Source organism: Flavobacterium sp., assembly GCF_049318185.1.
Taxonomy (GTDB): Bacteria; Bacteroidota; Bacteroidia; order Flavobacteriales; family Flavobacteriaceae; genus Flavobacterium.
Genome location: NZ_JBMOGV010000005.1, coordinates 1 through 48474, shown reverse-complemented (window position 1 = coordinate 48474; position 48474 = coordinate 1). Strand labels below are relative to the sequence as shown.

Annotated in this window: 48 protein-coding genes; 19 read left to right on the top strand and 29 right to left on the bottom strand. The window is 31.5% G+C overall.

Features of this window, described 5'->3' with window-relative positions; genetic code table 11:
- The first annotated feature begins 201 nt into the window (after positions 1-201).
- Complete coding sequence (gene lpxD / locus ACOYLT_RS01215) at positions 202-1197, top strand: UDP-3-O-(3-hydroxymyristoyl)glucosamine N-acyltransferase (protein WP_422852011.1); 996 nt, start codon at positions 202-204, stop codon at positions 1195-1197.
- Between the two features lie 114 nt (positions 1198-1311).
- Here lpxD and ACOYLT_RS01210 read toward each other — a convergent pair whose 3' ends face one another.
- The 4 genes from ACOYLT_RS01210 to ACOYLT_RS01195 all read right to left on the bottom strand — a co-directional run bounded on the left by ACOYLT_RS01210 (position 1312) and on the right by ACOYLT_RS01195 (position 4895).
- A complete protein-coding gene (locus ACOYLT_RS01210) occupies positions 1312-2079 on the bottom strand; it encodes a dienelactone hydrolase family protein (protein WP_422852010.1) in 768 nt (255 codons plus the stop codon).
- A 114-nt stretch (positions 2080-2193) separates the two neighbouring features.
- Positions 2194-2643 (bottom strand): hypothetical protein, encoded by a 450-nt coding sequence (locus ACOYLT_RS01205; RefSeq protein WP_422852009.1) that lies wholly within the window; start codon positions 2641-2643, stop codon positions 2194-2196.
- 231 nt (positions 2644-2874) lie between these two features.
- Positions 2875-4230 (bottom strand): inorganic phosphate transporter, encoded by a 1356-nt coding sequence (locus ACOYLT_RS01200; protein ID WP_422852008.1) that lies wholly within the window; start codon positions 4228-4230, stop codon positions 2875-2877.
- A 20-nt stretch (positions 4231-4250) separates the two neighbouring features.
- The gene (locus ACOYLT_RS01195; RefSeq protein WP_422852007.1) at positions 4251-4895 is read right to left on the bottom strand and encodes a DUF47 domain-containing protein; all 645 of its coding nucleotides are present in this window, start codon (positions 4893-4895) and stop codon (positions 4251-4253) included.
- 175 nt (positions 4896-5070) lie between these two features.
- Between ACOYLT_RS01195 and ACOYLT_RS01190 the strand changes: the two genes are divergently transcribed.
- The 4 genes from ACOYLT_RS01190 to ACOYLT_RS01175 are packed head-to-tail and all read left to right on the top strand — an operon-like array spanning position 5071 to position 10472.
- A complete protein-coding gene (locus ACOYLT_RS01190) occupies positions 5071-6699 on the top strand; it encodes an acyl-CoA carboxylase subunit beta (RefSeq protein WP_422852006.1) in 1629 nt (542 codons plus the stop codon).
- A gap of 11 nt (positions 6700-6710) precedes the next feature.
- Positions 6711-7163: a hypothetical protein gene (locus ACOYLT_RS01185; RefSeq protein ID WP_422852005.1), complete on the top strand. Its 453-nt coding sequence runs from the start codon at positions 6711-6713 to the stop codon at positions 7161-7163.
- A 1-nt stretch (position 7164) separates the two neighbouring features.
- A complete protein-coding gene (locus ACOYLT_RS01180) occupies positions 7165-8805 on the top strand; it encodes a pseudouridine synthase (RefSeq protein WP_422852004.1) in 1641 nt (546 codons plus the stop codon).
- A 41-nt stretch (positions 8806-8846) separates the two neighbouring features.
- Positions 8847-10472 carry a M1 family metallopeptidase gene (locus ACOYLT_RS01175; RefSeq protein WP_422852003.1) on the top strand — a complete coding sequence of 542 codons (1626 nt, stop codon included), beginning with the start codon at positions 8847-8849 and terminating at the stop codon, positions 10470-10472.
- Positions 10473-10512: 40 nt separating this feature from the next.
- On the opposite strand, the gene ACOYLT_RS01170 is transcribed toward ACOYLT_RS01175, so the two are convergent.
- Together ACOYLT_RS01170 and ACOYLT_RS01165 are read right to left on the bottom strand one after the other, a co-directional pair.
- The gene (locus ACOYLT_RS01170) at positions 10513-11553 is read right to left on the bottom strand and encodes an AMP-binding protein (RefSeq protein WP_422852002.1); all 1041 of its coding nucleotides are present in this window, start codon (positions 11551-11553) and stop codon (positions 10513-10515) included.
- Positions 11546-12505, bottom strand: coding sequence for a lysostaphin resistance A-like protein (locus tag ACOYLT_RS01165; protein ID WP_422852001.1), 960 nt, complete (start codon positions 12503-12505; stop codon positions 11546-11548). Before ACOYLT_RS01165 ends, ACOYLT_RS01170 begins: the two co-directional genes overlap by 8 nt.
- Positions 12506-12706: 201 nt before the next feature.
- Here ACOYLT_RS01165 and ACOYLT_RS01160 point away from each other — a divergent pair, with 201 nt between their 5' ends.
- On the top strand, positions 12707-15163 hold the full coding sequence (locus ACOYLT_RS01160; RefSeq protein ID WP_422852000.1) for a TonB-dependent receptor domain-containing protein: 2457 nt from the start codon (positions 12707-12709) through the stop codon (positions 15161-15163).
- 56 nt (positions 15164-15219) lie between these two features.
- Here ACOYLT_RS01160 and ACOYLT_RS01155 read toward each other — a convergent pair whose 3' ends face one another.
- Positions 15220-15393 carry a hypothetical protein gene (locus tag ACOYLT_RS01155; RefSeq protein ID WP_422851999.1) on the bottom strand — a complete coding sequence of 58 codons (174 nt, stop codon included), beginning with the start codon at positions 15391-15393 and terminating at the stop codon, positions 15220-15222.
- 203 nt (positions 15394-15596) lie between these two features.
- On the opposite strand from ACOYLT_RS01155, the gene fumC reads away from it, so the two are divergent.
- On the top strand, positions 15597-16994 hold the full coding sequence (gene fumC, locus ACOYLT_RS01150) for a class II fumarate hydratase (protein ID WP_422851998.1): 1398 nt from the start codon (positions 15597-15599) through the stop codon (positions 16992-16994).
- A gap of 108 nt (positions 16995-17102) precedes the next feature.
- Here fumC and ACOYLT_RS01145 read toward each other — a convergent pair whose 3' ends face one another.
- Positions 17103-17606 (bottom strand): CAP domain-containing protein, encoded by a 504-nt coding sequence (locus ACOYLT_RS01145; RefSeq protein WP_422851997.1) that lies wholly within the window; start codon positions 17604-17606, stop codon positions 17103-17105.
- Between the two features lie 257 nt (positions 17607-17863).
- On the opposite strand from ACOYLT_RS01145, the gene ACOYLT_RS01140 reads away from it, so the two are divergent.
- Entirely contained in the window at positions 17864-18424 is a 561-nt protein-coding gene (locus tag ACOYLT_RS01140) for a GNAT family N-acetyltransferase (RefSeq protein ID WP_422851996.1), read from the top strand.
- Here ACOYLT_RS01140 and ACOYLT_RS01135 read toward each other — a convergent pair whose 3' ends face one another.
- A complete protein-coding gene (locus ACOYLT_RS01135) occupies positions 18425-18652 on the bottom strand; it encodes a VF530 family DNA-binding protein (RefSeq protein WP_422851995.1) in 228 nt (75 codons plus the stop codon).
- A 58-nt stretch (positions 18653-18710) separates the two neighbouring features.
- Here ACOYLT_RS01135 and smpB point away from each other — a divergent pair, with 58 nt between their 5' ends.
- A complete protein-coding gene (gene smpB / locus ACOYLT_RS01130; RefSeq protein ID WP_422851994.1) occupies positions 18711-19163 on the top strand; it encodes an SsrA-binding protein SmpB in 453 nt (150 codons plus the stop codon).
- On the opposite strand, the gene ACOYLT_RS01125 is transcribed toward smpB, so the two are convergent.
- Positions 19160-19801: a protein-L-isoaspartate(D-aspartate) O-methyltransferase gene (locus ACOYLT_RS01125; RefSeq protein WP_422851993.1), complete on the bottom strand. Its 642-nt coding sequence runs from the start codon at positions 19799-19801 to the stop codon at positions 19160-19162. The genes smpB and ACOYLT_RS01125 overlap by 4 nt on opposite strands.
- Positions 19802-19898: 97 nt before the next feature.
- On the opposite strand from ACOYLT_RS01125, the gene ACOYLT_RS01120 reads away from it, so the two are divergent.
- The 7 genes from ACOYLT_RS01120 to ACOYLT_RS01090 all read left to right on the top strand — a co-directional run bounded on the left by ACOYLT_RS01120 (position 19899) and on the right by ACOYLT_RS01090 (position 26848).
- Complete coding sequence (locus tag ACOYLT_RS01120) at positions 19899-20873, top strand: Gfo/Idh/MocA family protein (protein ID WP_422851992.1); 975 nt, start codon at positions 19899-19901, stop codon at positions 20871-20873.
- 9 nt (positions 20874-20882) lie between these two features.
- Entirely contained in the window at positions 20883-21773 is an 891-nt protein-coding gene (locus ACOYLT_RS01115; RefSeq protein WP_422851991.1) for a 3-hydroxyacyl-CoA dehydrogenase family protein, read from the top strand.
- Between the two features lie 73 nt (positions 21774-21846).
- Entirely contained in the window at positions 21847-23064 is a 1218-nt protein-coding gene (locus ACOYLT_RS01110) for a DUF1015 domain-containing protein (RefSeq protein ID WP_422851990.1), read from the top strand.
- A 23-nt stretch (positions 23065-23087) separates the two neighbouring features.
- Complete coding sequence (locus tag ACOYLT_RS01105) at positions 23088-23750, top strand: YggS family pyridoxal phosphate-dependent enzyme (protein ID WP_422851989.1); 663 nt, start codon at positions 23088-23090, stop codon at positions 23748-23750.
- 76 nt (positions 23751-23826) lie between these two features.
- Positions 23827-25188, top strand: a complete 1362-nt coding sequence (locus ACOYLT_RS01100) for an exonuclease domain-containing protein (RefSeq protein ID WP_422851988.1) — start codon at positions 23827-23829, stop codon at positions 25186-25188.
- A gap of 2 nt (positions 25189-25190) precedes the next feature.
- Positions 25191-26111: a tRNA (adenosine(37)-N6)-dimethylallyltransferase MiaA gene (miaA, locus tag ACOYLT_RS01095; protein WP_422851987.1), complete on the top strand. Its 921-nt coding sequence runs from the start codon at positions 25191-25193 to the stop codon at positions 26109-26111.
- Positions 26111-26848 carry an acyl-[acyl-carrier-protein] thioesterase gene (locus ACOYLT_RS01090; protein ID WP_422851986.1) on the top strand — a complete coding sequence of 246 codons (738 nt, stop codon included), beginning with the start codon at positions 26111-26113 and terminating at the stop codon, positions 26846-26848. The genes miaA and ACOYLT_RS01090 overlap by 1 nt, the downstream gene beginning before the upstream one ends.
- A 31-nt stretch (positions 26849-26879) precedes the next feature.
- On the opposite strand, the gene ACOYLT_RS01085 is transcribed toward ACOYLT_RS01090, so the two are convergent.
- The 13 genes from ACOYLT_RS01085 to ACOYLT_RS01025 form a co-directional block, all read right to left on the bottom strand.
- Entirely contained in the window at positions 26880-27581 is a 702-nt protein-coding gene (locus ACOYLT_RS01085; RefSeq protein ID WP_422851985.1) for a response regulator transcription factor, read from the bottom strand.
- A gap of 11 nt (positions 27582-27592) precedes the next feature.
- Positions 27593-29176 carry a sensor histidine kinase gene (locus ACOYLT_RS01080; protein ID WP_422851984.1) on the bottom strand — a complete coding sequence of 528 codons (1584 nt, stop codon included), beginning with the start codon at positions 29174-29176 and terminating at the stop codon, positions 27593-27595.
- A gap of 70 nt (positions 29177-29246) precedes the next feature.
- On the bottom strand, positions 29247-29831 hold the full coding sequence (coaE, locus tag ACOYLT_RS01075; protein ID WP_422851983.1) for a dephospho-CoA kinase: 585 nt from the start codon (positions 29829-29831) through the stop codon (positions 29247-29249).
- Positions 29828-30832, bottom strand: coding sequence for a glycosyltransferase (locus ACOYLT_RS01070; RefSeq protein WP_422851982.1), 1005 nt, complete (start codon positions 30830-30832; stop codon positions 29828-29830). Before ACOYLT_RS01070 ends, coaE begins: the two co-directional genes overlap by 4 nt.
- An 86-nt stretch (positions 30833-30918) precedes the next feature.
- Positions 30919-32433 (bottom strand): T9SS type A sorting domain-containing protein, encoded by a 1515-nt coding sequence (locus ACOYLT_RS01065; protein WP_422851981.1) that lies wholly within the window; start codon positions 32431-32433, stop codon positions 30919-30921.
- A gap of 95 nt (positions 32434-32528) precedes the next feature.
- A complete protein-coding gene (gene fabV / locus ACOYLT_RS01060; RefSeq protein ID WP_422851980.1) occupies positions 32529-33716 on the bottom strand; it encodes an enoyl-ACP reductase FabV in 1188 nt (395 codons plus the stop codon).
- Positions 33717-33782: 66 nt separating this feature from the next.
- Positions 33783-35435 (bottom strand): DNA repair protein RecN, encoded by a 1653-nt coding sequence (recN, locus tag ACOYLT_RS01055; protein WP_422851979.1) that lies wholly within the window; start codon positions 35433-35435, stop codon positions 33783-33785.
- 40 nt (positions 35436-35475) lie between these two features.
- Complete coding sequence (locus ACOYLT_RS01050) at positions 35476-36369, bottom strand: DUF4835 family protein (protein WP_422851978.1); 894 nt, start codon at positions 36367-36369, stop codon at positions 35476-35478.
- Complete coding sequence (gene coaBC / locus ACOYLT_RS01045; protein ID WP_422851977.1) at positions 36353-37570, bottom strand: bifunctional phosphopantothenoylcysteine decarboxylase/phosphopantothenate--cysteine ligase CoaBC; 1218 nt, start codon at positions 37568-37570, stop codon at positions 36353-36355. The genes ACOYLT_RS01050 and coaBC overlap by 17 nt, the downstream gene beginning before the upstream one ends.
- A 5-nt stretch (positions 37571-37575) precedes the next feature.
- A complete protein-coding gene (locus ACOYLT_RS01040) occupies positions 37576-37896 on the bottom strand; it encodes a DNA-directed RNA polymerase subunit omega (protein WP_342696557.1) in 321 nt (106 codons plus the stop codon).
- 7 nt (positions 37897-37903) lie between these two features.
- A complete protein-coding gene (locus tag ACOYLT_RS01035) occupies positions 37904-38698 on the bottom strand; it encodes an outer membrane protein assembly factor BamD (protein ID WP_422851976.1) in 795 nt (264 codons plus the stop codon).
- Positions 38699-38808: 110 nt separating this feature from the next.
- Positions 38809-39693, bottom strand: coding sequence for a 4-hydroxy-tetrahydrodipicolinate synthase (dapA, locus tag ACOYLT_RS01030; protein ID WP_422851975.1), 885 nt, complete (start codon positions 39691-39693; stop codon positions 38809-38811).
- Between the two features lies 1 nt (position 39694).
- The gene (locus ACOYLT_RS01025; RefSeq protein WP_422851974.1) at positions 39695-40213 is read right to left on the bottom strand and encodes a DUF6913 domain-containing protein; all 519 of its coding nucleotides are present in this window, start codon (positions 40211-40213) and stop codon (positions 39695-39697) included.
- A gap of 48 nt (positions 40214-40261) precedes the next feature.
- Here ACOYLT_RS01025 and ACOYLT_RS01020 point away from each other — a divergent pair, with 48 nt between their 5' ends.
- Together ACOYLT_RS01020 and ACOYLT_RS01015 are read left to right on the top strand one after the other, a co-directional pair.
- A complete protein-coding gene (locus tag ACOYLT_RS01020; protein ID WP_422851973.1) occupies positions 40262-41038 on the top strand; it encodes a 5'-nucleotidase C-terminal domain-containing protein in 777 nt (258 codons plus the stop codon).
- A 4-nt stretch (positions 41039-41042) separates the two neighbouring features.
- Positions 41043-41960 carry a bifunctional metallophosphatase/5'-nucleotidase gene (locus ACOYLT_RS01015; protein WP_422851972.1) on the top strand — a complete coding sequence of 306 codons (918 nt, stop codon included), beginning with the start codon at positions 41043-41045 and terminating at the stop codon, positions 41958-41960.
- A gap of 72 nt (positions 41961-42032) precedes the next feature.
- Here ACOYLT_RS01015 and ligA read toward each other — a convergent pair whose 3' ends face one another.
- From ligA to rpsF, 5 genes are all read right to left on the bottom strand, one after another.
- The gene (gene ligA / locus ACOYLT_RS01010; protein ID WP_422851971.1) at positions 42033-44039 is read right to left on the bottom strand and encodes an NAD-dependent DNA ligase LigA; all 2007 of its coding nucleotides are present in this window, start codon (positions 44037-44039) and stop codon (positions 42033-42035) included.
- A 74-nt stretch (positions 44040-44113) separates the two neighbouring features.
- Positions 44114-44587: a DUF6495 family protein gene (locus ACOYLT_RS01005; protein ID WP_422851970.1), complete on the bottom strand. Its 474-nt coding sequence runs from the start codon at positions 44585-44587 to the stop codon at positions 44114-44116.
- 149 nt (positions 44588-44736) lie between these two features.
- Positions 44737-45177 carry a 50S ribosomal protein L9 gene (gene rplI, locus ACOYLT_RS01000; protein WP_422851969.1) on the bottom strand — a complete coding sequence of 147 codons (441 nt, stop codon included), beginning with the start codon at positions 45175-45177 and terminating at the stop codon, positions 44737-44739.
- Between the two features lie 63 nt (positions 45178-45240).
- Positions 45241-45537: a 30S ribosomal protein S18 gene (gene rpsR / locus ACOYLT_RS00995; RefSeq protein ID WP_136152299.1), complete on the bottom strand. Its 297-nt coding sequence runs from the start codon at positions 45535-45537 to the stop codon at positions 45241-45243.
- Between the two features lie 2 nt (positions 45538-45539).
- A complete protein-coding gene (gene rpsF, locus ACOYLT_RS00990; RefSeq protein ID WP_422851968.1) occupies positions 45540-45884 on the bottom strand; it encodes a 30S ribosomal protein S6 in 345 nt (114 codons plus the stop codon).
- 186 nt (positions 45885-46070) lie between these two features.
- Here rpsF and ACOYLT_RS00985 point away from each other — a divergent pair, with 186 nt between their 5' ends.
- Positions 46071-46766 carry a LytR/AlgR family response regulator transcription factor gene (locus ACOYLT_RS00985; protein WP_422852012.1) on the top strand — a complete coding sequence of 232 codons (696 nt, stop codon included), beginning with the start codon at positions 46071-46073 and terminating at the stop codon, positions 46764-46766.
- On the opposite strand, the gene priA is transcribed toward ACOYLT_RS00985, so the two are convergent.
- Positions 46763-48474, bottom strand: a 1712-nt coding sequence (gene priA / locus ACOYLT_RS00980) for a replication restart helicase PriA (protein ID WP_422851967.1), incomplete at its 5' end; no start/stop codon positions are given. The two genes, ACOYLT_RS00985 and priA, sit on opposite strands and share 4 nt — an antisense overlap.

The window sequence follows — 48474 nt, the reverse complement described above, 5'->3', positions numbered from 1 at the left end:
TCGGTTGTCGGTTTTCGGTTGTCGGTTTTCGGTTGTCGGTTTTCGGTTGTCGGTTTTCGGTTGTCGGTTGTCGGTTTTTGGTTTTTGGTTTTTGGTTTTTGGTTGCTGTATATTGTTTTTTTTATCTATAGTTTTTAACTCTATTTTTTGGTTATTCTAATTCTAATTCTTTTATTTGTTTACTATCCTAATCCAACTATTATGACTTCATTTTCTATTCAAGAAATCAACGCTGTTTTACAAGGTGAAATTGTTGGAACTATTTCTTGTAAAATAACCGCTCCAGAGCAATTAGAAAACGCAACTGAAACAGAAATTTCTTTTATTGGCCATAAAAAATATGAGAAATTATGGATAACCTCCAAAGCATGTGTAGCCGTTGTAAATCAAGATATTGCTATTGAACCAGGAGAAAATAGAGCTTTCATTAAAGTGAAAAATGCTGATTTGGCTATGTCACAAGTGCTAGAACTTTTTGCACCTCCCCCTCCTATTTTTAGAACTGATATCCACCCAACAGCCATAATTGACGAAAGTGCCTCGATTGGAAACGGAACTCGAATTGGAGCAGGAACTTATATTGGTCCCAATGTAATTATTGGGGAAAATGTAACGATTTATCCTAATGTTACTATTCTGGATGAATGCAGTATTGGAAAAAATACTACTATATGGTCTGGAGCTGTAATTCGCGAAAGATGCCATATAGGAAGCCATTCTATATTACATCCGAATTGTACTATAGGTGCAGATGGATTTGGTTTTAGACCCTGTCCGGAAAGAGGTTTGGTTAAAATCCCACAAATAGGTAATGTCATTATAGGTAATGGCGTTGAAATTGGTGCTAACTCGTCTATTGATAGAGGTAAATTTAGTTCCACAGTTCTCGGAGATGGATGTAAGATTGATAATTTAGTACAAATTGGACACAATTCAAAGCTTGGAAAGTTCTGTATTATGGCAGGAAATTCTGGATTAGCAGGTTCGGTAACTTTAGGTAATGGAGTTATTATTGGCGGAAGTGCTTCTATAAAAGACCATACAACTATTGGTGATGGTGCTATTGTAGGTGCTGGTTCGGGAGTAACAGGAGATGTTGAAGCGGGAAAAACCGTATTAGGTTATCCTGCTGTAGATGCTAGAGATGCTTTAAAACAGTGGGCTATTTTGAAAAGATTAGTTAGGGATTCAAAATAATTTGTCATTCACAATTCTCTATTCCACAATTAAGTCCTATATTTGCAATGAGGATTCTGAAAGGAAGTTACACCTCGCCGCACTAGTCGATCGCTCCAGATCGACTTTTGTATTTTATAATACTTCCTTTAAAAAGTTTAGCATAGCTTCCCAAGAACGTTTCTCTGCTTTTTCATTATAGGCGGCACCTTTTGAATTATCATTTCCTGCATTTATATCAGTAAATGAATGAACTGCATTGGCATAAAATATCATTTGCCAATCGGCTCCTGAAGACCTCATTTCATTTTGAAAATCATCAATCTCATCTTTTGACTCATAGGGATCATCGGCACCATGAAGTACCAATATTTTTGGAATTATTTGATCGATTGCTCTTGTCGCGTCTTTTCCTAATCCACCATGAAAAGAAACAACACCTCTCACTTTCATGTTAGTTCTTGCTGCTTCAATAGCACCTGTTCCACCAAAACAATATCCCAAAACTACAATATCATCTGGATTTGCACCTTGTTTAATTAATTGGTCTAATGCTAACTGAATTCTTGTTTGATATTCGTAAATATTTTTTTTGAAATAACCTGATTTTTGACCAGCTTGCGAATAATCTTTTGGCCGTTGATTCACACCATAAATATCAGCTATAAAAGTAGTGTAACCCATTGCCGCTAATCGATTTGCTGTGTCTTTTGCATGGTCATCTATACCCATCCAAGCAGGAAGAACAAGAATTCCTGGATTGTTTTTTAGTGCTTTCTTTGGTTTAACACTAATACCGCTCAACAAATTACTTCCATCCTTATATTCAACTGATTTAGATTGCGAAAAAATTGCAAAAGTGCTTTGCAGGAGCATAGCTAGTAAAAGAAATTTAGTTTTCATATTGAATACGTTTTTAGCATATATAAATGTAAGAAAACTGAAATGAAAAAATGTTAATTGTTTAAAAAAATAAAAACCGACAGCATAACTATCGGTTTAACTAATACAATAAAACTATTTTTTCTTTTTTGATTTCGATTTAGCTTTCTTGGCTTTTGCTTTTTTTGCCTTTTCTTTTGCTTTTGCCTTTTTCTTTTTTTCCTTTTCTTGAGCTTTTTGTTTTTCTTTTTTTGCCTTCTCTTTTTTCTTGGCTTTATCCTTTTTCTCCTTAGCTTTTTCCTTAGCTTTTTTTGCTTTTTCTTTGTCTGAATCTTTCATAGTTTCTGCATTTTTTATATTGGAAATAATCGATTCTTCTACGATTGCTTCCGGTTTTACTTCTTTTTTTACTGCTGTTGTTGCAGTTCTGGTTCTGGTGCGTGTTGGTGTAGTAGTAACAGTTGCTTTTATAGCAGTTGATCTGGTTCGAGTTTGTCTTACTACTGGTTTGGTTTCACTTATTGGTAGCACTTTTGTCACTTCATTTGACACTTCTTCGGTTGTAGCTAAATCTTTGTTTATCATAGTTTTGTTTGTTGTTTTTAAATTTAATGTTAAATTAATGTAAATTTTATGTAAACAAAAATACATTTTTAATCAATTCACCAATGTTAAGTTTTCGTTTTAATCAAAAACTTAACATTGAAATTTTGTGAAGTATAGTAAATAAAGGTGTATTTAAAAAATAAAAATGTTATAAAATAAAAAAACTCCTAAAGAAAAATCTATAGGAGTTAGGATAAAAAACTATTGTTTTTAAATAAATATCTTTAATAAATGATAAATCAATCCAGCAATTGCAGCTGATACTGGAATCGTCAATACCCATGCCCAAAGAAGCTTAATGGTAACTCCCCATCGAACAGCAGAAACCCTTTTGGTCACTCCAACTCCAATGATTGAACCTGTAATTGTATGCGTTGTTGATACTGGTATTTTAAAATGTTCGGTGATAAATAAGGTTAAAGCTCCCGCTGATTCTGCAACTACACCTTCAAAAGCCGTTACTTTTGTGATTTTTGACCCCATTGTTTTTACAATTTTCCAACCACCACTCAAAGTTCCTAAAGCAATAACCGTGTAACAAGTTAATGGAATCCATGAGGGCATTTGACCATCAATTTTTACTCCATCTTTTTCAGATGGCAGTACTACATTCAAATCTAGCCAACCTAGGGACATATTGGTATGTGGATGTGTATTTAAATAAACTGCCACAGCTGCTGCAATAATTCCCATAACCTTTTGAGAGTCATTTCCACCATGACCTAAACTGAAAGAAGCCGAAGAAATCAACTGCATCTTTTTTAGTACTTTTTCCGCTTTTGATGTTGAGAAACTACTAAACATCAAATTGAATACGGCAACAGTATAAAATATAATCGCTACCAAAGTCCATTTAATATTGGCTGGCTCACAAATTACAGACCACAAATGGCTTTCAAATCTTGGTTTCTTAATTTCGTCATATCCTTCCAATACTGATGATAAAAATAAGGCCACTAAAAGCATTAATACTACTGTCAATATTTTTGGATAAATATTTTTCCGAGATGAATACATCAACCAAAGCGAAATAAAATAGGAAATTAACATCCCTAATAATGGAGCTAAAACAATAAAGGCAATAATAACTGAAACTCCCGAAGGTAATCCACCATCTTCTCCAGGTTTGTACCAATTCACAATATTATACCAATGTTTCGTGACTTCTACTCCATCTTGCATCACTGTATAATCTGAAAAACCATGAAGAGAAATAGCATGAGCAATAGCTGCACCAGCAAAACCACCGATTAGTGTGTGTGATGATGAAGATGGAATTCCTTTCCACCAAGTAATTAAATTCCATATAATAGCTGCAACAACTCCAGCTAATATAACAGTCAAATTTATACTGTCTGTTTTGGCTGTTTTGGCAACAGTATCTGCTACCCCAAAACCAAAAACCCAATAAGCTAAAAAATTAAAAAAAGCCGCCCACACAACTGCTTGAAAAGGTGATAAAACTTTTGTGGCAACAATGGTTGCTATGGAGTTAGCAGCATCATGGAAACCATTGATATAATCAAATATCAGCGCCAGAACTATAATTACAATTAGTAAAGTCATATTTTGCTAATTGTTAAAAATTAAGAGTGTTTAACAGAAATTTGTTCCATCACATTGGAAACACTTTTACATTTATCAGAGGCCATTTCCAAAGCAGAAAGGACTTCTTTGTATTTGATAATATTTTTAGCTTCTGTCTCGTTTTCAAAAATATCAGCAACAGCTTTATCAAAAACTACATCAGCTTTACTTTCTAATTTATTGATTTTTTTACAAGTTTCCTTAATCAATTTTAAATTATTCATGTCTTTAAGTTGTATAATTCCTACACCTATTAATTGACATGCTTCTAAATTGATTTCCGTTAACTTTCTTATTGATTTTGTGATTTTCTCGACCTGATACAAACGCATTCTGCTAGCTGCACCATGCATATTATCAGCCACATTATCAATCGCTTTTATTAGAGAGTGTATATCTTCTCTATCAAAAGGTGTAATGAAGTTTCGACTCAATTCTAGATGAGTTTTATGAGTTATTTCCTCAATATTGGCCTCTAATTCCTCTATTTTAGAATAATATTCTTCTCTTTCAGCTTTTGGAACATTTACTGCTTCATGAAGTGTTTCTGCTAATAAGATCAAATTGGTAGAAGCTTGTTCAAATAATGGAAAGAATTTTTTATCTTTTGGAACTAAAAACTGAAAAAAACTATTAATATTCATAAATTAAATTTTAAAACACAAAAGTATCTTTCTAATGTTAAGAGAATATTAATAAATGTAAAAAAGAATATTTATTCAATAAAAATAAAAATCAAATAAAGCATTTTACCTTATTGAAAACGTTTTCGTATTTTAGCAGTCAATGTAAAACACCAAATTAATAATAACAATAACCATGGATATTAACTTCAATAAAAACGAAGATCATAATAAACTTTTACTGACCGAATTGAAACAACACTTTGCCAAAGTTAAAGTTGGTGGAGGATCAAAACGCATTGAAAAGTTACATGCCGAGGGTAAAATGACGGCTCGTGAACGTATTGATTATTTACTTGATGCTAAAGCCAATAGTATAGAAATTGGTGCTTTTGTTGGCGACGGAATGTATGCTGAACATGGTGGTTGCCCTTCTGGTGGTGTGGTGGTAAAAATGGGTTATATCAAAGGAAAACAATGCATTGTTGTGGCTAATGATGCTACTGTAAAAGCGGGTGCATGGTTTCCTATCACCGGAAAAAAGAACCTTCGTGCACAAGAAATTGCCATGGAAAATCGCTTACCAATTATCTATTTGGTCGACTCTGCTGGAGTTTATTTGCCATTGCAAGACGAAATTTTCCCCGATAAAGAACATTTTGGAAGAATATTTAGAAATAATGCCATCATGAGTAGCATGGGAATTACCCAAATTGCAGCGGTGATGGGAAGTTGTGTGGCTGGTGGTGCTTACTTACCCATTATGAGTGACGAAGCGATGATTGTGGATAAAACAGGAAGTATTTTCTTGGCAGGAAGTTATTTGGTCAAAGCAGCTATTGGTGAAAACATCGATAATGAAACACTTGGCGGTGCCACAACCCATTGTGAAATATCGGGTGTTACCGATTATAAAGCTAAAGATGATAAAGACGCTTTAGACAGAATTAAAAGCATTGTGGGTAAAATTGGCAATTATGAAAAAGCAGGTTTCAATAGAGAAACTGCTCAAAAGCCAGCTTTAAATGAAAAAGACATTTATGGAATCATTCCAAAATCACGTACCGAACAATATGACATGATGGAAATCATCAAACGATTGGTGGACAACTCCGAAATGGATATGTACAAAGAAGGTTATGGTCAATCCATCATCACATGTTATGCCCGAATTGAAGGCTGGGCTGTGGGAATAATTGCCAATCAAAGAACGGTTTCCAAAACCAAAAAAGGCGAAATCCAGTTTGGAGGTGTTATTTACTCTGATTCTGCCGACAAAGCCACGCGTTTTATTGCCAATTGCAACCAAAAGAAAATTCCGTTAGTTTTTGTGCAAGATGTAACCGGATTTATGGTAGGTTCAAAATCGGAACATGGTGGAATAATAAAAGATGGTGCCAAAATGGTGAATGCTGTTGCCAACTCTGTTGTACCAAAATTCACTGTGATTGTAGGTAATTCTTATGGTGCTGGAAATTATGCCATGTGTGGTAAAGCGTATGACCCGAGATTAATTGTTGCCTGGCCAAGCGCAGAATTGGCGGTGATGGGTGGCACTCAAGCAGCCAAAGTGTTAGCACAAATAGAAGCATCTTCCTTAAAAGCCAAAGGCGAAAATGTAGATGAAAAAGTAGAAAAAGAATTATTTGACAAAATCAAAGCAAGATACGACGCACAAGTTTCTCCTTATTATGCTGCGGCACGCTTGTGGACTGATGCTATCATTGACCCGCAAGATACCAGGACTTGGATTTCTATGGGAATTGAAGCGGCCAACCATGCGCCGATTGAGAAGAAATTTAATTTGGGTGTCATTCAGGTTTAAAAAATAGTATCATGAAAAACATATTTCAAATGAAACAATTGCTGCTTTTTCTTCTAGTAACTATTAATTTCAGTCTTTCTGCTCAAACAGAAGAATACTTAGGAACTTATAATTTACATATTGAAGGAAAAGATAAAAGTATTTTAGATTATAACCTTGTGTTAGATAAAGACCATACTTTTACATTTGTTAGTTTTCAAAAGCTAATAGACATTAGAGGAGAACATGATAAATATAATTACGGTAAAGGAACGTGGAAAGTAGAAAATAAAATCATAAAATTTACTACCGAAGCAACCGATTTAGATGAAAAACACAGCCTTAATTTTACAGGTTCCACAGCGCGTTTATTCAAAAAATCACCTCGTGATACAAGTGATAAAGTGTTTCCAACAGCGCTTCAATTTTACAAATCAGATATCTTTTGGATAGCCAATTTGAAACTTCTGTTGAAGGAACAATAAAATGAAAACTTCCCTTTTTCATCCTTTCCAAAAAAACATTTCAGCAATTTCTATTCCTGATAAATTTACTTTCCCCTTCTATTACGAACCACATCCATTAAGTATAATAGCCGCGCGTGAGTTGCAAAACTATCTTGAAATACAAAACGATTTCCAGCACAACTTTGGTTTAAACGAAAGCCATGAAGGTTTTGTAATAGGCAAAATGTTTGGCGTTCTAGTAGTACAAAATCAAAACAACGAATTGGGTTATCTTTGGGCTTTTTCGGGAAAATTGGCTGAAAGCAATCAACATCCATTATTTGTACCAACGGTTTTTGATATGTTGGAAGAAAATAGCTATTTCAAAAAAGAAGAAACTATTCTTAATCAATACAACAAAAAAATTAATAAGCTCGAAAACGATAAAAATTACCTAGCCGCTGTAAAACATTTGGAACAAACAAAACTACAAGCCGAAGAAGAAATTCAAACCCAAAAAGAAACTATAAAACTAGGCAAAAAAAGTCGTGCCGAAAAACGAAAAATGCTACCTACTGAAGCATTAGAACAACTGAATAAAGAAAGCCAAGACGAAGGCATTTTACTCAAGAAAATGTCTCAATATTGGAATCATCATCTACTTGCAGCTTCTGAATCAGTAGACATCTTTACTGCACAAATCAACCAACTGAAAGAAGAACGCAAACAAAAATCATCAACACTACAACAACAATTATTTACCGAGTATGCCTTTTTGAATCAATACCAAGAACCGAAAAGTTTGGCAGCTATTTTTGAAGGAAATCCTCCAGCTGGTGCTGGTGAATGTGCAGCACCTAAACTATTGCATTATGCTTTCAAGCATCAGTTGAAACCCATTGCTATGGCCGAATTTTGGTGGGGAAAATCACCCAAAGGCGAAATGCGTAAACACAAACAGTTTTATCCTGCTTGCACCGGAAAATGCGAACCTATTTTGAAACACATGCTTGAAGGAATTCCCATGGAGGAAAATCCGTTTGCTATAAATCTGGCAGAAGGAAAAGAGTTGGAAATTGTTTTTGAGGATGAATATCTATTGCTTGTCAATAAACCTGCCGAATTTTTATCCGTTCCTGGCAAACAAATCACCGACTCGGTTCAAACCAGAATAAAAGCAATACATCCCAATGCGATGATAGTGCATCGATTGGACATGTCCACTTCGGGTTTGCTATTAATTGGTAAATCGCCTGAAGTGTATAAAAAACTGCAAGCTCAGTTCATCAAACGGAACGTAAAAAAACGCTACGTCGCCTTGTTGGATGGAGTATTGTCTGAAGATAGCGGCAGTATCGATTTGCCATTGCGTGGTGATTTACACAACCGTCCCCATCAAATAGTGTGCTTCGAGCATGGCAAACCAGCGCAAACCCATTGGGAAGTTATAGAACGAAAAGACAACAAAACCCTAGTCTACCTCTTCCCTATTACAGGACGAACACACCAACTCCGTGTGCATGCCGCGCATCCACTAGGATTAAATACTCCAATAATTGGAGATGATTTATATGGAACGAAAGGCAATAGACTTCACCTTCATGCCGAGAGAATTACATTTCAACATCCTATTACAAATGAAACATTAACTATTAAAATTGAAATTGATTTTAATTCGTAATAAATTATTACTTTACATCCCTATTATTAAATAATATTTCAATGAAAAATGTAATATGCTTCAGTTTGCTTTTCATTAGTTTTCAATGTGTTTTTGCGCAAGAAAGTTATACTAGAAAAGATACGTTGCAAGGCAGTCTTCGCCCAGAGCGAACTTGTTTTGATGTATTACGATATGACTTGAATATCAAAGTCAATCCAACAAACAAATCTATTATTGGTTACAATGAAATTACTTTCTCAGTCGAAGAAACTACCAATAAAATTCAATTGGATTTATTTGAAAACATGAAAATTGATAGTATTATTTTCAATAGCAAAAAGCTAATCTATACGCGAGAATTTAATGCTGTATTTATCAACTTTCCAACACCTTTACCCCAAGAAATGCCCCAGCAATCGCTCAAATTTTACTATTCAGGAAAACCCATTGTTGCCAAAAACGCACCTTGGGATGGTGGATTTGTATTTGATAAAGATTCTAATGGAAAAGACTGGATTGGCGTGGCAGTGCAAGGAACTGGTGCTAGTCTTTGGTATCCATGCAAAGATACCCAAACCGATGAACCCGATTTTGGTGCTACTATAAAAGTAGCCGTACCCAATGGTTTAATGAATGTTTCTAACGGTAGATTTATCGGTTCAGAAGATTTGAAGAATGGCTACACACGTTGGGATTGGAAAGTAAAAAATCCCATCAACAACTATGACATTACGCTCAACATAGCCGACTATGCCCATATTCATGACACCAACAAAGGATTAGACTTAGACTATTATGTGCTAAAAGAAAACGAAGCCAAAGCACGAACCCATTTTGAAGAAGTAAAACCCATGCTGGATTGTTACCAAAGGAAATTTGGCGACTATCCCTTCAAAGAAGATGGTTACAAACTTGTCGAAACTTCTTATTTAGGCATGGAACATCAAAGCGCTGTGGCCTACGGCAACAAATATTTGAAAGGGTATGCAGGAACCGACTTATCGGGTACTCGCATTGGTATGTTATTTGACTACATCATCATTCACGAAAGCGGTCACGAATGGTTTGGCAATAGCATTACTTCAAAAGACATAGCTGATATGTGGATACACGAAGCCTTTACAATGTATGGTGAAACTGTTTTTGTAGAATGCCAATATGGCTATGAAAAAGGCCAAATCTACCTCAACGGTATGAAGCAAAATGTTGAGAACGACATACCCATTATTGGTCCGTATGGCGTCAACAGAGAAGGGTCTGGAGATATGTATTATAAAGGAGCCTTGATGCTCAATACCCTACGTCATGTCATAAATGATGATTCCAAATGGTGGAAATTATTATTAGATTATGCCAATACCTTTCGTCACAAAATCATTGATACTGAAACTGTAGTAGCATTTTTTAATAAAGAAAGCGGTATGAATTTGACTCCAATATTTAACCAGTATTTAAAACAAATAACTATCCCTGAATTAGTTATCAGAAAAAAAAGAAATTTATTAGAATACAAATGGCTTTCCTATGACTCTACTTTCACCATGCCAATAGACGTTACTATAAAAAACAAAAAAGTCAGATTGTATCCAACGACCAACTGGCAAGAGTCAAAAATTAAAATCAAGACTTTGGATGAAGTACTAGTAGCAACTAATTCCTTTTATGTTGGTATAATAAAAGAATAAAAACGAAATAGATTACTATATTTCAAGTGCGATTTCTGTCTTATTTCAAAGACTCTTTCCTAATAATTTTTCCACTAGCATTTACTTTAATCTTTGGAATGAATACTATTTCTTTAGGTTTTTCATATTTATCTAAATCCTCAAAAAGGTTTTCATCAAATTCTTGTTTATCACCTTCAATGACTAGAATTACTTTTTCACCTAATTCATTATCAGGTTTGGAAGCAATAAAGTATAGTTGTTGAATCTTGTTGGCTAATTTTTGTTCTACTTGCTCAGGCATTATTTTTATTCCGCCACTATTAATAATATTATCTAATCTTCCTAAAAAAATAAATTGATTTTCATCAACCAATTCTACAATATCATTGGTTGTAATGACATCATCTGAAATTCTTGGAGCATGAATAACAAGACACTTTCTATCATCATAGGAAATAGTTACGTTTGGTAATACTGTAAATGCTCTTTCTCCTAATTTTCTAGCAGCAATATGAGTTATGGTTTCTGTCATACCATAAGTTTCATAAACTTCTGTTGTTAACTTTAATAAATTTTTTTCCAATACTTCATTAATAGCTGCACCACCAACAATGAGTTTTTTTACTCTTTTCAATTCTCCCAAAGAATTCTGTGCTTGTAAAGGTACCATGGCAATAAAATCAAAATCAGTTTCGTTATTTAGTAATGGATGTGAGCTAGGAGCTACAAACTCTAAATCTAATCCTATAATCATTGCACGAACTAACATCATTTTTCCAGCAACATATTTAACAGGCAAACAATGTAAGGCTTTATCACCCGGTTTTAAATCAAAAAAATCACCCGTAGCCAATGCAGAATTTACCATTGCTTGCTTGCTAATAGTAATTGTTTTTGGAGCGCCTGTTGTTCCTGAAGTTTGCATTTCTATGAAGTCTTTACTATCAAACCAATCCAAGAGAAAATCTCCTACTGGTTTTTCAAAATCTTCACCTTCTTTAATAAAACTATAGGCAACACGACACAAATCTTCTCTATCAAGATGAAACCCATTCAACTTAAATTGATTATGTACATTTTCGTAAGTTGGATTATCCATGGATTTCTATATTTTGAATTTCTTCTTTTTCGTTATTTATTTTAATTGTTCCAGTTAGTTTTTCTCTCCAATCAGTCCAATTGTATTTTTTACTAAAGATAAATAATAGAATCGGGAAAATAACTAAGATGGGCATCAAAATTTCAAACCCAACTGATGGGGTCGAATTGTCTTTAAAAATAGAATTCGTTTGAAATGCAGACCAATCAGAGGTTACTAATAGCGCTCCGACCAAATTATTAGCGGCGTGAAAACCTAGTGCCAATTCCATTCCTTCATCCATTAAAGTAATAATTCCAAGAAAAAAACCTGTTCCTATATAATAAACCAAAATAATGTAACCCATTTTTTCAACTTCAGGATTTGCAATATGCATGGTTCCAAAAATTACAGAAGTTAAAACTAAAGGAAACCATTTGTTTTTTGCTAAAAGTCCGAAACCTTGCATTAAATAGCCACGAAAAACATATTCCTCTGTACTCGTTTGAATAGGGATCATTACTATACCTATCACTACTAAAATTAAAAAAGGAATAAGTTTAAAATTTAAAACAAGACCCTCTGAATCTGAATAATACATCCATATAGTTGAACTAATGGTAAAAATACTCCAAATAGAAAATGAAAATAAAATTCTCTTCCAATCCACTTTTTCTCTAGAAGTTGTTAAAGACAAAAAAGTTTGATTGTGAAAATACTTAATCACAATAAGAATTGCTACAAATGCAAAGACAAAAGAAAGCATTAATAAAAACAAGGTAAAATTTGGCTCTAAAAAAGTCATCAACCCTATATCAGTAGTTGGAAAACTTTTCCCTGATATCATAGATTTAATTGCAACTGCTATTGCCAAAGGAATTTGACCTACTGTAGCTCCAAATATAATTACTACTGAACCCAGTAAATATTTCCAAAATTTATTTTGGGGTAAAAATCCATTTTTGATAAACATAAGTGTGCATTTTTGTTTCGCCTAAATTAGCTTTTTTCTATAAATATCAAATTACTTTACAAAAAAATGTTCCAAATAGAAATTGAAAAAAAATTAAAAATTTACATAGTTGAATAAAACTTTATTTAACAAAGATTTAGGATTTAACACATAATCCTAAATGTACTTTTGCATTGTCATTTAAGAACACAAACAAAACAGATGAAAAAAATCAAAATTATTGCTACACTTCTATTACTTTTTAATTCATTCTTAGTTTTGTCTCAACAAAAACCAGAACAAACCAAAATAGTGATAAGTGGAACAATTACAGAAAAAACAACCAATTTACCACTAGAATATGCCACTATTACATTAAAAAACACTAGAAACACAAAACTAATATTTGGAGGCATCACAGATAAAAAAGGTGATTTTTCTGTTGAAGTTTTAGTTGGAGTGTATGATATTACTCTTGAATTTATTTCTTTTAAACCTATAGAAATCAAACAAAAACAATTAAATGAAAGTGTGAACCTAGGAAAAATAGGTCTAGAGGAAGATTTTACCCAATTGAACGAAGTTGTAGTCAGAGCCGAAAAAACATCCTTAGAAATCAAACTTGACAAAAAAGTTTACAATGTTGGGCAAGATATGATTGTTAAAGGTGGAACAGCGAGTGATGTCCTAGACAATGTTCCTTCAGTTACAGTTGATTCAGAAGGAAATGTAGCACTTCGGGGGAATGACAATGTCAAAATACTAATAGATGGCAGACCTTCAAATGCAATAAATATAGCAGATGCACTCAGAACAATTTCTGCTGATGCTTTAGACAAAATTGAAGTTATAACAAACCCATCAGCACGTTATGATGCCGAAGGTGGAGGTGGGATTATAAATATTGTATTAAAAAAAGGAAAAAATAAGGGCGTGAATGGGACTTTTACAGGAACATTAGGTACACCTAAAAACAGCGGCTTAAGTGGCACTGTAAATTTTAAAACAGAAGAATTCAATATATTTTCTACTCAAGGATACTATGATCGTAACAATCCTGGAAATGCTTTAACACACTCAAGATACCTAAATAGCGATAACACTACGAGAGATTACATGAATGAAACTCGTGAAAATGAAAGATTGAATAAGTCATACAATGGTAATTTTGGTTTCGATTGGTATCTTGATAAAACACTTACATGGACAAATATTGTAAATTATAGAAATAGTAATGGCGATAATACTGATAAAGTGTACCAAATTTATTACGACGCTAATTTTATCTACGATTATACAAGAAATAGAATTAATGAAGAAAAAAGTAATAGCAAGAATATAGAATACACCACAAATTTTACCAAGAATTTTAAAAAAGAAGGACATAAGTTAACCATAGATGGGTCTTTTTCTAGTAATTCTGATAAAAACCTTGCCATCATCACTGATACTACCAATAATTCTTCTTCAGTATCTATTGATGAAACAACTAACAATCAAAAACAAAATAGAAACTTATTCCAAACCGATTATGTTTTACCTCTAAATAAAGGAAGTCAGTTTGAAGCAGGATATAAAGGAGATTTTATTGTAAACACAACAGATTATAGCGTAATTAAAGACGGAATTCCTTATCAAGAGTTTACTAATATTCTTGAATACAAAGAAAAAGTAAATGCACTATATGTTAACTATGGTTTTAAAGTTAAAAAGTTTTCTTTTCTTTTAGGAACTCGTTGGGAAGATTCCAACATTGATGTGAACCAATTAGCCACTAATGATTACAATAATAAAAGATACAACAACTTTTTTCCAAGTGCTTTTGTAACTTATGAATTTGGACAACAAAAAAGTGCTTCCATCAGCTATAGTCGAAGAATTCAAAGACCAAGAGGAAGACTAATAAACCCATTTAATAACCTATCAAGTAACGTAAATATATTTGTAGGCAATCCAGATTTAGATCCAGCTTTTACCGATGCTATCGATATGGGTTATATCAAAAAATGGAGTAAATCAACCCTAAGTACTTCATTATATGGAAACAAAACATCTAATTCATTTCAGTATGTGAGAAGAGAAAGTGGTGATTTTGCAAATGGAATACCTATTATTATAAGTTCTCCTATAAATCTTGCTACCGAATATAGAACTGGATTTGAATTAACCTTGAATTATTCTCCTTACAAATGGTGGAAAATAAATGGAAACTTCAATTTCTTTTACAATGAAACCAAGGGAGATTATACCTACACTGATTTTAACGGAAATGAAGTTTTTCAAAATTTTGACAATAGTACAACTTCATGGTTTACTAGATTTACCTCAAAAATAACATTACCTTTCAAAATAGATTGGCAAACAAATGGCACCTACAATGCGCCACAAAACAATGCACAAGGAAAAAGTATTGGTGTATTTAGTATGAATTTAGCTTTTAGTAAAGATGTTTTAAAAGATAAAGGAACAATTTCTCTAAATATTAGTGATGTCTTTAACTCAAGAAAAAGAATTATGGAAACCTTTATACCCGGAGTAGTTGACTCTTATGGTGAAATGCAATGGAGAGAAAGACAAATTAATCTATCCTTTACTTATAGATTCAACATGCAAAAAAATGAAAAAGAGAAAAGATCAAAAGGGAACCAGCAAGAAGATGGAGGAGATTTTCCTGGATAAAAAATAAAAAAAACCCAAAAAAAAATATTTGGGGCTTTTTCAAAAAAAAAAAAAAATTAAGCTGTTAGTTCTGCGTTTCTTTTTGCTTTTCTTTCTTGAAGAAATTCTCTCATACCTCCAAAAATCCAATAAGGAACTATGAATGTAATTAAAAACATCATTAACCAAAAACCAATAGTTAAAATGGTTAAGAAAGCCAAGAAACCTAAATACTGTGAAAATTCAAACATGTTTTCCGGAATTTTTTGAATTATAAGCAAATGTAAGCGTAATATTTTAGCCTACCAAATAACCAAATCAATTTTTATTAAATAGTTTTTATCACTAATTTTGTGAAGTTTTTAGGAGCAATTCCCGCTCTCGCCTTTATCTCTTCGAGGATATCGGCTCCATCGGGGCTAAAAGTTATAAACAACAAACAAATCAAAACACAATGGAATACAGAATAGAAAAAGACACGATGGGTGAAGTTAAAGTACCTGCCGATAAATATTGGGGAGCACAAACAGAACGTTCAAGAAATAATTTTAAAATTGGTCCTTTTGCCTCAATGCCAAAAGAAATTATAGAAGGTTTTGCCTATCTAAAAAAAGCTGCAGCCTATACCAATTGTGATTTAGGAGTACTTTCAATAGAAAAACGTGATGCTATAGCTCAGGTTTGTGATGAAATTTTAGCAGGTAAATTACAAGAAGAATTTCCATTAGTAATTTGGCAAACAGGTTCCGGAACACAAAGTAATATGAATGTCAATGAAGTAATTGCCAATCGTGCTCAAGTTTTAGCTGGATTTAAAATCGGTGAAGGTGAAGCAGTTGTTAAAGCTAATGATGATGTGAACAAATCTCAGTCATCCAATGATACATTCCCAACAGGAATGCACATAGCATGTTATAAAGCCGCAGTAGAAACTACTATTCCAGGTCTAGAAAAACTTCGTGACACTTTAGAAGCAAAATCCAAAGAATTCATGAATGTGGTTAAAATTGGAAGAACTCACCTAATGGATGCCACTCCATTAACTCTTGGTCAAGAACTTTCTGGTTATGTAGCTCAACTAAATTATGGAATAAAAGCTTTAAAAAATACATTATCGCATTTGTCAGAAGTCGCCCTTGGAGGAACTGCCGTTGGAACCGGATTAAATACACCTGCGGGTTATGATGTAAAAGTTGCTGAGTATATAGCAAAATTTACTGGTCATCCCTTTGTAACTGCACCAAATAAATTTGAAGCTTTAGCTTCACATGATGCCATAGTAGAAAGTCATGGGGCTCTTAAACAATTAGCCGTTTCTTTGAATAAAATTGCAAATGACATCAGAATGTTAGCTTCTGGCCCACGTTCAGGAATTGGTGAAATCTTAATTCCAGAAAATGAACCCGGTTCATCAATAATGCCAGGAAAAGTAAACCCTACTCAATGTGAAGCTTTAACCATGGTTTGTGCTCAGGTTATGGGTAATGATGTGGCAATATCTGTTGGAGGTATGCAAGGGCATTATGAATTAAATGTTTTCAAACCGCTAATGGCAGCCAACTTTTTACAATCTGCCCGACTTTTAGGAGATGCATGTATTTCTTTTGATGAACATTGTGCACAAGGGATTGAACCTAATCATAAACGCATAAAAGAATTAGTTAATAATTCATTAATGTTAGTGACAGCTTTAAACACGAAAATTGGTTACTATAAGTCCGCAGAAATCGCTCAAACTGCTCATAAAAATGGAACTACTTTAAAAGATGAGGCTGTTCGATTAGGATATGTAACGGCAGAAGATTTTGATGCTTGGGTAAAACCAGAAGAAATGGTTGGGAGTTTAAAATAATTGAAACAAATAGTGCTTAAATAACAAAACCCATCCTATCAGATGGGTTTGTCGATTTGTCAAAATCAATCAAAACAATTATCAAACTATTTTATTGTAAACCTATGTTTATTGCTTTTTCTTCATAAACATATTAGTGTAATATTTTTTTCCTGTTTGAGCGTCAGTGGTCACTGCTAAGCCAAAATGGGTATAATCACCTTCTATGTTTGCTCTGTGGCCTGGACTATCCATCCAAGCACTAAATGCATTTTCAGCAGTTTTATAGTTATAAGCAATATTCTCGCCTACTCTTTCTGCACCTAATACTAAAATAAGATTGTCTGATCTTTCCTGAAAATAATCATGATTTACCAAATTATGCTCTATCATATAGATGTTGTGCTCTTCAGATTTGAAAGAGATGTGATTTATTACTTCTAAAGTATTCAATCCAATAGTCTGACGGTAATTATTGATTAGGGTAATTAATTTTAACTCAGTTTCGTTGTAATTATAGTTAGTTACAACTTTTTTGTCTGTTGAAGTTCCATCTGAAGAGTCAGAAGAACAAGAGACCATAGTGAACACAATTGCTAACGACAACAATACTCTAAACATTTTTGCTTTCATAATAGTAGGTTAAGTTTTTTAACAAAGTTTTTGTGGGGCAATAACTTTATTTGATTAATAATGAGAGAAATAATTTATTTAATTTTTGTAATGTAATATTAGTTATTTTATCGTTTAAAATTAAAATAATATCGACTAAATACATGTTTTTATAATTTTAATAATAATATATCTTATATATATAAATTATTTATTGAATCCGAAAAATGATTAATTGCTATTATAGTTTAGATTTTTTAATTTCACAAAAAAATAAAATGTTAGAAATCAATTTTCATCCTTTTCAAAATTTAGAAACCAAACGATTGCTTTTGCGTCGGATTGACGAGAATGATATTGCTGAAGTATTAGCACTTAGAGGTAATCCTGAAACAATGAAATATATTCCTCGTCCTTTAGCCAAAACAGAGGAAGATGCTTTGGCTCATATTAATATGATTAATGAAAAAATTGATACTAATATTGGAATAAATTGGGGAATTACCATCAAAAGAAACTCGAAAATAATTGGAATTATTGGTCATTATAGAATTCAACCTGAAAACCATAGAGCTGAAATTGGCTATATGTCTTTGCCAGAATATCATGGAAAAGGATATATCACAGAAGCTATCAAAGCAGTAGTTGAATATGGTTTTGAACAAATGAATTTACATTCCGTAGAAGCAATAATTGATCCTGAAAATATTGCTTCGGAAAGAGTTTTACAAAAAAATGGATTTATCAAAGAAGCTCATATTTTAGAAAATGAACTTTGGGAAGGAAAATTTTGGGATACCGTTATTTATTCTTTGTTGAAAAGGAATTTCAAAAAATAATTATTTTATTTTTGGCAATGTCTTGATATAAAGTGCTTCTACTTTTTTTCTAGCCCAATCCGTTTTTCTCAAGAATGTCAAGCTCGACTTAATACTTGGATTTTCAGTAAAGCATTTAATCTTGATTAACTCACCAAGTGTGTCAAAACCATAAAATTTTTCAAGCTGCTCTACTATAATTTGGAGTGTAACTCCGTGAAGCGGATCTTTTGATTTGGTGTTTTCCATAAAGCAAAGTTACAAAACTATTGTTGTTTCGGGCAATTGTTGTTACATTTGCTAGCTTATGTTAAAAACTATCAACATACTTAATAAACGAGCTAAATTCGATTACGAAATAATCGAAACCTATACGGCTGGAATAGTTTTAACAGGAACAGAGATAAAATCTATTCGTCTGGGGAAAGCCAATATAACCGAAGGTTTTTGTGAATTTCACAATCATGAGTTATTTGCAATCAATACTCAAATAGACGAATATGTATATGGCAACCAATTCAATCATAAAGCCAAAAGTGAACGTAAGTTATTGCTCAACAAAAGAGAGTTAAAAAAGCTTGAAAGAGCTATGGATACCAAAGGACTAACTATTATTCCTTTGAAACTTTTTACCAACGAAAAAGGAATTGCAAAATTAGATATTGGTCTTTGCCGTGGAAAGAAAACTTACGATAAAAGAGAAAGTCTAAAAGAACAAGATACCAAACGTGATTTAGATAGAATTAAAAAAGCATTTTAAATTCTATTCTCCAATAAAGGTACGAATTTGAAATCACCACACTCGTGCTTTTCAAATTGGGTTTCATTTTTGCGTATCAGCATGGTCATGACTTGCTGCTCTTTTCCCAGTGGAATAATTAATCTCCCCCCTATTTTGAGTTGAGCCATTAACGCTTTTGGGACAATCGGTGCGCCAGCAGTAACAATAATGCTATCAAACGGTGCGTGATTTGGCAATCCTTTATAACCATCGCCAAAAGATAAATGCTTTGGTCGAATGCCTAATTTAGGTAACAAAGCAGCAGTAATTTTAAACAATTCACTTTGTCTTTCTACCGAATAAACTTTGGCTCCCATAGCAACTAAAACAGCCGTTTGATAACCGGAACCTGTTCCAATTTCAAGAATTTTATCCTCTTTTTTCACTTGTAATAATTGTGTTTGAAAAGCCACAGTATGGGGCTGAGAGATGGTTTGCCCAGCAGCAATAGGGAATGCTTTATCTTGATAAGCAAAATCTTCAAAACTAGAGTCTAAAAACAAATGTCTTGGTATATTTTTTATGGCTTCAAGTACTTTTTTATCGGTAATACCTTTATCTTCCAATAATTTGGCTAATTGTTTTCGAAGTCCTTGATGTTTAGTTGTGTCTTTCAATTTGGGATAAATTTTATTTCGTAAAAATAGAAAACAAATTAGCAATTATCAATTCTCAATTCTTAATTAATTTCTATTTTTGATAAAATTTATTATTATGCTTAAAGTTGGCGTTTTAGGTGCTGGTCACCTCGGAAAAATACACTTGCGTTTATTACAACAATCTGAGAAATATGAACTCATAGGCTTTTATGACGAAAATCATGAAAATGGTGTTAAAATCGCAGCCGAATTTGGATACAAACAATTTGACACCATTGCAAAATTAATTCATGCCGTCGATGTTATTGATATAGTAACACCAACCCTATCCCATTACAAATGTGCCAAAGTTTCTATAAAATCAGGGAAACATGTTTTTATAGAAAAACCAATTTCAACTACAGTTGCAGAAGCTGAAGAAATAATTGAATTAGCCGCAGCATATAACGTAAAAGGTCAAGTAGGACATGTGGAGCGCTTTAATCCTGCATTCACTGCTGTTAAAGATCAAATTGAAAACCCAATGTTTATTGAAACTCATCGTTTAGCAGAATTCAATCCACGTGGTACTGATGTTCCTGTGGTTTTGGATTTAATGATTCACGATATTGATGCTATTTTGAGCGTTGTAAAATCAAAAGTGAAAGCCGTTCATGCCAGTGGAGTTTCGGTTTTGAGCCAATCGCCTGATATTGCCAATGCTCGTATTGAATTTGAAAATGGTTGCGTTGCCAACATTACTTCTAGTAGAATTTCTATGAAGAATATGCGTAAATCTCGTTTCTTTCAAAAAGACGCATACATCTCAGTTGATTATTTAGATAAAATATGTGAAGTAGTTAAAATGAAAGAAGCACCGCTAATTCCTGGTGATTTTGATATGATTTTACAAAATGCCGAAGGCGAAAAGAAACAAATTTATTTTGACAATCCAGAAGTTTCAGCCAATAATGCCATCTTGGATGAATTAGAGACTTTTGCCGATGCCATCAATAATAATACAACTCCTATTGTCACGCTTGAAGATGGAACCGAAGCTTTGCGAGTAGCTTATATGATTATTGACTCTATGAACGACAAAACTAACTAAACCAAAACAATGAAAACAATAGCAGTAATTGGAGCAGGAACTATGGGCAACGGAATTGCTCACACTTTTGCACAAAGCGGTTTTACCGTAAAACTTATAGATGTTTCCGAAAAATCTATTGAAAAAGGAATGGCAACTATTGCTACAAACCTTGATAGAATGGTTTTAAAAGGAACCATTACAGAAGAAGATAAATACAAAACCATAGGAAATATAATTACTTACAGTGATATCAAAGATGGTGTTGTGGGAACAGATTTGGTTGTTGAAGCAGCTACAGAAAATGTAACCTTAAAACTAAATATCTTCAAACAGTTAAGCGAGATTTGTAATCATAATGTGATTTTAGCAACCAATACCTCATCCATTTCTATTACACAAATTGCTGCTCAAGTAGTTCATCCAGAACGTGTAATTGGTATGCATTTTATGAATCCAGTACCAATTATGAAATTAGTAGAAATCATTCGCGGTTATAACACATCTGATGAAGTTACTAAAATCATCATGACACTTTCCGAAAAATTAGGTAAAACACCAACCGAAGTAAACGATTATCCAGGTTTTGTGGCCAATAGAATTTTGATGCCAATGATTAACGAATCTATCGAAACATTGTACAATGGTGTTGCTGGTGTTAATGAAATTGATACCGTAATGAAACTCGGAATGGCGCATCCAATGGGACCCTTACAACTAGCTGATTTTATTGGATTGGACGTTTGTCTTTCCATTTTAAATGTAATGTACGAAGGTTTCAAAAATCCAAAATATGCACCTTGCCCATTATTAGTGAATATGGTTATGGCAGGAAAATTAGGCGTAAAATCAGGGGAAGGTTTTTATGATTATACAGAAAGTAAAAAAGCAGAGAAAATTGCAAAGCAATTTCTTAATTAACAATGAATAATGGATAATTGATAATTCTAAAACATAATTATCAGTTGTTAATTGTCAATTATCAATTGAATACATGAGCAAAATAATCCCCTTCAAAGCCGTTCGTCCCACTCCAGACAAAGTAGGATTGGTTACTTGCAGAAACTATGATGATTATAGTTCGGCTGAGCTAGCTGCTTGGTTGAGTTTTAATCCCTACTCTTTTTTGCACGTTATTAATCCAGCCTATATGCATTCGCAAAAAATAACTTTGGATAAACGTTTCAAAGGCGTAGCACACAAATACCAAGATTTCAAAGATGATGGCATTTTTATAGAAGAAGAAAAAGCAGTTTTTTTTCTCTATGAAATTCAAAGCAAAGAGCAAAATTTCACCGGAATAGTTGCTGGAACCTCTATAGAAGAGTATAAAAAAAATAGCATCAAGAAACATGAAGATACTTTGCAATATCGTGTAGAATATTTCAAAGATTATTTACATCAAACGAGATTTAACACAGAACCTGTTTTGATAACTTATCCAGACAATGAGACTTTAAATTCCTGGATTGCTGAAAAGAAAAAAAGCCAACCCGTTTATAACTATTCGACTACCAATAAAGAAAAGCACCAACTTTGGAAAATTGAAACCGAAGAAGAAATTAATTGGCTTGTAAAACAATTTGAAAACATTCCAGAATTATATATTGCTGATGGACATCATCGCTCTGCTTCTGCCGAGTTATTGTATGATGAAAACAAGCATTTAGGAAATGAAAATTTAAACTATTTCATGAGTTTCCTTATTGCTGAAAGTAACGTGAAAATCTTCGAATACAATAGAATCATAAGAGATTTAAATGGTTTTTCTAAAGAAGATTTTTTAGCTAAATTAGGAGAACATTTCATCATAAAAGACAAAGAACAAGAACTATGGAAACCACAAAGCAAATTTGAATTTGGAATGTATCTTGATAATCATTTTTATGCCTTGTTTTATAAACAAGACAATAAACAATCATCAATAATTGAAAATCTCGATGCTCAAATTTTGTATAATAAAGTTTTGCAACCATTGCTGGGAATCGAAGACTTGAGAAATGATGAACGCATTGAATATATTCCAGGAAAGCAATCGATATTAACCATAAAAGAATTGGTTGACGAAGGTGAATTTGAAGTTGGATTTATGCTATTTCCTTCGGATATAACAGAAATAAAAGCACTAGCTGATAACCATTTGATTATGCCACCAAAAAGTACTTATATCGAACCTAAATTCAGAAGTGGATTGCTAGTTTATGAACTTTAATTTGAAAATGTATCAATTTGAAAATGTCAATAAAAGAAAATCTTCTTCACATACAATCCTCAATTCCAGAAAACGTTCTACTTGTTGCGGTTTCCAAAACCAAACCTGTTGCTGATTTAATGGAAGCCTACAATGCAGGACAACGCATTTTTGGTGAAAATAAAATCCAAGAAATGACCGAAAAATGGCAGCAAATGCCTAAAGATATTGAATGGCACATGATTGGACATGTACAATCCAACAAGGTCAAATATATGATTCCTTATGTAAAACTAATTCACGGTGTGGATAGTTTGAAATTATTAAAAGAAATTAATAGACAAGCTGTTCGTTGGCGAAAACAAGTTAATTGTTTATTACAGATTCACATTGCCGAAGAAGAAACTAAATTTGGATTAAACGAAATTGAATTAGCCGATTTATTGGGTTCAGAAGAGTTTAAAAATATGTCAAACATTAAAGTAATTGGTTTAATGGGAATGGCTACATTTACTGACAATCAAGAACAAATAAAACGAGAGTTTCAACATTTGAAATCGATATTTGACCTACATAAAAAACTGAAAACTGAAAACTGTCAATTGAACACTCTTTCCATGGGAATGAGTGGAGATTATCAACTGGCTATTGAATGTGGTAGCAACATGGTTCGAATTGGAAGTAGTATCTTTGGTGGAAGAAAATGAATTAAGATTGTTGATTAACGATTTTTAATTGAAGAAAAAAAACCGAATACTACAAACTGAACACTGAAAACTAAATTTGTACGCAATACTCGACATAGAAACCACTGGAGGACAATTTAATGAAGAAGGCATTACCGAAATTGCCATCTACAAATTTGATGGTCATGAAGTGATTGACCAATTCATAAGTTTGGTTAATCCTGAAAAGCCCATTCAGCCTTTTGTGGTTAAACTAACTGGAATCAATAATGCAATGTTGCGATCTGCACCAAAGTTTTATGAGATTGCAAAGCGAATAATCGAAATCACTCAAGATTGTATTTTAGTAGCACACAATACTTCATTTGATTATAGGATTTTGCGAACTGAATTTAATCGATTGGGGTATGATTATGTAAAACCCACACTCTGCACTGTTGAATTATCACAAAAATTAATTCCCGGACAAGCTTCCTATAGTTTGGGAAAATTAGTCCGCTCACTTGGAATTCCTGTAACGGATAGACACAGAGCTAGCGGTGATGCTATGGCAACAGTTAAGTTATTCAAAATGATTTTAGCTAAAGATGTTGAAAAAGAAATTCTAATTGGTTCCATAAAAGCTGAAATCAAAAAAGGATTATCCCCAAAATTACTTGATATAGTAGAAAGTATGACTGCTCGAACTGGCATTTATTATATTCACAATGAAAAAGGGGATTTAATTTATATTGGTAAAAGTAAAAATATTAAAAAACGTATCAATCAACATTTTACAGGAACAAGTGGCAAAAGCAAAAAAATACAACGTGAAGTTTTTGCTGTAACCTATGAAGAAACTGGAAATGAACTTATTGCTTTACTGAAAGAAAGTGAAGAAATCAAAATTAATAAACCCATATATAATAGAGCACAGCGCAAAAGTATTTTTCAATATGCCTTATATGTTGAGAAAGATGAAAATGGTTATTTGGCTTTAAAAATTAACAAAGCAGATGGAAGAAAAAAAGAAATAACTTCATTTACTACTTTGCAAGAAGGAAAAAATTTGTTATTTAAAATCACCTCTGAACATCAACTTTGTCAAAAAATAAACGGTCTATATGAAACAAAAAATGGCTGTTTTCAACTAAAAATAAAGGAATGTAATGGTGCATGTATGGGGAAAGAAACACCAGAGAGCTATAATGAGCGCGTGAATGAGTTTATTAAAGAGATGAAATTCGAGAATAATAACATGGTAATTATTGATAAAGGAAGAACTCTTGATGAACGCAGTGCTGTGCTAATAGAAAATGGAATTTACAAAGGCTATTGTTTCTTTGAATTGAATTATCAAGTTAATAATATAGAAATCCTAAAAAACATAATTATTCCAATGCAAAATAATCGTGATACACGAACTATTATTCAAGGCTATTTAAGACGTCATAAAGTAATTAGAATTGTGAAGTTTTAATCATGAATTACTTAATTACAATTATTGGTCCCACAGCAATCGGAAAAACTTCGTTGAGTATTGATTTAGCAAAACATTTTAATTGCGAAATCATTTCTTGTGATAGTCGACAGTTTTATAAAGAAATGACTATCGGAACAGCAGTTCCAACAGATGAAGAATTAAATACCGCAAAACATCATTTTATTCAAAACAAATCCATCTTTGAAAATTACTCTGTAGGCGATTTTGAACAAGAAGCTATCGATAAATTAGACGAATTATTTTTAAAAAATAACGTTCAGATTATGGTTGGCGGTTCAGGTTTATATGTTGATGCAGTGCTCAAAGGTTTTGATGATTTTCCTGAAATAAAAAATAATGTTAGAGATAAAATAAATACTGATTTTGAACTATTTGGAATAGATTATCTACAAAATAAGTTAAAGGAATTAGACCATGATTATTTTCAAAAAATGACTATTGAAAATCCTCAAACATTGCAAAATCCACAACGGATGAAACGCTTTGTAGAAGTTTGTCTTGGAACAGGAAAACCCTATTCTAATTTTATTGGACAAAAGAAAAATCAACGGAGCTTCACTCCTATCGTAATTGGACTTGAAGGAGATCGAGAAATTGTTTACAACAGAATTAATCAGCGAGTTGATAGTATGATTAATATTGGATTATTAGCTGAAGCTGAAAAGCTATACCCAAACAAAAATTTGAATGCGTTACAAACCGTTGGTTATCGTGAATTATTTGATTATTTTGACAGAAAAACATCATTAGATTTCGCCATTGAAGAAATCAAGAAAAACACTCGGCGATTTTCCAAACGTCAATTGACATGGTTTAAACGAACTGAAAATGCTGATTGGTTTGATTATTTGACAGATAGAACCAAAATAATAAGTCATATAGAAAATATAATTAAATAATGCCAATAGCTCCTAACTTCACCTCTATTTTAAAACAAGATTGGGAAATCAATTTTCTGCAATGTTATCCTAATGGCTATTTAAAATATACTGATTTGTGTAATATTTTACAATTAACTGCTGGATATCATGCTGAGCTTGGCGGTATTAGTTATAGTGATATGCAAACACATAATCAAGCTTGGGTTTTGAGCAAAATTAGAGTTGAAATAAAACGTTTACCCAAATGGAAAGAAGTTGTCACAGTTAAAACCTGGATTAATTCATTAGAAAATTCTCGTTCTATTCGCTGCTTAGAAATGTATATAGGTGAGGAAAAAATTGTGGGTTGTGAAACCTTTTGGGCTGTTTTTAATACCAAAACTAGAAGGCCTGAGAGTTTAGCTTTGCCGCATGAACATTTTGAAAAATATTCAGACAGAGCAACTTTTGATGCCTTTGGTAAAATTGATTTTCAGCATACTATGAAATCTATAGCCAATCATAAAGTGAAACTTTCTGATTTAGATATTGTCAACCATGCAAATAGCGTTAAATATCTTGAATGGTGTTTGGATTCCATGAACTTCGAATTTGTTCAAAGTCAAAAAATAGAAAGTTTTGAAATGAATTATCTTAAAGAAGTTTCAATGGATGAAGAAGTAGCAATAAATCAATATGTTGAAGAAAAAAATATAGTTTTTGCTATACAACGACAGGAAAAAACTTGTTTTGCTTTACAACTTTATTTAAAATAAATAGGCTTCAATTTCTTGAAGCCTATTTATTTTATTTTCTTACAACCAATCTAAAACCTTCTCCGTGTATATTAAGAATTTCTACACTTGGATCCTCTTTTAAATATTTTCTTAATTTGGCTATATATACATCCATACTTCTTGAAGTGAAATAATTATCTTCTCTCCAAATCTTTGTTAATGCTAGTTCTCTTGGCATTAAATCATTTTCATAAATAGCCATCATTTTTAATAAATCAGACTCTTTAGGGGATAATTTAATTGGCTCATTGTCGTCAAATTTTAAAAAACGAAGTTTAGAGTTTAAAAGAAATTTACCTATTTGAAACTCAAACTTAACTGGTTCATTTTTGTTTTCGCTTGCTTTTCTCTGAATGATTGCTTTAATTTTCATTAACAGCACATCAGAGTCGAAAGGTTTATTCAAGTAATCATCTGCACCAACTTTGTATCCTTTGATTACATCTTCTTTCATTGACTTTGCGGTTAAAAAAACTAAAGGTACATCTTTGTTTTTTTCTCTAATTTCTTTAGCTAATGTGTATCCATCTTTATAGGGCATCATCACATCCAAGATACACAAATCAAAATTGTCTTTTTTGAATTTTTCAAAACCTTCCATACCATTCTTAGCGAGTGTAACTTCAAAATCGTTTAATGTTAAGTAATCTCTTAAGATAATGCCAAAATTTTGATCATCTTCTACTAAAAGTATTTTTTTATTATTTTCCATAACTTTATATTTTAATTAATTAGTGGGACTTTAATTATAAATGTGCTTCCTTTTCCTTTTTCGCTTTCTACAAAAATTTCACTATTGTGATCTTCAACAATTCTTTTAACATAGGCTAATCCTAAGCCGTGTCCTTTAACATTGTGTAAATCTCCTGTGTGCTCACGATAGAATTTTTCAAATATCCTCTTTTGAGCAACTTTTGACATACCTGTTCCTTGATCTTTTATTCTAATTATGACAAAATCTTTAACATTCTCTGTGTAAATATTAATAATTGGTGGTAATGGTGAATATTTGATAGCATTATCTATAATGTTAACTAAAACATTGGTAAAATGAACATCATTTAATAAAACAGAATTTCTAGTGGCTTCAAAATGAGTTGTTATTGTTCCATTTCTATCATCAATTATTAGATTAACATGTTCTATAGCATCTTCAATAATATGATGAATATTATTGGCTTCTTTAGTAATATCCAATTCTTTTTTTTCAAGTTTTGAAATTCTTAAAACATTCTCAACCTGGGCATGCATTCTTTTGTTTTCATCTCTAATCATTTGAAGATATCGATGTATTTTTTCTTTATCATCAATAACCTTAGGGTTTTTAATGGCATCTAATGCAAGATTAATTGTAGCAATAGGTGTTTTAAATTCATGCGTCATATTATTTATAAAATCTGTTTTAATTTCAGAAATTTGTCGCTGTTTAATTAATTGGCTTAATGCACTTGAATAAGCAATGATTATAATTAACGTGAAAATTATTGAAAGTATGCAAATACCAATTAATTCTGAAAATAAAAATTTCTTTTTATGTGGAAATGTTACTAATAACTGGTACTTATTATTTCCATCATTATCAATAAAAATCGGAATAGAATAGGTTGCTGACTTATCATATTTGAAATGTTCAGATTTTATTTTAGTTGCTAAACCATTGCTATAAACATTATATTCAAATGGTGTTTTTACACCATATTCATTTAGTTCCTCGTACAATAATTTTTGCATCATTTCGTTCGAGACTCTTTCTTGAATTGATTGAGTTGCCGCTATATCTTTAAAAAATAATTCAAATCTAGCATTGTCTAACAAATCAGAATTACCATTTTTTTCAATAACTATATCAGGAGAAACTTTATTTTTTGAATTTAGATTATCAAGACCTTGGTTATATATTTCAGTTTTTCTTTTTGTTGAAAAACTTTGTATTTTTTTTACACTGTCTAATTTCTTGTCAAAGAACGATGGGGTTATTCCGTAATCTTCGGATATAATACTATTAGAATAAATTATTGTTTCTTTTGTTCTAGAATCTCTTTGAATATATCCAAATTCTAAAAATTCGTTTTTATCTGGTGCTTTACCAATACTGTCCTTTATGCGATTATATCGTTCATAAAATGTATATGCTTCATGTTTCTGTAATTTATCAGCAACATTTCCCAAAACTTGTTTTACGTGAAACTTGAATTGCTCTTCGTTATTTTCAAAAGATTTATCAAACCAATATACTTGAACAAGTATTATACCTATTAAGGATAAACTCATTAAAATTACAAGTAATCGGAAAAACAATTTATTCATTAAACAAATTTAACTTTTTAACAATTATATCATAAATACATTAACCAAACATTAACATCTAATCTTAAAATTATTGATTTTTTAATATTTTAAGAATTTCATCAATTTGTTGATGGCTATCTTCTATGGAAATATTATCAACAACAAAATGGCTTTTAGCAACTCGCTGTTCATCAGTCCATTGATTCTGCAAACGTTTTATTATGTTTTCACGCGACATATTATCTCGTTTTAAAACTCTTTCGATACGGGTTTCTAATGGAGCTATAACGGTTATTATTTTATCACATTTTTTATAACTGCCACTTTCAAATAATATGGCTGCTTCTTTAACAATGAAGGGATAATGATTTTGTTTCTTTAACCAATTTTCAAAGTGAATCAGGACTTTTGGATGAATAATTGCATTTAATTTTTGGAGTTTATCTGGATAGTCGAAAACAAGTTGAGCTAGTTTTTCTCTATTTAATACATGACCATCAAAAACTTCATTTCCAAATTGATTTTTTATAGTTTCTACTACTTCTGATGAATTCATTATTTTCTTCGCCTCCTCGTCAGCAATATAAACAGGAATTCCTGATGATTTCAAATAATTTGCAATCATGGTTTTACCACTACCAATTCCTCCTGTAAGCCCAACAATTTTGGTCATAATTTTACTTTAAAAAATAATTCAGGAAATGCTTCTTCGGGTTTTTCTTTATTAATTATAATTTTAAAATAGGATTTTAAAAAACCTCTTCCATATCCAAAAAATTGTTTTGAAACAGCTATTACAGATAGAAATCCAATTTTGAAACTTTTATTTTGATTAGATGAAAAAACAAATACCAACAAAAAATAAAAAGAGTAACACAATAATGGGAACTCTATCCCGAACAAAAATAAAAATAGTGAAATTGAAAAACCTATAATGAATAATGAGGGAAAGTAATAAGTCAATTTGCTATATTCAGGATACCATGAATTAAGAATTGGTCTAGCCTTTCCAAATTTAGTAACTTGATCAGAAAATTTAACCCAATCTATTCTTCGTTTATGGTAAACAAAAGCATTAGGAAAAAGTCTTGTTTGATAACCTAATTTCCACAATCTTATAGTTAAATCTGGATCTTCACCCGGATGAATACAACCAAACCCTTTTGATACTTCAAATGCCTTTTTTGAAAGACCCATATTAAAACTGCGGGGTTGAAATTTATTAATTTTTTCAGAACCACCACGAATTCCTCCAGTAGTTAAGAAAGAAGTCATAGCAAAATTTATGGCTTTTTGAATATCAGAAAATGAATCTAAAGCAGCATCCGATCCTCCAAAACAATCTATAAAATCTTTAGTTAATTCCTTTTCTACTTCTAATAAATAGTGTTTTGGAATAATACAATCTGAATCGAAAATTATAAAATAATCTCCTTTTGCATTTTTCATACCAAAATTTCTTGAATCACCTGGCCCGCTATTCTCTTTGAAATAATAGGAAATATTTAATTTATCTTTAAAAATTTCAATTTCATTACTACATGTTATTGTTGAACCATCTTCAACAATAACAACCTCAAAGAATTTATTGTAATCAGAAACTAAAAGACTTTCTAATAATTCTTTAATTTCGTCAGGTCTATTATAAACTGGAATAATTATAGAAAAAAACATTGCTAATTTTTTAACAAATATAAGTTTTATAAAAAAGAAAAACCACCTAAAATTTAGGTGGTTTACAACATAAAAATGTAAAAAAATTATTCTTTAATAACTCTAAGTGTTTTCACTTGATTATTAGAAGAAACTTTTACTAAATAAACTCCATGAGACAGGTTAGACATATCTACTTGACCTTGATTGGAATTGATTGCTTGTGAGCTAACTTTTTGGCCCATTAAATTGAAAATAGTAACATTTGAAATTTCTTGATCATAAGATAAGTTCAAAGTGTTTTTAACAGGGTTTGGATAATAAGTGAAATTATTATTATCAAAAGAACTATTTGCCAAACTTGATGTAGCAGTAATTGTAAATAATCCTTCAGATCTATCAGTTATAGCGCTGTAATAGCCAACATTAACATAATACCTTAAAGCACTAATTGTACCATTAACTGTTAGAGTTTCTGCACCTCCACTTAATCCTGAATCTGCAGAAGCTACACAAGTAAATGTACCACAAGTTCCACTATAAATATCTAACTGAGGATCCCATGAACCAACTGCTGAAAGCGCTATAGTAATATCTCCTCCATTGCCCAAAAAAGTATACCATACGCCATCGTTCATCCCACTAGCAACAGTACATGATGAGATAAAACCAGCGTTATTTGTAGCAGCAACAGCATTTTGTGTATTAGTATAAGCTAATGTCATTTCAAAAGCTCCTGAACAGTCATCATTTAAGGGTGTTGGAACAGGAGTTGTAAAACTAAAGGGACCTGACCAATTACTTGTTCCTGCTGTACCTCCACAAGCTGCTTGAACATAATAGGAATATGATGTGGCAGGTGTTAATGATGTTAAGTTATATGAATTTGAAATTCCAGATAATAAAACCCCTGTTCCTTGTGTGAAACCATTAGTTCCATATTCCAAATTATATAATGAAGTAGAACCATTTTCTACCCAAGAAAGAGTTGCAGAAATTGTAGTAACTACAGCTGCCAAAGAAGATGGGCTAGGACAAGCAGGAGGTGTAGAAGAAACAATAGTTGGTGACTGAAAACAAAAACCATAATTCCAATCAGTTCCAGCTGGATTATCATTATATGAAATTCTATACTTAAAACCTGATAATTGATTCGAGCTAAATCCCGCAATATTCAGTACTGATGATGAATATGTAGAAGGATTTCCAGAACAATAATTCTTGTCTGTTGTATAGTTACCTAATTCATCAAAATTAGTCCCCCAATTAATCCAAGTTGCTGAATCAGCATTCCAATATTGGAATACTAATTCATCGTCTGCTAAATATCTGTAAACATATGGGGCAGATACTGTTAACCAAGTTTCTCCCGCTGAAAAAGCTGCTGTTAAATCAATTATAGGCGATTCTGCAGCAATATTATCCTCATGACCTATGCTTGTTATATCATCATCAAATGCAAAGTTAGAAGTTAAAGTAGGATCTGACTGTATACCTGTAGCAAGATAAGAGCCTGTAAGAGCCCATGCTGTATTTGGCCAACCTGCATTTTGATTAAGAACCTGGGCATTTACATCACATAATGTACCTATCAATATGAATAGTAAAGTAATTTTTTTCATTAAATATAATTTGAAAGTTAATAAAAGTAAAAGTAACAATAAAAAAAACTCACAAACAAAATTTGTGAGTTTTTAATACCCTTGTCAATATTTGATTAGATGCTTGGAATTCTAACTAATTCATTTGCTTCCAAATTGTAATCTACACCTTCAAAACCAAATCCAAAAAGATTTAAAAAATCTTGTTTATAACCTGCTAAATCTCCAATTTCTGAGAGATTTTCGGTAGTTGCTTTTTCCCACAAAATTTTAATTCTATCTTGAACATCTGCTTTCATTTCCCAATCATCAATTCTAATTCTTCCTTTTTCATCTGTTGGAACGTCTTTTCCAAAATATAATCTTTGCTCAAAAAGTCTTTGAATTTGTTCTATGCATCCTTCATGAATCCCTTCTGCTTTCATTATTTTATACAATAAAGAAATATATAATGGAATTACAGGAATTGCTGAACTTGCTTGAGTTACTAATGCTTTATTAACCGAAACATAAGCTTTACCATTTAAAGAAATTAAACTATCTGTAATTTGAAATGCTGTTGCTTCAAGATGGTCTTTTGCTCTACCAATAGTTCCTTTTCTATAGACTGCTTCTGTAACTTCAGGACCAATATAAGAATAAGCTATTGTAGTTACTCCTGTGGCTAAAACTCCTGCTGATTTCATAGCTTCAATCCACATTGACCAATCTTCTCCACCCATAACTACTACTGTATTATCAATATCGTCTTGATTGGCTGGTTCAATTGAAACTTGCGATACATTACCCGTATGAAAATCTACCGTTTTATTAGTGAACTTATTTCCTATAGGTTTTAAGACCGAACGGTGCAATATTCCTGTATTTGGATTCATTCGAACTGGTGAAGCTAAACTATAAATAATTAAATCAATTTGACCTAAATCAGTTTTGATTAAATCAATAGTTTGCTGTTTTATTTCATTTGAAAAAGCGTCGCCGTTTATACTTTTAGCATATAATCCAGCTTTTGTTGCTTCATTTTCAAAAGCGGCAGAATTATACCAACCCGGAGTTGCAGTTTTACCTTCTGAAGGTTCTTTTTCGAAAAAAACTCCAATTGTGGCTGCCTCTGAACCAAATGCACTAGTTATTCTAGATGCTAAACCAAAACCTGTTGAAGCTCCTATAACTAAAACTCTTTTTGGACCATTTATATGACCTTTTGATTTTACATAAGCAATTTGATTTTTAACACTTTGAGCACAACCATCTGGATGAGCTGTTAAACAAATAAATCCTCGCATTCTTGGTTCTATAATCATATTTTATCTAGTTAAATTGTATAATTTTTATTTTTAAAAGTGGGACAAAAGTATAAAATAAAGCAACTAGTTTAATAATGCTTTAGCATGATTCATTGCAGAATCGGAAATATTTTTTCCTGAAAGCATCTCAGCTATTTCAATTATTCTTTCATCAGGTGTTAGTAATGTTAATTCAGAAACGGTGCTTTCACCCAATACTTTTTTATAAACCTTGTAATGTGAACTTCCTTTGGCTGCTATTTGTGGTAAATGTGTAATAGCAAAAACTTGCATTGTAGCACTCATTTCTCTCATAATTTCACCCATTTTATTAGCTATTTCTCCAGAAACTCCTGTGTCAATTTCATCAAAAATAATAGTGGGTAATTTAGAATATTGAGATAATATTGATTTCACAGCCAACATAATACGTGACATTTCTCCACCCGAAGCCACTTTTTTTAATAATCCAAAGTCTGTTCCTTTATTGGCAGAAAACAAAAACTGTAAAGTGTCTTTACCGTTGAAATGATACGTATTTGAAGGGATTATTTCTATCTTAAATCTAACATTTGGCATTCCTAATTGACCTAAAATAGCAATAAGTTGCTCACTCAATTTTGGAATGGCTTCACTCCTATTTTTAGAAATTATGAGAGCAATATTATCCAAATGTTTTTCTAAATCGATAATTGTAGTTACAAATCCTGAAATTTCTTGTTCAAGCGTTGTAACTGAAACTACTTTAGATTCTAACTCAGATTGAATAGCTAATAATTCCTCGACAGTAAGCACTTGATGTTTTTTCTGAAGATTGTAAATTACTTGCAATTTTTGATTGATTAATTCTAAGTTTTCAGGGTCATTGAAAACTAAATCGGAGGTACGGTTTAATTCTTTTACTATATCATCAAACTCTATTGCGATTGAATTTGTTCGATCTAAAAGCGATTGAAAATCTTGAGAAAACTGACTATTTTTTTGAAGAATAGTCTTAAATTCTTTCAAGTTTTTTTGCAACCCAAATTCATCTTCATTGGCAAGAATTAAAAGTTTGTCTAAATTTTCTTTTATAAACTCCACGTTATTTAGCGCCTCGTATGTCTTTTCTAATTCCTCTAATTCTCCAACTTTTAAAGCAGCAGAAGCTAATTCATTAAATAAAAATTCATTATAATCTTTCTCTTTTAAAATGGAAGAAAGATTAGATTTCTTAATTTCTAATAAAGATTTTACTGATCGATATTTTTTTATAACAGATTGAAATTCGCTAACTAAATCCTGATTTTTTGCTATTGAATCTATAATTTTAAATTGAAATTCTTCCTCCGATAATTCTAATGTTTGATGTTGTGAATGTATGTCAATTAAATAAAAACTTAAATCTTGTAGTTGTTGCAAATTAACTGGACTATCGTTGATAAACGCTCTTGATTTACCTGATGGTAAAATTTCTCTTCTAATTATGGTTTCATCTTCATAGTCCAAATCATTACTTTCAAAAAAGGATTTTAAATCATATTTTCGAATAGAAAAATTGGCTTCTACAATACATTTATCTTCCTTATTTTTAAGCGATGTTAAATCTGCTCTTTTGCCAAGAACTAATCCTAAAGCACCCAAAAGTATCGATTTTCCCGCTCCAGTTTCACCAGTTATAATAGAAAAACCATTAGAAAAATTAATATCTAATTTTTCTATCAATGCAAAATTCTCGATTGAAAGTGAAGTAATCATTTAGAAAAAATAAAATAAATTTAAGTAATAAATATAATAATCAAAACTTAATGGATGCCCATTTACTTGAGTTGAGAGGAGACAGTCTGTTTAAAGTTTCAATGGTATCAGCTAATTCTACATTTGGCCCACCTGATAATATAGATACTATTTCATCAACTTTAGCATCAAAGAATATTCGAGTCAAAAAAGCATTTGGTCTTACTTTATATACTTGACTTAACGTTTTTATCGATTCTAAAACTTTGTTTTTTGAAGCTTTTAAATCAGAAGACATAGTATCTAATCCTTCTCTATGGTATTGATATTCTGCAGTTCTAAATGAATCGTATGTTCCTGAAAGAATATCATTTACTAAAAAATATCTATTTTGAATTCCATCTCCTTGAGTCCAACCTTTATAACCACTTTGTTGAGCTACTGTTAATATTTGTTGAGCAATTTCAAACCAATTTTTCCCGCCATTCAAAGTAAATGTATCTCCATCAAAACCTAATATCATGTAACTATAATAAGCCAAAACAGACACTAAGTTTGAATCAAAATTTTGTGGATTAAAGTTTAAGTTTTCAAACTCAACATAATTAAAGCTAAAATCTTTATCATTATAATTAAATACTGGGGAGGCATAACTTGAATTAAATATAGCACGTGTAGATTCTACTTGTAAAGTGGCCGAAAATTGATTAGAATCATAACTATTAATAATAATAACCATAGAACAATTAATTTTCTCATTTTGTTTGTAAACCTCTCCTGTCCAATCAGTTTTATTAATAAAATCAGAAATTGATTTTTGTAAATTATTAAATACTTGATTATTTGTACTGGCAATTTTATCAGAGTTTACCTGAACAGTACAATTTAGTTGTTGTGCCTGAACATTCCCAATTCCGATAAAAATTAAAAAAAGAAAACTAACTATTTTTTTCATAATGAGAAATTACTTTGTTCATAATATCATCTGCAACTTCTTCTTTAGATTTAAGAGGCATTGGTTCAATAAAAAAATCACTATCAATAAAAGTAACTTTATTGTTTGGTGAGGCAAAACCAGCGGCTTTATCTTGAAGCGAATTTAAAACAATCAAATCTAAGTTTTTTTTCTGAATTTTCAACTTTGCATTATCAATTTCATTTTCGGTTTCCAAAGCAAAACCAATTAGAAATTGATTTTTTTTGATTTTTCCTAAAGACGCTAAAATATCTTTTGTTATTTCAAATTCAATAGAAAATTCAGCAGTTGATTTTTTTATCTTTTGATTAGCTACCACTTTTGGTTTATAATCGGCAACTGCTGCTGCACAAATGGCTACATCAACATTATCAAAATGTTCATGACAAGCATCATACATTTCCTGAGCCGAAGTCACTCGAATTAAATTAGTAACGGGATATTTTGTATTTAAGTATGTTGGCCCAGAAATTAAAGTAACTTCCGCACCAAGATTGGCAGCACTTGCAGCAATATCAAATCCCATTTTTCCAGTAGAATGATTGCCTATAAAACGAACAGGATCGATAGCTTCGTATGTTGGACCAGCTGTTATAAGTATTTTTTTTCCTCTTAATGGTAATTTACTTTCTAAATCATTTTCTAAAAAAGAAATAATATTTTCTGGTTCTGACATTCTTCCTTCACCTGATAATCCGCTAGCTAATTCTCCCTTTTCTGCTGGAATAATAGAATTCCCAAATTGTTTTAAAATAGTAAAACTTGCAATAGTTGAGGGATGTTTGTACATATCTAAATCCATTGCTGGAGCAAAATAAACTGGGCATTTAGCCGATAAATAAGTTGCAATTAAAAGATTATCACAATTGCCATTGACCATTTTAGACAATGTGTTAGCTGTTGCGGGTGCAATTATCATTAAGTCTGCCCAAAGACCTAATTCAACGTGATTATTCCATTGAGCATCTTGATCTTCTTCATTATAAAAAGTAGAATATACGGGATTTTTAGAAAGTGTTGATAAGGTTAACGGAGTTACAAAATCCTTAGAAGCAGGTGTCATTATCACTTGGACATGTGCACCTGCTTTTATAAATAATCTAACTAATGAGGCAGTTTTATAAGCAGCAATTCCTCCCGAAATACCGAGTAAAATCTTTTTACCACTTAAAACAGACATCAGAATTAGTCTTTTGTAGTATCTCTGTAGTAAATTTTGTCATCAAGCCACTCTTGAACAGCTAAAGCATGAGGTTTTGGTAACTTTTCGTAGTATTTAGAAACTTCGATTTGCTCTTTGTTTTCAAAGATTTCTTCAAGACTATCATTATAAGTAGCAAATTCTTCTAATTTCTCAGTTAATTCTTTTTTAATTTCTGAGTTGATTTGATTTGCTCTTTTAGCCATTATTGTAATTGCTTCATAAACATTGCCAGTACGCTCTTCAATTGCAGTTTTATTGTAAGTGATAGTGTTTACTGGTGCATTCGTCTTTTTTAAATCCATGACTTTATTATTTAGTAAATTGTTTTAAATCGTTTTCTATTCTGGCAGACATTGAATCTGCTTTTGATTTGTATTCGGAATCAGCTTTAAACTTAATTAGATTATTGTATGCAATTCTAACATTTAATAATCTATCTTCCATTTTAGAAGGAATGCTGTTAATGGCCAAATTATAAGCTGAATCTAATTTATAGTATAATGCTTTTTCTTTGAATGTAGTTCCTGGAAAATTAATTAAAAAATTTTCAAAAGCAACAATAGCAGCTTTGTAATTAGAAATTGTATTATAAATTTTTGCATTTTCAAAAGCTTTTTTCTCTAATTTTTCTCTTAAATTCTTTGCTAAAGCATTCGCTTCTGCCATATTTGGAGACTCAGGAAAAAGTTCAATAAAGTTTTGAAGTTTATCTATTGCTTTGTAGGTATCTGTTTGGTCTAAACTATAAACTGGCGATAAAAAAGTATAGCATTTTGCTCCTAAAAAAGAAGTTTCTTCTAATTTTTCACTTTTAGGATAACTGGAAGCAAAACTTTCAAATTGATAACCTGCTAAGTAATATTGTTCTGTATTATATAAAGACTGTGAATACATATAAAACATCCTTTCTGCTTGAGGTTTTCCTTTGTATGCAGGAGCAATTTGCTCAAAAAGCCGTAATGCTTTATTGAATTTTTTTGCTTCATATTTTTTTGTGGCTTCAGTAAATTTAATAGCAACATCTTCAGATTTAAGTGCTTTTTGATACTCACTACACGACGAAAAAAATAATACTAATGCAAAAAGGGCTAAGAATTTCTTCATTTTTTATTTAATATTGCTGATTTTAAACACATTATTATGCATAAAAAATCAAATGCAAATTTAGTCATTAATTATAGAATACAAAATATTTTTTTTGACTTCAAAAAAAGCTACATTTTTGAAATTTTATTGGTAAAATCATGAATGCGATTGGCTAGATTTTCATCAACATTCACTAATGGAAGTCGGACTGTATTCTCTGAAAATCTCAATGATTTCAATACTTCTTTAATACCAGCAGGGTTTCCTTGTTCAAAAATCATATCAATTGAATCTGCTAACAGATAATGCAATGTATAAGCATCATCTACTCTTTTGTTTAAGCCAAGATGAACCATTTCTGAAAATTGCTTTGGAAAACCTCCTGCAATTACTGAAATAACACCCGATCCTCCGGCTAAAATCATTGGCAATGTTAACATATCATCACCCGAAATAACCAAGAAATCTTTTGGCTTGTTTTGAATTATATTCATGGCTTGAATAATATCTCCAGCTGCTTCTTTAACAGCTACTACATTTTTAAAATCATTGGCTAATCTTATAATAGTTGAAGGTAAAATATTTATAGAAGTTCTTCCAGGTACGTTATATAAAATAATCGGTAAGGGTGAAGCTTCAGCAATAGCTTTGAAATGTTGATAAATTCCTTCTTGAGTTGGTTTATTATAATAGGGTGAAACTGATAAAATGGCAACAAAATCAGAAAAATTTCTCGTAGTTAATTCTTCAACAACTTCTTGAGTATTATTGCTTCCAACACCTAAAACCAAGGGTAATCTACCTTTGTTAGCTTCAACTATTGTTGCTATTACAAGTTCTTTTTCAAGTTTTGATAATGTAGCTGTTTCTGCAGTAGTTCCTAAAATAACTAAATAATCAATTCCATTATCTATTTGAAAATTAACAATGGCTTTTAATGCATCGACATCTACAGAGAAATCTTTTTTGAAAGGTGTAACTAGGGCAACTCCAGTTCCGATTAATGATTGCATATTATATTTTGTTTAAAATTTTTAAATATTTGAATAATTCATCTATAAAAACCTTATAGTTTTCAGCATTGGTGTCAATCATAAAATGATTTAATCTCTTGTCAACAGTAGCGAAACCAACTTTAAAACTAGCTTTGGAAAGATGTGAAACAAGAAGTAAAGCGACTTTCTCAGTGTCATAGTAATTGATTAATAAATCAAAAGGTGCTTTTATAAAATCTTTTACTTCATTTGTATCAACTGTTGCATGCCAACTCAAATCTTTGTGACTGAAAACAGCATAATCAAAAACTTCATTTTTTTTAATCTTGTCTTTATAAACTAGTACTTTAATATCACTTTCATTTATTCCATTTTGAATTAATTCCTGAACTAAAGCTTCTCTTTCATAAAAATAACTTTCATCAAAAATGATTCCTACTGATTTTATTATATTGTCTGAAGCCAAATGCTTAACATTTGACAAACTATTTTTTACAATTTTTTTTGTTGCTAAATCCTTGAAGTAATTTAAAAACATACTACTTTTACTTGAATTACAAATTTACTAAAATTACTGCCAAAACCGATGGTAAAACTAAAAAACTATAACGTTGTATTGAAACATTTTGTTTTATTATTAACATTTACAGTACTTATTTCTTGTGCCGAAAAAAAGTATACGGTAACCAAAATTGAAGGTCAAGAAATAGGAATTACAGATAAAAACGGTGAAGTTCCTGAAATTGAAACCTTTATAAAACCCTATCGTGTCAAGATTGATAATGATTTGAATGCTATTTTATCTGATGCGCCAGAAACTCTAGACAAATCAGGTGAATGGCAAACTCCAATGGGTAATTTTTTATCAGATATTACTTTTGAAAGATCTAATAACATGTTTCAATTGAAGTATAACAAATCAGTTGACATTTGCCTTTTAAATCAAGGTGGTATTAGATCTATAATTCCAAAAGGAAATGTAACTGCCCGAAATGCTTATGAAATAATGCCTTTTGAAAACAGTGCTGTCGTCATAGCTTTAAAAGGAGAACAAGTACTGGAAATTATAAATTATATCATTTCTGAAAAAAAACCACATCCATTAAAAGGAATGACTTTTACCATTGATAAAAACAATCTACCAAAAAATATTCAAGTAAGCGGAAATCCTATAGACCTAAATAAAATATACTTTGTAGCCACCTCTGATTATTTATCCTATGGAAATGACAATATGCTTTTCTTCAAAAAAGGGATTCAGAAATATGATTTAGAATACAAACTTCGAAATATTATTATTGACTATTTCAAAGAAAACAAATCAATAGTAGCCAACAAAGACATCCGCATTACAAAAGAATAGTAAAATGAAAAGAAGAAATTTTATCCAAAAAACGGCTGCGAGTTCTGCTTTCTTAGGACTTGGAGGTTTATCATTAAGTAGTTTTAAAACTTTGGATACAAAACATTTGACTATTCTTCACACCAATGATGTACATAGTTATATCGATCCTTTTCCAGCTAATCATCCCAAAAATCCAAATATGGGTGGCGTTGCTCGAAGGGCTGCTTTGATTGAAAATATTAGAAAAGAAAATCCAAATGTTCTTTTATTAGATGCTGGAGATATTTTTCAAGGCACACCCTACTTTAATTATTATGGAGGAGAATTAGAATTTAAGCTTATGAGCATGATGAAATATGACTTAGCAACCATAGGAAATCATGATTTTGACAATGGAATTGAAGGACTTTATAACCAATTACCAAATGCAAATTTTGAATTTGTTTCTGCTAATTATGATTTCAAAAATACGGTTATGGATGGTCATGTAAAGCCTTATAAGATTTTCAATAAAGGAGGTATTAAAGTAGGTGTTTTTGGACTTGGTATTAGACTTGATGGCTTAGTTGATAAAAAAAGCTTTAAAGAAACTTTATATAATGATCCTGTTAGTGTTTCAAAAGATATGGCTCGTATTCTAAAACACGAACAAAAATGTGATTTGGTAATTTGTCTTTCACATCTTGGTTACAAATACAAAGATGAACCCGAAAAAATTAGCGATACAAAGTTAGCTACATTAACTAAAGATATTGATTTAATCATTGGTGGTCATACACATACTTTTCTTGACAAACCAACAGTTTTGAAAAATATTGAAGGAAAAGAAATATTAGTAAACCAAGTGGGATGTTATGGAGTTAATATAGGAAGAATCGATTTTTATTTTGACTCCGAAAAGTCTAAATCATCCAATGGAAAATCTATTATCATCGTATAATTTAATAGTCAACTAATCTTATCTATAAAAAATCAAACTAAAAATCAAAACAAAACCTACACAATTCTATTTTTATAATTGGTTATTCAACATAGCTTGAAAATCATTTTCCGAAATTATTGCAATTTTTAACTGATTAGCTTTTTCTAGTTTAGCTGGCCCCATATTTTCTCCTGCAATTACAAAATCAGTCTTTGAAGAAATTGAGCTACCGACTTTACCGCCATTATCTTCGATTGCTTTCTTCAAATCGTCACGAGAGAATAATTCAAAAACACCCGATACTACAAAGGTTTTTCCTTCAAGTTTACTTGTTGCATTTGGATTAAACTTTTCGATTAACTCCAATTGAACTCCAAATTGTTTAAGTCGCTCAAGAATAGCAACATTTTCTTGATTTTCAAAAAACTCTATAACAGATTGGGCTATCTTCTCTCCTATTTCATCTACCATAATTAAATCCATTATAGAAGCATTTTTAATAGCATTTATATTTTTGTAATGTTTGGCTAATTTTTTGGCCACCGTTTCACCAACATACCTAATGCCGATGGCATACAATACTCTTTCGAATGGAATTTCCTTAGACTTTTGAACACCATTAACTAAATTCTCTGCAGATTTCTGAGCCATTCGTTCCAAGGGAAGAATTTGTTCCACTGTTAGGGAATACAAATCAGCATAATCTTTTACTAAACCATTATTAAAAAGTAATGCTACGGTTTCTCCTCCAAGACCTTCAATATCCATCGCTTTTCGCGAAATAAAATGTTGAATTCTGCCGATTATTTGTGGAGGACAACCATAAAAATTAGGACAATAATGATTGGCTTCTCCTTCTATTCTAGTTAATGCGGAACCACATTCAGGGCAATGCGTGATATATTTTGTTGGTTCGCTATTTGGATTTCTTTTAGTAAAATCAACACCAATAATTTTTGGAATAATCTCTCCGCCTTTTTCAACAAATACAGTATCTTCAATTCGTATGTCTAATTTTTCTATCTGATCAGCATTGTGTAAAGAAGCGCGTTTCACTATAGTTCCAGCCAATTGAACTGGTTGCAAATTAGCAACCGGAGTTATAGAACCAGTTCTTCCAACCTGATATGAAATAGAGTTTAAAACTGTAAATACTTGTTCTGCCTTGAACTTATAAGCCATTGCCCATCGTGGTGATTTTGCGGTATAACCTAATTCATCTTGTTGATGGAGATTGTTTACCTTTATAACAACACCATCCGTTTCATAGGGTAGATTATGACGATGTGTATCCCAATAGTCAATATATTCAAAAACTTCTCCAATAGAATTGGCTAATTTAGCTTCCTTGGGAACTTTAAAACCCCATTTACGAGCTGCATTTAAACCTTCATATTGTGATTCAATATTTAAATTATTACCAACAATAAAATAAAGCAAACATTCTAATGGCCGCTTGGCTACTTCACTACTATCCTGAAGTTTTAAACTTCCTGAAGCAGTATTTCTTGGATTGGAATAGGGCGTTTCACCAATTTCAATTAATTCTTGGTTCATCTTCTCAAATCCTTCAAAAGGCAATATGATTTCTCCACGAATATCAAATCTTTCAGGAAAACTTCCCTTTAATTGGAGTGGAATGGATTTTATAGTTTTAATATTAGCTGTCACATCATCGCCTTGAAAACCATCGCCACGGGTAACTGCTCGTTTTAATTTTCCTTTTTCATAGGTTATTGAAATTGATGCTCCATCATATTTTAACTCACAAGTATATTGCATTGAAACATTTCCTAAAACTTTCTGAATTCTATTTTCCCAATCTAACAAATCTTCTTTGGAATAAGAATTATCCAAAGAATACATCCGATAATCGTGAACAACTGAATTAAAGTTTTTGGTAATAGTACCACCTACTCTCTGTGTTGGCGAGTTTTCATCAAAGAATTCAGGATTCTGAATTTCTAGTTCTTGAAGTTGTTTTAATTTTTGATCAAATTCAAAATCAGAAATGATTGGATTGTCTAAAACATAATAATTATGATTATGCTGATTAAGTTTATCGCGCAAATCCTGAATTATTTTCTGAATATCCATAAAAATAAATTGGCTATAATAGTTACAAATTGTGTGCACTAAAATAGCCAATATTTTTTAAAAAGGAACAAACTTTACGACTGAATTATTCCGTTTATTTGAAGATATAATTGTCCGTCACTCAAAATAGCGCCCTCTTTAATCAAATTAAAAATGGCAACATTTCTTTCTACTTCATATTCTTTTTTGCCGAGGTGAATTTCTACTGTATCTGTAAACATATTGTCACTCAACCATTGTAATCCTTCTTTTTCCATAAAGTTAACTTCAGGCTCTAAAGCTTTTAAAACAATAGATTGAATTTGTTTTTCTTGACAATGAAAAAGGAAAATATGGTTTTTTGAAAAATGTTCCAAATAATGAGTATTAGTCAAAACACCCTCCCAAATTAAATCGGAAAAGACATCCAATTCTTGTTCAGCTACTTCGGGCTTATCGCTTTTTATTTTATCCCATTCTGACTTATCAATAGATTGTGTTGCCAGAAAGTTTATAAATTCCTTATGCAATTCTTCAAATTGTTCTTTGGATAATCTTTTGTACTTCATTTATGCTGAATTTATTTATTCTTAAATCATTTCAGAAGTTCAGCATCTTTTATCAGATGCGTTAATTTTATAGTAAAGGGAACTGAAATAAATTCAGATATAAAAAAATCCCGATTCTCATCGGGATTTCATATAGGTATAGCGAAAAGTTAAACTTCAGCTACGATTTCATATGGTAATTCAATTACTACATCTCTGTGAAGTCTCACAGAAGCTGTGTATTTACCTGTACGTTTAACAATACCGCTTGTTATGAATTTTCTATCTACAATTTGACCTGCTTTTTCTAAAGCTGCAGCAATATCAATATTAGAAATAGAACCGAATAATTTTTCACCACCAGCTTTTGCTGTGATTTTAATTTCGATTGCTTTTATAGCTTCACCCAATGCTTTTGCATCGTTTACTACTTTAGCTTCCTTGTGTGCTCTTTGTTTTAAATTTTCAGCTAAAACTTTTTTTGCAGATGGAGTAGCCAATGAAGCAAAACCTTGCGGGATTAAAAAATTACGACCGTAACCGTTTTTAACGATTACTACATCATCTTTGAATCCTAGATTCTGAACATCTTGTTTTAAGATTAATTCCATGTTGTTGTCCTTTATTAGAGAAGTTAGGTTCCGTGTTACGAGAAACCAACAACTGAGTTTATATTATTTTAATAAATCGGCCACGTATGGCATTAGAGCTAAATGACGAGCTCTTTTGACAGCTACTGACACTTTTCTTTGGTATTTTAATGAGGTACCTGTCAAACGTCTTGGCAAAATTTTACCTTGTTCGTTTACAAATTTCAATAAGAAATCTGCATCTTTATAATCAATATATTTAATTCCTGATTTTTTGAAACGACAATACTTTTTAGTTTTGTTTGTTTCGATGTTTAGGGGAGTAAGATATCTGATATCTCCGTCTTTTTTTCCTGAAGCTGATTGTTGTAAATTTGCCATAATTAGTTTGCTTTTGCTTCTTTTAATTTAGTTCTTCTTCTCTCTGCCCAAGAAATTGCGTGTTTATCCAAACTTACAGTTAGGAAACGCATAACTCTTTCGTCACGTCTGAACTCAGTTTCAAAAGCAATTAAAACTTCAGGCGACACTTGGAATTCGAATAAATGGTAAAAACCACTTTTTTTGTTTTGGATTTCATAGGCTAATTTTTTTAAGCCCCAATCCTCTTTAGATACCATCTTTGCTCCTCTACTAGTAAGAAAATCTTCAAACTTGCTTACTGTTTCCTTTACCTGAACTTCAGATAAAACGGGATTTAAGATGAAAACAGTTTCGTAATGATTCATAATAATACAATTAAAATTAAATTGGGCGCGAAGATATAAAATTCATTTTAATTGACAATATCATTTAAAGACAAATCGTCTAAAAGAATGAAATGCCGTTTAAAAGCAAAAAAAACCGATAAAATGTTGGGGAATTTTAAAAATACTACATATATTTACAATTCCAAATCTAAATTATTCATAATTATGAAGCTAAATTGTGTTGTTGTAGATGATAGTTCCATTCAGAGAATGATCATAGCGAAATTAGTAAATAATCATCCAAACCTTTATTTAGTTGGTGATTTTTCTAATGCAATTGAAGCAAAAAATTGCATGTCTGTTCATACTGTTGATTTAATTTTCCTAGACATTGAGATGCCTGTCATCAGTGGTTTTGATTTTCTCGATGGATTAAAAGTAAAACCTCAAATTATTTTTATTACTTCAAAAGCTGAGTACGCTATGAAGGCATTTGATTATGACGCTACGGATTACCTACAAAAACCGATAGCTTTAGACCGTTTTAATGCTTCTGTTCGTAGAGCAATGGATTTCCATATGCTTAAAAAAGAAAATCAAGAAGAGGAAGGTGAATATATCTTTATTAAAAGTAACTTAAAAAAACTTAAAATTTATACCAACAAAATTAAGTGGATTGAAGCTTATGGTGATTATGTAAAAGTGGTTACAGAAGATGACAACAATCTTGTTCTTTCTACAATGAAATCTTTTGAAAATGATTTATCCAAAGATAAATTTATCAGGGTTCATAAATCATATATCATTAATATTAATAAAGTAGAACGTTTCAACAGTAAGTTTGCCGAAATAGGTTTGACAAAAATTCCTTTAAGTAGAAACAAAAAAGAAGATTTAATTAAAGCATTAGCTATTATTTAATTAAAATCAACATTTACAGTAACTTTAATGGTTCTGTATTGTGAAACTAAATCAAAACTATTCAGTACTCTCAGGATAGTTTTTTTTGTGCTTTGCAAGGAAGTTTCATTTGGAATTTTAACCATTATAGTGCGGATATATTCGTTTCGAATTCTCCCAATTGCTGGTTCCTCTGGTCCAAGGACAGGAATTGATAAGTTTTGTTGCAATACTTGATATAACCAAGTCGAACCTTCTTTTAATTTGTCGAATTCACGATGTTTCAATGTTAAACGAACTAAACGGAAAAACGGAGGATAATTATAAATCTTTCTGTCGTATACTTGTTCTTTGTACATTCCTTGATAATCGTTATTAGTTACTTGCTGTATAATATTATGTAAAGGATTATAAGTTTGAATTATAACTTTTCCTCTTTTTTCACCACGTCCAGAGCGACCAGAAACTTGTGTCATCATTTGATAACTTCTTTCAAAAGCTCTAAAATCTGGATGATACAACATATTATCGGCATTCATTATCCCTACTACAGATACATTATCAAAATCTAAACCTTTGGCAAGCATTTGTGTTCCTACTAAAACATCAATCTCCCTATTTTTAAATCCATCAATGATTTTATCAAAACTATATTTTCCTTTAGTAGTATCTTGGTCCATACGTTTTATATTCTTTGTTGGAAAAAGTTCAGCGAGTTCTAATTCGATTTGTTCTGTCCCAAAACCTTTGGTTTCTAAATCAACGCTCGAACAAATTTGACAATTCGTTGGTTTACCCATATTATACCCACAATAATGACAACGCAATTGGTTTTTATATTTATGAAAAGTCAAACTCACATCACATTGTTGACATTGTGGTACGTGACCACAAGTCATGCATTCTAAAACGGGAGAAAAACCACGACGATTTTGAAATAAAATAACTTGTTCACCATTAGAAAATGCTTCAGTAATTTCTTCAATTAAAGTCAAACTAAAATGACCTTTCATCATTTTTCTGAAATAACTATCTTTCAAATCCACTAATTTTATTTCAGGCATTGGAACATTTCCAAAACGTTCTTTTAAAGTGACCAATCCAAATTTTCCACTAGTAGCATTATAATAGGTTTCTATACTTGGTGTTGCAGATCCTAATAATACTTTAGCTTGATGAGCATTAGCTAAAACTATTGCAGCATCTCGTGCATGATATCTTGGCGAAGGATCTTGTTGTTTGAAAGTCTGTTCATGTTCTTCATCAACTATTATCAAGCCAAGATTTGAAAAGGGTAAAAACAAAGCCGATCTTGCTCCTATTACAACTTGTGCTTTTTCGGAAACATTTAAAACTTGATTCCAAACTTCTATTCTCTCGTTATTACTGTATTTAGAGTGAAAGACAGCTACTTTGTTTCCAAAATGCTTAGTTAATCGAGAAACTAGTTGAGTGGTTAGGGCAATTTCGGGCAATAGATAAAGTACTTGCTTTTCTTTGACAAGAAATTTTTCGATGAGTTTGGTGTAAATTTCAGTTTTTCCGCTAGAAGTTACTCCATGTAACAAACAAACTTCTTTTTCTAAAAACGATTTTTCTATTTCATCAAAAGCATTTTGTTGCGCTTCACTTAGAGATAAGTTGTTGTTTTCTTTATTTTTTTCAAAGTTAACTCGGTCTTCTTGAACAAAATATTCTTCAAAAATTTGTTTATCTATCAATCCTTTTA

Coding starts and splice junctions, on each gene's coding strand:
- ACOYLT_RS01160 (WP_422852000.1), top strand. CDS start 12,707: ATGAAAAAAATCAAAATTATTGCTACACTTCTATTACTTTTTAATTCA.
- ACOYLT_RS01200 (WP_422852008.1), bottom strand. CDS start 4,230: ATGACTTTACTAATTGTAATTATAGTTCTGGCGCTGATATTTGATTAT.
- ACOYLT_RS01005 (WP_422851970.1), bottom strand. CDS start 44,587: ATGAAGTACAAAAGATTATCCAAAGAACAATTTGAAGAATTGCATAAG.
- ACOYLT_RS01105 (WP_422851989.1), top strand. CDS start 23,088: ATGTCAATAAAAGAAAATCTTCTTCACATACAATCCTCAATTCCAGAA.
- smpB (WP_422851994.1), top strand. CDS start 18,711: ATGTTAAAAACTATCAACATACTTAATAAACGAGCTAAATTCGATTAC.
- ACOYLT_RS01175 (WP_422852003.1), top strand. CDS start 8,847: ATGAAAAATGTAATATGCTTCAGTTTGCTTTTCATTAGTTTTCAATGT.
- fumC (WP_422851998.1), top strand. CDS start 15,597: ATGGAATACAGAATAGAAAAAGACACGATGGGTGAAGTTAAAGTACCT.
- ACOYLT_RS01205 (WP_422852009.1), bottom strand. CDS start 2,643: ATGATAAACAAAGATTTAGCTACAACCGAAGAAGTGTCAAATGAAGTG.
- ACOYLT_RS01020 (WP_422851973.1), top strand. CDS start 40,262: ATGGTAAAACTAAAAAACTATAACGTTGTATTGAAACATTTTGTTTTA.
- miaA (WP_422851987.1), top strand. CDS start 25,191: ATGAATTACTTAATTACAATTATTGGTCCCACAGCAATCGGAAAAACT.
- ACOYLT_RS01015 (WP_422851972.1), top strand. CDS start 41,043: ATGAAAAGAAGAAATTTTATCCAAAAAACGGCTGCGAGTTCTGCTTTC.
- ACOYLT_RS01140 (WP_422851996.1), top strand. CDS start 17,864: ATGTTAGAAATCAATTTTCATCCTTTTCAAAATTTAGAAACCAAACGA.
- fabV (WP_422851980.1), bottom strand. CDS start 33,716: ATGATTATAGAACCAAGAATGCGAGGATTTATTTGTTTAACAGCTCAT.
- rpsR (WP_136152299.1), bottom strand. CDS start 45,537: ATGGCAAATTTACAACAATCAGCTTCAGGAAAAAAAGACGGAGATATC.
- ACOYLT_RS01145 (WP_422851997.1), bottom strand. CDS start 17,606: ATGAAAGCAAAAATGTTTAGAGTATTGTTGTCGTTAGCAATTGTGTTC.
- ACOYLT_RS01155 (WP_422851999.1), bottom strand. CDS start 15,393: ATGTTTGAATTTTCACAGTATTTAGGTTTCTTGGCTTTCTTAACCATT.
- ACOYLT_RS01070 (WP_422851982.1), bottom strand. CDS start 30,832: ATGTTTTTTTCTATAATTATTCCAGTTTATAATAGACCTGACGAAATT.
- ACOYLT_RS01195 (WP_422852007.1), bottom strand. CDS start 4,895: ATGAATATTAATAGTTTTTTTCAGTTTTTAGTTCCAAAAGATAAAAAA.
- ACOYLT_RS01065 (WP_422851981.1), bottom strand. CDS start 32,433: ATGAAAAAAATTACTTTACTATTCATATTGATAGGTACATTATGTGAT.
- ACOYLT_RS01180 (WP_422852004.1), top strand. CDS start 7,165: ATGAAAACTTCCCTTTTTCATCCTTTCCAAAAAAACATTTCAGCAATT.
- ACOYLT_RS01035 (WP_422851976.1), bottom strand. CDS start 38,698: ATGAAGAAATTCTTAGCCCTTTTTGCATTAGTATTATTTTTTTCGTCG.
- ACOYLT_RS01165 (WP_422852001.1), bottom strand. CDS start 12,505: ATGTTTATCAAAAATGGATTTTTACCCCAAAATAAATTTTGGAAATAT.
- recN (WP_422851979.1), bottom strand. CDS start 35,435: ATGATTACTTCACTTTCAATCGAGAATTTTGCATTGATAGAAAAATTA.
- ACOYLT_RS01080 (WP_422851984.1), bottom strand. CDS start 29,176: ATGAATAAATTGTTTTTCCGATTACTTGTAATTTTAATGAGTTTATCC.
- ACOYLT_RS01190 (WP_422852006.1), top strand. CDS start 5,071: ATGGATATTAACTTCAATAAAAACGAAGATCATAATAAACTTTTACTG.
- ACOYLT_RS01170 (WP_422852002.1), bottom strand. CDS start 11,553: ATGGATAATCCAACTTACGAAAATGTACATAATCAATTTAAGTTGAAT.
- lpxD (WP_422852011.1), top strand. CDS start 202: ATGACTTCATTTTCTATTCAAGAAATCAACGCTGTTTTACAAGGTGAA.
- rplI (WP_422851969.1), bottom strand. CDS start 45,177: ATGGAATTAATCTTAAAACAAGATGTTCAGAATCTAGGATTCAAAGAT.
- ACOYLT_RS01090 (WP_422851986.1), top strand. CDS start 26,111: ATGCCAATAGCTCCTAACTTCACCTCTATTTTAAAACAAGATTGGGAA.
- ACOYLT_RS01120 (WP_422851992.1), top strand. CDS start 19,899: ATGCTTAAAGTTGGCGTTTTAGGTGCTGGTCACCTCGGAAAAATACAC.
- ACOYLT_RS01185 (WP_422852005.1), top strand. CDS start 6,711: ATGAAAAACATATTTCAAATGAAACAATTGCTGCTTTTTCTTCTAGTA.
- ACOYLT_RS00985 (WP_422852012.1), top strand. CDS start 46,071: ATGAAGCTAAATTGTGTTGTTGTAGATGATAGTTCCATTCAGAGAATG.
- ACOYLT_RS01210 (WP_422852010.1), bottom strand. CDS start 2,079: ATGAAAACTAAATTTCTTTTACTAGCTATGCTCCTGCAAAGCACTTTT.
- coaBC (WP_422851977.1), bottom strand. CDS start 37,570: ATGTCTGTTTTAAGTGGTAAAAAGATTTTACTCGGTATTTCGGGAGGA.
- ligA (WP_422851971.1), bottom strand. CDS start 44,039: ATGGATATTCAGAAAATAATTCAGGATTTGCGCGATAAACTTAATCAG.
- ACOYLT_RS01040 (WP_342696557.1), bottom strand. CDS start 37,896: ATGGATTTAAAAAAGACGAATGCACCAGTAAACACTATCACTTACAAT.
- ACOYLT_RS01115 (WP_422851991.1), top strand. CDS start 20,883: ATGAAAACAATAGCAGTAATTGGAGCAGGAACTATGGGCAACGGAATT.
- dapA (WP_422851975.1), bottom strand. CDS start 39,693: ATGCAATCATTAATCGGAACTGGAGTTGCCCTAGTTACACCTTTCAAA.
- rpsF (WP_422851968.1), bottom strand. CDS start 45,884: ATGAATCATTACGAAACTGTTTTCATCTTAAATCCCGTTTTATCTGAA.
- ACOYLT_RS01085 (WP_422851985.1), bottom strand. CDS start 27,581: ATGGAAAATAATAAAAAAATACTTTTAGTAGAAGATGATCAAAATTTT.
- ACOYLT_RS01025 (WP_422851974.1), bottom strand. CDS start 40,213: ATGTTTTTAAATTACTTCAAGGATTTAGCAACAAAAAAAATTGTAAAA.
- coaE (WP_422851983.1), bottom strand. CDS start 29,831: ATGACCAAAATTGTTGGGCTTACAGGAGGAATTGGTAGTGGTAAAACC.
- ACOYLT_RS01110 (WP_422851990.1), top strand. CDS start 21,847: ATGAGCAAAATAATCCCCTTCAAAGCCGTTCGTCCCACTCCAGACAAA.
- ACOYLT_RS01050 (WP_422851978.1), bottom strand. CDS start 36,369: ATGAAAAAAATAGTTAGTTTTCTTTTTTTAATTTTTATCGGAATTGGG.
- ACOYLT_RS01135 (WP_422851995.1), bottom strand. CDS start 18,652: ATGGAAAACACCAAATCAAAAGATCCGCTTCACGGAGTTACACTCCAA.